Origin of the sequence: Dorea sp. OM07-5 (genome assembly GCF_003481355.1) — a bacterium.
Taxonomy (GTDB): domain Bacteria; phylum Bacillota; class Clostridia; order Lachnospirales; family Lachnospiraceae; genus Dorea_D; species Dorea_D hominis.
The window spans coordinates 59578-117248 of record NZ_QUKZ01000007.1; the positions used below are offsets into that span (position 1 = coordinate 59578).

Here is a 57671-nt window from a genome sequence, read left to right on the forward strand (position 1 = left end):
CTGCGTTTTTATTTACTTTTGCATAATATGTAACTGTGAATTCTTTTCCTTTATTTGTCTGGTTTGCCTTTACCCATGCAGACAGGTCAAGACTCATTTTTTTGCTGTTATCTGTGGCAATTGTTGCTGTTGTTGGTGCTGTACTAGCAGCTGTTGCACCTGTAAATGCTACTGTAACTTTTACACTGTTTCCTTCACAAGCTGTTCCTGTTGCATCGTTTACAAAATCAAGACCGTTAGATAATGTATCGTGAATAATGTACTGATATTGATCATATCCTGTTGTATCTGGGATTGCGCCTTTTACTGTATATTTTACCACCTGACCAATTTCAGCTGTTTGTTTATCTGCTGTTTTAGTAATGCTTGGTGCTTCTGTTTTTAAGTTTATAGTATTTGTTGGTGCATCTACTGTAACTAAAGAAGACTGAATCTCTTTTCCACCTGTTACATATACTAAGTAGTAACCTGCATCTAAGCCTGTAAATGTAAATTTTGTGCTGCTATCTGCGATTTTATCAGAAGATTTTGTTGCTTGTAAATTATTAGTTAAAGCTTCTGCTGTAAAATCATTTGCAAACTTCTGTACTCCAGTAGTGTTATCTTTTCCAAGTTTAGTCACTTCTGCTGCAAACTCTTCATCTTTAGAAGTTTCAGCGATTTTTAATACACTTGCCAGTGTAGCCTTATACTGTGTATTTACAGTATAAGCATAGTTCTTGTTCTGTCCTTCTCCTGACTCTGTTACATCAAATAATTTATACAGATTGATTGTCTGACCTTTCAGATCCTGCCCACCTTTTACATTCACAGTAAGTGAATGTGTTGTTTCTGCGGCAAATGCTGTGACAGACATAGCCATCATCATAATCGCTGCCAGCATTAATGCCATGATTTTTTTCATTCTCTTCATGTCCTTTATCTCCTTTTCTTGAGAATTTTTTTTATAGTTTTTCTGCTTTTTTATTTTCCTTGCATTTTTTATATCTCATTATGAAATATACCAGGAAAAGCAGAACAGCTATCAGGTAAATCAAATAGCTTCCGTATCCTCCGGTATCCGGAAGACCTGGGAAATGTCTATTAGTTATTGTGAAGGTAAATCCATCTTGCGATTTATCTATCGTTGTTGTATAACCATCCACTTTTGCTTCTGTGATGGAATACGTGTAATAATAAATATCATCTCCAACTGTCTTGTATGCCGGGAGTTCCTTTATCACCTCCTGCCACTTAGATTTATCGATGGACCCTTCTATTTTGTAACTCTCGTAACCAGGAACTGTCTCTGTCGTTTTCTTTCCTGTCTCGTCTTTCCAGGTACGTGATATTGTTACCGTAATACTGTTTGGTCTTGAATTATCAAAATTGTTTAAATCCTTCCAAACTTTATTGATTGTCAGTTTGATGTTCTCATCACATGGATCCTGTGACTCGGATGGTTCCGGTGTATCACTTTCTCCCGTATTCAATGTTGTCTTGGTATCTGACATCAATACTGCTTTTGCTGATGATTCATAAGCATTAAGATCTGCTTTCACTGAGTCACCCTTGCTTACCAGAACAGCATTTTTTAAAGTCTCAAAGGTCTTTACCGGATTCATATGTCCTATTGTATAAATATCCCATCCGCTTGTATCATCCTTTTCATGACTGCTGTTCAAGATACTGTTATTCTTTTCAATTTGATCTAAAGATTGATCCAGTTTTCTATAAATACGATAATTGTTATTTTCGCCTTCCACATTTTCCTGGCTATTAAAATCATATACCGTATCTAATTCACTTTTTCCGCTAAATGGTCCGACAAGATCTTTTGTTCCACGAACCACATCACAGTAATACATGTTGTTATTCTTCAAAAGTCCTTCATCGTTGAATCCAACAAAACCACCACTTCGTCCGTCCTTAGCAGCACCGTCATTGTCATTTCCGGCTCCACCGGCATAGACATCATACCCATGACTGACACCGTAGACATTACTATCAGTAATTCTTGTTCGATTCGCCTTGATCAGACTCACACTGATATTGGATTTGGCATCATTATCATTCAAAAGTCCATTTTCATCACATGGAAGTTTGATGGATGAATCTCCGCTCGTAATAATTGCAAGATCTGTCTGTTGGTTATTATCTGTTGACTTCTTCGAAAGTCCTACAGAGATATCCAATCCAAGCAGATTTACATGAAGCAGTTTGCCATGATATAGTGCATCCACTTTGATAATTCCAAGATTAATCTTCAGAAGATTGGAATCCTGGAGTTTATCCAGATATAATGCTTTTATAAGTTCATTAACAAGTGAGAATATTATATTCACTGCTCCTGAATCCAGCTTCAGATCTGCAAGATAAGCGAAACTTGTTCGTCCGGCAAAGCCGCCGGCTGTTCCACCTGACGCTACCTGTTTCAGTCCAATTTTCTGGTTCGTTTTGTCACCTGCTGTACAATTCGACATTCTTGCAAGATTTGCATATCCGATAAATCCTCCGGCAATCTTCTCATCTCCATTTGTACTCTGCACGGTGTAACCGTCATCCGTTCCTGTAACTGTACAGTCATCTATATGAGAACCAAAGATATCCAGAACTCCAAGTGCTCCACCAAGCAACTGTCCTTTATTATCTCCAAGAACGTCAATCTTGTCTGCCTTAACTACTCCGCTCTTTCCAGAATAGCCGACAAATCCTCCGACACTGTTTAAACCTCTTACATTACTTAAGCTCGTTACTTTGCTGTTTTTCACAGAACCATTTAACAGTGAGCCACCAAAACCTCCGGCTGTTCCGCTATAGGTAACCTGATCGTTCTGTCCTGATTTTATCGCTGTGTTTGCACTGACACTTAAGCCGGCATCCTTACTTCCGTTTACAGTTCCGTAATATACATAACTTCTAAACGCATCCAGCACATCGGTTCTTCCAAGCTTTAATAATTTATCAAGGAGCGAGGTTTCATTTCCTGCACTGATATTGGCAACTCCGGCTACATCAGCAACACCGAAGCATCCTCCGGCATATTCACCTGCGACTACGGAACGGATATTCTGAGCAGAAACTCCTGCCTCTTCCGTATTCTTCTTGCCGAGTACCGTTCCTTCCAGATTTCCGGCAAAACCTCCGGCTGCTTTTGCATAGGATGTATTGGCTTCTCCGTTTGAATGCGCTCCGTTTATGATGATTCCCCAATTATCCCAGGCTTCCACATCTGCATAACGGATTGTTGCGACTGTAGCATTTAATACTTTTATCAAATCTGCCGGTGTACTTAACAGTTTATTCAGAAGCTGACTGAGCAATCCTTCTCCTGCAGTTGGATTCAGTGTTGCTACACTTCCTGGTCTTGAGCTTCCGACAAATCCTCCGACATAGCTTCTTCCGTCAACTCGTCTCAGCTTTGTGACCTTGCAGCGTGCATCATTTTCGCCCCAAATCTGCCCACCGATCAGTTTTCCTACATAACCTCCAGCATAACCACAAGTATCTTTATCATCTACACCTTCTGACTGGACAATCAGTCCACTCTGATAACCCTTTACCGAAGATTTCTTTATCACTGGCACAAAGACATTAAGTACCTGTAACATTTGCCCTAATTGCAGATTCAGACCGAGGATATCAACTCCTCCAAGTTTTGCTACTCCGCCGTTTATCATTTCTCCTGCAAAACCTCCGGCGCATCGAAGCCCTTTAATCGTCTTCGCCTGATAAGCCTGTCCATTTGTAATGGTTCCGGTCTGCATTGATCCAACATAACCACCAGCTGCTCCGCCATTCGCCAGTTTTATCTCATCCTGGTAATTGACTCTTCCTGCTACGACATTGTATCCGTAAGCATATTTTCCAATAATATTATCCAGTTCTTTTTGATTGTTTACTGTTCCATTCGCAGCAAGGTCACTTCCGTAACCACCTTTTTTACCGACAAATTTCACCCATTTGTTCCAGGTTTCATAATCCATCTGGGCAAGTGGTCCATAAACTGCTGTGTCTTCTTCTGTCGGATAGACAACGCTGAGTGCTCCTAGGATGTTATCGACTTTTACCAGTCCCCACAACAAGGACAGGTTTCCGGTACTTGCCGTATCGGCTGACTCCATAAGTCCTGTAAAGCCACCAGCAATTTCTTCTCCGTATACCGAGCGGATTCTTACTGCTTTACAATTACTTGTTGGTCCGGTATATTTTTTACCTTTCCATTTCTTTGTATTGTTTCCCCAGATGTGACCACCTTCATTATGTCCTGCATAACCTCCGGCCATACCTCGTTGTACTTGTGTTGTTGAATCCGCATCTGCACGAACTGCACCACCGCAAGGAATACAAGTCGTAGAGCTGTTTCTGATCGTCGGTACAAAGTCCTCCGCTAATGATGCCAATGTATCTGACACATCAACAAGACCACCTAAGATACCCGTATCACCAAGTACTTTTGCCACATTTCCCGGCTCAAGATCGCCCACATAGCCACCAGCAGTAATCTGTCCAATGATATATGAGAAGTTACTTGCATTTGAATCCTGAATATGTCCACCGGAAATCTTTCCGGCGAATCCTCCGGCATCTCCAAGAACGTCATTTGCTGAGGCATCAGATGCTGTATTTTTCCAGGTCGCTTTTACTGCAAAACCTCCAACATTTCCTGTAACATCAGAATGTTCTATTGTAGAAACAACGACATTCAATGCATCCAGCACATTATTGATTCCTATCGATTTACCAAGTACGCTCAAACCTTTTCCAACGGAAGCTGCCGAACCAATATCCATATATCCGATATATCCACCAGCATATCTGGCACCCGTTACCGCATATTCGCTGTCTTTTTCATTGAAATATGTCGGTGCATCCTGAGTTTCCAGATTCGTCGGTGCTTTCACAGTTGTGTGCTTCAGGTTCGTAACATTACAGTAGCTTACCTGAACACCGCTTCCGTAACCGATAAATCCTCCGGCACTTCCGGAATTGCTGTCATCTGTTTTCGTTTTGTTGGCAGTAACAGTAAATCCGTTGTCTGACTTAACTCCTGCATACTGCACATATGGAATGTAGGCATTGATCAGATTAAGCAGATCTTCAACATTTATATCCAGACCTTTGATTCCGCCTAGAATGCTGATTCCACCTCCAGCATCTGCCAATGCTCCGGAGTAAACATTTCCTCCAAAGCCTCCAGCATAAGACTGCCCGTTTACATGGTTCAGATTATATACAGAATAATAGTTACCTTTTCCTGCGTCCTGGTTGTTAACCTTTCCACTCTGGAAGTTTCCGGCAAAACCGCCTGCTGTATCTGCAGCAACTCCGCCTTTATCAACATAAGTAACCGTGCACTCTGTATAAGAAGGAAGCAAGTACTTGACAGCACCTAACAACTTATTTGCATTTAACAAAGCTTTGACATCCGCTTCACCAGCTACATCTGCAAGACCTCCGGTCTGTGAGGAACCTACAAATCCTCCGGCAAAACCGTCTTTATCATTTGCTGTTACTTCTTTTAAATTTTTCACATCAGACTTAATAATCTCACAGCTATTACTTTTTCCGATAAAACCACCGGCTGTATAATCCACTACTTCGCCGTTGGAGTTTGTACCTGTTGCTTCTACAGTCATGCCTCCTGCGATGCCATTTACATGAGCTTTGTTGATTTTAACTCTGACACCTTCTGCCACAGAAAGCAGATTTTCTACTTTCAACAAGTTATTAAGTCCCAACAGGTTCAAAGTCAGTCCGTTTCCACCTGCCAGATCTCCTGGGCCTGCACAACCAGCAAAACCACCGACTCTATTCTTCGCTCTAACGGATTTTACCTGACTCAATGTTACAGTATCCACATCTCCACCGACAGCTTCACCAATCGCTCCGCCGACGTAGTTTTCTTTTGCTTCTACTGTATATCCATCATTTACTCCCGTCACTGTTACATGATGCACAGTAAAACCAAGAAAGTTTCCGATTCCAAGCGTATTATTTAAAAGTCCTGTGACATTTGCTGTTGTTACACTTCCGGCAATACCCCCGGCACGATTTTCACTTGCCGTAACTGTTTTTAATCCTTTGAGCGCATTATCTCTTTGGGCTACACTGCTCGCATCCCCTCCGCCATGTTTCCAGTACGGAAGTTTATTTAAATATTCTGGACTGGATTCTGCAATATAGACGCCATCACCACCACCAAGAATACCACCGGAATAACTCTTGCCAGCCTCAACTGAAACTGATGAACAATTCATGTTACATCCCAGGATTGCTGATGGTGCAATTCCTACGAGTGACAGAAGCATACCCGCTTTTTCCGGATCACTGGCCAAGAGACCCGTCAACAAGTCTTTTACCGTTGTTAAAAGGCTTACTTTCTTGACTTCTTTATTTCCAAGGTTTGTAATCCATCCAACTGTTGAAATACCGCTCACACCGCCGGCATAACTTCCACTTGCTTTAACTGCAATGCTTCCATTCGCTCCGCAGTTGACCGCATAACTGTTTGCCTGTGCTCCTACGATACCGCCTTGATAATTTTCACCAGATACTGAGACATTGCATCCTGTCAGATTGCAATTTAACAAGATACTCTGTGGCTGCATTACTCGGATAAGTTCAACCCCTACATCACTTAACAATCCACGGATTTCCGCATCTCTGCTGATTCCTGCAAATCCTCCACCGTATTCTTTTGCAGTTACAGAATAACTACTGTTTTTCACGGAACAGTCAAAGATTCTTGTTCCTACCTGCTGTCCTACGAAACCACCCGCATAATCTTTATCAGTAGCTCCGATAGTTCCTGCCAGATTCTCTACATGACAGTTTTTGATATTTACATTTTTGTATCCAGTAGGAATTAAGCTGCCTACCGGTAATGCATTGTTCAGAAGAATTGTAATCAAATCTCCAAGTCCAAGTCCCGGAATTACATTTAACAATGATGATAATGCATCCACCGTTATTCCAAGAACTTTTGACAATCCGTCATACTCTGTTACACCTTCTGTATAACCAACAAACCCACCAGTACGATCATTAATGTTCGAAACGCTGACCTTTCCTGTCACATCACAGTTTTCAATGGCAACATCTCCCACCAGCCTTCCTGCAAATGCACCTGTTGCATAAATCGTCGGATCCTTTGCTCTTGCATTTAAAAGTGCTGATAATGTATCTTTTAAATTCAAGTTTACGTTTCCAAATGTTAAAACTCCTACTAATAAATCAGTTAAACCACCTACAAGCCATCCAAGTCCCGATGTAAGTCCACTTATTATGGTCTGTGTATTTTTATGTGTATTCGTGTTATTTTGTACATTTACATTTTTTAATTCCAGATTTGATACGGAAACCGTTCCGGCGCTGACACCAATATTTTTTACATTAACCTCATTCGTAATTGTTCCAAAAAATCCAATTCCTATATACTTAGAACCATCCATTGCTTCTGTCTGATCCACATTCACATTAGAAATCACAGGTCTTCCAGTTGCCAGAATAGTTTGTCCATCCGTAATCTTTGTTTGTCCATCTGCTAACTTTGCACCTTTGATATCCCCCGATACCATAAGTGGTGTCCACAGATCATCTTCTTTATTCGAGTTCACACCAGCCTTTGATAAGTCAATATCCCGGAAAATGATGTAATTTGCATTGGATGAATACTTAAGATTGCCGTATTCACTCCTTAATTTATATTTATCTATATTTTTATCAGGAAGACCATTTTCATTGGTGCCACAAAATTCACCGGTTCCAACAGTAAGTCCGCCCAGTAAGGTACCTAAAAGTCCACCTACGCCTTTAAGCAAACCTGTAAGAATGTTATCATCGGAAAGGTTTACATTCGCCAGCTTGTATTTTCCATTTTCCTTTCCATTCTCTGTATCTTTGTAATAAAGATATGAATTCTCACCTTTGACTTTATCTGCCTCAGGTCTTATAAGCCCATGTGTAGTAGCACCTTCCTTTGCCACAGCGTCAAGTCCCAAATCAGCATCACCGGGATAGTACGGCGTATAAAAAGGAGCTCCGCCTAACAAACCACTTACCAGACCCGGTTTATAATAAACATACAGTCTCGGAGTTACGCTCTTATTACTTCCGATTGCTCTCAGCTGTGATTCATTTCCAATCAGAATATATTTTTTCCCAGAAACCGTTACGTATAACTGCCCCGGTTTTGTTCTTCCATCTGCATGCTCACCATCTAGCCATTGAACTCCATCCGCCGCTTTTTCTGTCAATTGATCTGCAACTAACTCAGGCTTATCTGAATTAAACTTCTGCGATAACACATAATTATGAGACTTACTATAAGTCAGATACTCCTGATCTTCTCCATCCGGATAAATCATCTGCCCCATACCAAACTGTGGTGCATCATAATCCAATGACATAACTGGTTCCGTTTCAGATTCTTCTTGCGCAAGTACCATTAACTGATATGGATTGTATATGTAGATTGTATCCGTTTTCTTATCATACAGCGTTGGTGTTTCATTTTTTTCTACTTTCGTTCCAGTAATAGTTCCGGTAAAGGAATCCGGTACTGACCAAATCTGTTCAGAGTTCATCTGGATGTCATTCATCAAAATATATTGGGCATCTGCACCGTATTTCAGCTCTGTGCCTTCACTCTTTACTACATCTCCAGAACCAATCTTTCCATCCTTATCACCTGTGTAAATATAAGCATCTGAACCAACCTGTTTTAACTGTTCATAATTATAAATGCATATTTTACTATCCTTATAATAAGCATCTATATTATCTGTTGATTTCGGTTTGACACTTCCACCGGAAGATTCCGATTCGTCATTCTGTGAGTTTTCACTTGTTTCCTCCGATATCTTAGATTCGGATTCCGTGGTGCCATTTATTTCATCTGAAACTGTGGACTCGGTTGATACTTTACCATTACTCTTTTTGGCATCATCTGAAAGTGTCACTTGACTAGTGTTGGTACCCGATGGATTTGCATCTGCCGCATCCGCAATATTCACTTGAGAAAATAAGATAGCCATACATAATATTACTGCGATAATTCTATTCTCTATCCTTCTTTTTTTCTTCATATCTGGACCTCTAATCTTTTGCCTTCATTTGTTACTTTAATTTTGCCTTTTTAACCAGTTTTGCTGCTTTGCTGCCTCTTGAAAGCATTGCATCAGCTGATTGGAAAATGCTCCGCATTCACCATTTAAAATCATCTGGATTGTCTTTTCAGGTTCATATTTCCTTTTGTATGGACGATCATTGATTAATGCATCGTAAGCATCAACAATCCCCACAACCTGTGCACACATTGGAATTGCATTTCCCTTTAAACCATCCGGGTATCCTGAACCATCATATCTTTCATGGTGATGTCTGCATATTTCATAGCTATATTGGTTCAGCTTTTCCGCTGTTATCCCCTCTGGGAATCTCTGGGTCATCGCCGCACCTACTAATGGATGTTGCTTTACTACATTCATTTCTTCATCTGTCAATTTTCCATTCTTATTTAAAATTTCAATTGGCACTTTTATCTTTCCAATATCATGAATCGGCGCTAAATGCGCTACTGACGAAATTTCTTCATCTGTAATCCCATATTCCGGATAATTCTTCTGCAATTGAAGATATACCTGTTTTGTATAGAAGCTGATATCATCTTGATACCCTGATTCAACTAACTGATTATGATTTAATACAGTGGTTAAAAGTGATACCATATCCCAATACTGCTTTGCCATATCCTGTTCTTTTTTTATGAGTTCTCTTTCCATCTTTATAACCGTGTTCTGGACAATCTTCTCATTATGTAAGGTGATAATTGCAGTATTCTCATTTGCATCTATATATTTTTTTGCTTCCATCCAAACATATGCATTCTTATCTTTTCCAGTAATTCTGCGATATGGAAGATCTTTTTCCATACATTCATCAACTAGTCTTTCTTCTAATCCTTCACTTGATAAGAAGTCATGAACCATTTTTTTGTCAGAAGCATACACATATCTTTCTACATATTGGCTTATGAACTCTTCATAGCTTTCTGTTTTCCTTACTTTCTCATACACTTCACGGATATGTGAATATACACACTCGTAGCTTTTTTCCTTCAAGTTCAGTTTTAATACAACATAAAATCGTCCAAAATATTCATCTTCTCCAGGGCGGATAACATCTGAAACTTTTACGCTCTCTAATTTATTATTGTATGTATTCTGCAAACTCAACAATATTTTATGTATCTTGCAGGTATCTTCTAAATTTCTGGAACAAAAACGATCTTCTTCCAAACAACGATTAATTGCCATTGTTTCCTCTACACACGATATAATTTTCATCAGAGAAATATTCTCCGGTTGTTTTGCCAGCATATAGCCACCATTTGTACCTTCACAGGCTTTTATGATTCCTGCTTGCTTTAACTTTTTTGTTATTTTTGGAATATAACTGGATGGAACACTTAGTTCCTGAGATAATTCTGATGTAGAGATCATCTGCCTTTGTGCTGCCAGATAACATACGATTCTGATAGCATAATCCGTTGTACTTGTAAGCTGCATAGTTTTTCCCTCTTCCCTTAACAAAACTAAACTATTTCAAGTATTAGTTCGTCCTAAAAAAAATAATGGGTTCCTGTCGGACGATGAAATTGATTATTCAAAAATTTCCATCAATTTCATCAAGATATGGGGGTCGTTCTACTCTATCATCAGATATAAGATCTAGAATTCTATAAATAATAATATCGCAACATATAGTAATGCGATGATGGCTTTTCAATATAATTTTTTCTCATTGTCTATTTGAATCAGAGAATGTTTCTCATCAACGTTTTGAATTGTATCCCATTTGTGGTTTTTTTATAATGTTACAAATAGGAAAGATTTTTTTTATTTTTTTGTAAAATCTTTTCCATCGTATCGATATTCTTCCATTAATATCTTGTTATGAACTTCGTTCAAAAAAAAGAAACCATGCCTCAACACGGTTTCTCTTTCTTTTTCTATTCTATTTCTTTTAACATTTTATAAATAATCAGGCCATTACTGACTGCCAGCACTTCATTTGCATTGTCAAAATTAATTCCGGAAATTTGTTTTATTTTTTCAAGCCTGTAAGATATCGTTCTATAATGAACAAACATTGCGCCTGCAGTTTTCTTGATGCTTTGGTTATTTCTAAGATACATCTGCAAGGTTGTAATCAATTCTCCCTTATGTTCATCATCATATAAATATAATTTCTTTAATGTTTCCGGAATGTATCTTTCCAATTCCGTCATATCATCAACTTTGCCGAATATCTGGAAAAATCCGAGGTTCGAATAATGTACTACTGACTTATTCTTATCACCAGTCACCTGGCGGATAATCTCAATATACTTGATAGCCTGACTTGCTTCGTGATAAGATTCTTTCAATCGTTGATACCCTTCCACACTTTTTCCTATACCAATCTGAAAGTCTGTATCTTTCTTTCTATAAAGGATGCTTTGCTGGATAACCTCCTCTATTTCTTCCATCTCTTTCTGATATTCCAGTTCTGTCTGATCGGAATCTACCTGTTGAATCATAACAATCTGATCCATATTTCTGTAAATAAGCGCATCCGGCAAAAGATGCATCAATTCACCCTCGATAACACCTACTTCGTGAAGCTGTTCTTTTGTATATTTTCTTTGTACATTTTTTGTGATGGTATGAAAATCAACAACCCTGTAAGTATCGCTTTCTTTCATTCCGAGCTGTGCCGCCGCTTCAGTCATTTCTTTCGAACTCAGTAATCCATTCAGAATATTTTGGATAATATCTCTCTGATACGTCTTTTTTTCTTCATCCTGTGCAAATTCACTCAAAAATCCATCCTGTAAGTTAACAGTCGCATTTTCGAGTTCCATACAAACATCCTGTTCTTTTTTTCTCAGCTCCTGTTCCATTGTTACAATCGTATTCGGAATCACTTTTGTATTATGAAATGTAATAATTGCTGTATTTTCCTTTACATCCACATACTTACTAGCTTTCATACATACGATGTACCGTTATTTTCGATGATTCCGCGATAGAAAATTTCTTCTTCCACACATCCATCTACAAGATGTTCTGTTAAATTCTCACCTGCAAGACATTTCTGGACATTTATCCAGTCTGCTTCACAAATATATTTTTCCGCATATTTTTTTATAAAGTCATCATATGATTCTGCTATTTTTACTTGTTCATAGACATCATGATTATGAGAATAAATACATTCATAATCTTTTTCTCTCAGATTAACTTTTATAATCACATAAAATTTTCCAAGATATTCATCCTTACCAGGACGGATAATGTCTGATATCTTTACGCTTTCCAAGCGGTTATTGTATATATTTTGCAGATCCAGCAGAATCTGATGTACTTTACAGCAGGCTATATAATTTTTGGAGCAACCTTCCTCTTTTTCCAGGCACCTGCTAATTGCCATGGTGGATTCTGTACACGATATCACATCCCTTAAAGATATATTCTCTGGCTGTTTTGCAATCTGATATCCACCCTTTATCCCTTCACAGGCTTTTATGATTCCTGCTTGTTTTAATTTTTTTGTTATTTTTGGAATATAACTGGCTGGAACACTTAGTTCCTGAGATAATTCTGATGTAGAGATCATCTGCCTTTGTGCTGCCAGATAACATACGATTCTGATAGCATAATCCGTTGTACTTGTAAGCTGCATAGTTTTACCCCTTTCCTTAGCTAAACTATTTCAGGTATTAGTTCGTCCTAAAAAATTGGTGGGTTCCTGTCGGACGATGAAATTGATTATTCAAAAATTTCCATCAATTTCATCAAGATATGGGGGTCGTTCTACTCTATCATCAGATATAAGATTTAGAATTCTATAAATAATAATATCGCAACATATAGTAATGCGATGATGGCTTTTCAATATAATTTTTTCTCATTGTCTATTTGAATCAGAGAATGCTTCTCATCAATGTTTCTGTATTGTATACCATTTTAAATTTTTTTATAATGTTCTAAACAGGAAAAGTTTTTTTATTTTTTTGTAAAATCTGTTCCATCGTATCGATACTCTTCCATATAATACCTTTTTATGAACTTCGTTCAAAAAAAAGAAACCATGCCTCAACACGATTTCTCTTTCTTTTTCTATTCTATTTCTTTTAACATTTTATAAATAATCAGGCCATTACTGACTGCCAGTACTTCATTTGCATCGTCAAAATTTATTCCGGAAATTTGTTTTATTTTTTCAATCCTGTAAGATATCGTTCTATAATGAACAAACATTGCGTCTGCAGTTTTTTTGATGCTTTGGTTATTTCTAAGATACATCTGCAAGGTTGTAATCAATTCTCCCTTATGTTCATCATCATATAAATATAATTTCTTTAATGTTTCCGGAATGTATCTTTCCAGTTCCGTCACATCATCAATTTCGCCGAATATCTGGAAAAATCCGAGATTCGAATAATGTACTACTGACTTATTCTTATCACCAGTCACCAGGCGGATAATGTCTATATACTTGATAGCCCGACTTGCTTCGTGATAAGATTCTTTCAGCTGTTGATACCCTTCCACACTTTTTCCTATACCAATCTGAAAGTCTGTATCTTTCTTTCTATAAAGGATGCTTCGCTGGATAACATCCTCTACTTCTTCCATCTCTTTCTGATACTCCAGTTCTGTCTGATTGGAATCTACCTGTTGAATCATAACAATCTGATCCATATTTCTGTAAATAAGCGCATCCGGCAAAAGATACGTCAATTCACCCACGATAACACCTACTTCGTGAAGCTGTTCTTTTGTATATTTTCTTTGTACATTTTTTTTGATGGTATGAAAATCAACAACCCTGTAAGTATCGCTTTCTTTCATTCCGAGCTGTGCTGCCGCTTCAGTCATTTCTTTCGAACTCAGTAATCCATTCAGAATATTATGGATAATATCTCTCTGATACTTCTTTTTCACTTCATCCTGTGCAAATTCACTCAAAAATCCATACTGCAAGTTAATAATCGCATTCTCGATTGCCATATAATCAAGTTCTGTCAGTTCTCTATTTTCTTCTGTTATTGTTATATATATATCCACCTCACTCAATATGGCAAATTTCACTATATATTGAACACAGCTTCCTTTCATCTGCTTCATATATTGAAATTTCGTAATAATATTGGGTTTATATGGCTGAATTTCATCTGACAATATTAACTTGGAGTTGCCCAAGTTTGTTGAAACCATACAATTAAGATTACCATAATACAATACAACAGGATTCTCGATCATGATGCTTAAAAATTTGATAATATCACTTGCTGTATTGCTTGATCCATTATTTTTTAAAATAAACGTATTAAAATTATCATGTGTAATTTTAAAATACTTTAAGCGTGCAGTGTCTTTATCGAATACCTGCATCATAACATGACGGATAATTCCCCAGTAATATAAATCTCCTGGAATTTCTACCAGAGGAATTTCATATTTTTTGCAGTGCTTTTCTAATAAACTCAATCTGCGTCCTGTAGGATCATATTCTTTTTTTTTCTTTACAATGAATCCACTTATATCACTTTTAACTAAATCTTCAAAATGCTGCTCTACTTCTCGATCACTGCATGATAAATATACCTGAAGACTGGTTATGAGTATTTCACCACCCGTCAGGTATCGCTCCATATCTTCAATTTCGATTATTCGAATGCCTTTCACTTCCAAATCTAGACCTTTTTCACCGCAAAGCAGCTTCATTTTTGGAAATTGTTCTGATTCAAGTAATTTTCTTACAGTATATGCCATCGTTACTCCTTATCCATTGCCAAATCAATACAACATAATATCAGTTATGTTGTACAGTGCCTCTATTAACCTGTTCTACCCTATTTCTGCAAGTCATTCATTTCCTCTAAAAGAGAACTTTAAGCAATAAAAATAATAAAGATTATAGCCAATTTCCCAAGAGCGGTACTTAAATAGGGCACAGCTACCAAAAAAATCAGAAAGGAACTATGTAATATGAACAGCATAACATATAACATGGTGTTATTTAACATTATATCGTACGAAAATTAATCTGTCCATAAACAACATAACTGATATTATGTTGTACATTCCAATATTTCCTGTTCGACAATCTTATCTAGCTTCTTTTGGAACACTGTTTCTGTAGTTGCTGTATATATTCTCGTTACATTGATGCTGCTATGTCCAAGTAAATCTGCAAGACCTGTAATATCTTTTGTTACTTTATAATAAATCCTTGCAAATAGATGTCGAAAATTATGCGGGAATATTTTTGATTCTGCTACTCCTGCCTTTTCTTTTAATCGTTTCATTTCTCTCCAAATATTACTTCTGTCTTTTAACTTCCCATTTTTCGTGACAAATATCCACCCTTCTGCTATTTGGTTATTATGGCAATAGGAAAGAAGTTTCCTTTGCAATACCTTCGGCAAAAAAATCCTTCTATACTTTCCTTTATTATAAATCTCTATCTTTCCAGATTTTACACGCTCCACTGTAAAATATTTTATTTCGCTGATCCGAATTCCTGTACATGCTATTGTTTCAATACACAATGCAAGCTGTTCTTTTCCTTCTGCCATAGCTGTTGCAATCAATTTCCTGCATTCTTTTTCTGTCACTTCTTTCTGATCCTGTAAAAAAGGCTGCTTCTGCACTTTTATTCTTTTCACTTTCAGATTTCCTACATTCAAAAATTCTAGGAACTGATTCAATGCGGCAAGCATCGAATTAACACTATTGACAGCATATTTTTGAACAAGCCATTCTTTATATTGCAACAATATTTTTTTATTGATCCGCTTATCATCTGCCAAAAAAGATAAAAACTTTTTTATATCTGCCATATATTTATTGATTGTTGCCTTTGCATTTTCTTTCTGGTATAAATAATCTGCGAATTTTTCTATCTCATTTTCTGATACCTCTATTGAAAAATCCATCTGTCCCATAATCATAGTCCTCCTGAGAATTCATTTTCTTTCATTATAGCTGTTCGTTTTTTCGTATTCCCATATACTACTTTTTCTACTTGTTATGCATCCACGATTTTTCAATATTTATCTCTGATTATATAGCGTATTGTTGATTTTAGTCAACAGTAGACGCTTATTTTTATCATCTATTGTGGATATAATTTAACAATACAAGAGGAGATGTTTTATACTAATGTCGGATAACGAATTATGTTTACAGGAAATTGGAAAAAGAATTATGGATCGTCGAAAAAAGCTGGGACTCACTCAAGAAGCACTTGCAGAAAAAGGGGAAGTCACTACCCAGTTTGTTTCTTATGCGGAATCAGGAAAACGGGCAATGAGACCTGAAAATCTGTTAAAAATCTCCTCTGCTTTAGAAGTAAGTGCCGACTATTTGCTCACTGGTGAAATTATCGATAAGGATCTGTTGATTCTCTCAGATAAGCTCCGCCGACTCACGCCTTCACAGGTACGCACAGTTGAAGCTATTATAGACGAATGTAACAATCTATTTAATCAAAAATAACTCTTCTCTCACGTCAAAAAAGGAAAGCCATTCCGTTGCCAAAAAATAACGGAATTTGCTTGGAGCCCGCATAAATACTGGATCTATTTTTGCAAAATTCTATTCAAACTCCTTTGCGGACTGCGTTTCATGACACGCAAAGGATGTTATTAGAGGCTTATGTTTCGAACGTGTGTTCTATTTTTGTGCTTTTCGCACCACTTATGAAGAAATAAACTCCAAAATAACTCCATTTTACTCTTTATTATTTTGTTGTTCTTCTCTTGCGTACAGGAGATCCAATGCCTGACATACAACATCACTCATGCTCTGATTGTACCTGTTGATGTTCAGATGCAACGCAACCAACATTATGATGTTTTTATGCTGGAACATGATTATGTGGGCGCATTTGCACTTGGCTTTTCTCTGAATGATCCATGGATCCGTGACTTTAAAACCAGCCATACACCTGCCGTACTTTTCGATAACTATATTATTGGAAATCCGACCACCGCTTATGTAGGTATCGATAATGATGAGGGAATGGAAATTGCTGTCTCTTATCTTACCAGACTCGGACACCGGAATATCGCCTATCTCAGCGGTTCCCTTGGATCTCAGATTCTCCAGATACGACATGCAGCCTTTCTCCGTGCCATGCACCAACATGGACTGAAGACTTCTCCTGCCACCACCGGCTGCGCTTATTATCTGTCAGAATGTATGGAGAAACATTTACCTCGTTTTCTGGAAAATGGAACAACAGCCATCATCTGCAGCCAGGATACCCTTGCGAATGCAGCTCTTATCCAATGCCAACAGCTCGGATATCAGGTTCCTGATGATGTCAGCATTATCGGATTTGATGATCTGCCAATCGCTGCTTATACATCACCTCCACTGACTACAATCAGACAAGATCGTATTGAACTGGGAAAAAGTGGATTCTTTGCGTTATCCAGTCTTCTTAATGGCGTTTCAATCAGTACATTTTTATTGCATACACAGCTGATTGAAAGGAAATCTACAGGAAATGTTCCTGTAGCATAAAATTGCCTGATTATTTATTGATTGAGCAGACTGATAACAGCTCTATACAACAAAAGGTTAGGAAACTCCCTTTCAGGTGTTCCCTAACCTTTTGTTTGTAACATCGTTTATGTTTCTTTCACACTCCGCTAAATCCATGTACTCGGCTCATTTTTTCTATATTTTAACGGAGACACTCCATATGTTTTTTTGAAGCTTCTGATAAAATAACTTACGTTCTGATAGCCACTGAGCATTGCAACCTCTGTAACTGGAATGTCCGAATTTTGTAACAACTGTTTTGCATGCTCCAACCGCAAATATGTAACATATTTTGAAAGCGTAATATGAAAATGTTCTTTAAAATATTGCGATACATATTTTTCAGAAAGATGGAACTGTTCCCCAAATTCCTTTAATGATATCTCCCCTGTAAAACTCTGCTGTATGTATGAAATCATCTCTTTTTCTACAGTATTTCTTCCACTTTTATCATTTTCGATTATAAATCCATTCTCCCACATGTGAAGAATAAATTGTAAAAGAATTATTTTTGTCTTTATCTGAACAGCTATTTCCAACTTCTTTTCATCATTTTTTGCCATATATATTTCGGCCAACTGCTCACACAACTCTTTTGCTGCATCCTTGATCCTTGGTCTTATCATCAAATGACCATTTTTTAATGGAGTAAGCAATTTATCATCTAACATGTCATCTGTGCAAAAAGAGATATATTCAAGTGGAAAAAGGAAAGTAAAATAATCCACTTCTCCAGCCTGTGAACCCATGAAATGCAGATTGCCCGGCGACACTACAAAAGCATCCCCGGGGGTTCCAATATAATTTTCTCCTGATATACTTACAGTCAAAAACCCACTTTTTACATATATAATTTCCAGTTCATCATGCCAATGTACCGGTATCTGAAATGATCGTCCCTCATTTTTTATATGATATGTACTAAACGGATCATCCTTTGTACCATGCGGTTTATTTTCCTTTAATTCAAAGTACATAATCTCTCCTATACTTCTATAAGACCTTTACTTTTCCATTTTCCACTCTTCCATCTAAGTACCATTCCCACAGCTCTCGCACATTCGTCACCTGCCATAGCAATATATGATCCTACAGCCAGAAGTCCCATGTGTATTCCGAGAAAATAAGTTCCGCCAACTGCAAACAAATACATAAATATTGCACCTAGTATAACCGGGAAAAGTGCGTCTCCACTCGTTTTTAATGCCTGACCATATACAAGGTTTGTTACCCTTCCAAATTCAAGAAAGACATCTACTATTAACAACTTTACCACAAGATTTATCATCTGTGTATCATCAGTAAATATATGCACGATAAAATGTCCTGCCAATGCAAATGTCACGGAAAAACAGGTCGCTGTGATGATACCGTATATCGCAGCTTTTCTCGTTCCCCTGTTACATTCCTCAAACTCTTTTGCTCCAATTCTCCAACCGGTCATAATTGCATTTGCCTGAGCAAGGGCAGCTCCCACACAATATGAGAAATTTGCAATCTGTACAGCATATGAGCGTGCTGTAACATTCATTCCATCCACATCCATCTGATTCATAAAACGCACAATAAAGGTCATTGCGATGTTGTAAAGTGCTGTTTCAAGCGCAGAAGGAAAACCAATCTTAACAATCTGCGCAAATATCTTTCTTGATGCAATTCGCTCAGGACTCTGTTTTGCTTTTATAAGCACAGCCCCCATACCTGCTACAATAATAAGATTTACAACTCTTGAAATAACCGTGGCAACAGCAACTCCCATTACACCCCAGTTGAATACAAATAAGAATACTGAATTAAGTATTATATTGAGAACATTTCCAACAACAGTTCCTATCAAAGAATGTTTTGTATATCCAAACACTCTCAAATAACTGGAGAAAATAGGAATCAGTGCATTTAAAAAACATGCGCCGCCAACAATTCTAAGATATATTTCAGCCGGCTCAAGCAAAGCCGGAGCAATACTTACGATTCGAAGTATCCCACCAGAAAAAGTAGCAAGAATGACAGACATTACGATACCTATCAATGCGTTGAATATAAGTCCAAGTTGTCTTGCCTGATACGCTATCCCCAGTCTTCCGGCTCCGATATTTTGTGACATAACAGCTATCATACCCGACGATATTACGCCGAACATGATAATAAAAACACCTATATATGTATTTGCTGTTCCCACTGCTCCTACAGCCTGGTCGCTTACAGATGATAGCATAAGCGTATCGACCATACCTGAAAGCATATAAAATAAAGTTTCTAAGCATATTGGCACAGATAACTGTGTTAATGTTTTTCTTTCAGCTGCCATAGTTTTCTCCTCACATACAATTCAAGAATACTATATCAATAATACAATATATTTCTATGTAATTCTTGTATAATATCCTGTGAAAATTGCACTATTTCTACTTTATCTTAAAAAGTACTAGATCGTGTTACTGAAAAATGGACCGCAAAATACCCGAATTCTATGAAACGCTGGTATGATAACTGGGATGCAATAACGCCGATTTTCAAGTTTTCACCGGATGTCGGAAAGGTTATTTACACGACCAATGCAATTGAAAGTCTGAATTCTACCTACCGTAAGCTCAACCGTCAGAGAAGCGTATTTCCAAGTGATACAGCACTCCTGAAAGCCCTGTATCTGGCAACTTTTGAAGCCACAAAAAAATGGACTATGAGCATTAGAAACTGGGGACGGGTCTACGGTGAACTCAGCATTATGTATGAGGGACGACTCCCAGAATAACAGAATCTATATGCATGATGAGAAGGACGTTTTTGACGTCTGCTCTTGACATGCCCGAAATCATGTCGTATATATATAGCAAGAGCTGGAAGCTCTAATTTAGCGCTTCCAGCTCAATCATTATCATAGAAGATTATTATTTATAGACTTTTCTTCATCGTCTCCAGATTGCCAAAGCCATGCACTCTGACATCAACCTGATTGCCCTGAAAGTTGATACACTCAACTCACAAGGCTAACAGTTCAGGAAACATGAACACAGGAGCGATTTTCTCAAATATAATAGGCAAATGTAAAGACCGCCATTTTTTTAACAAAAATGGCGGTTCAATGTTTTTACAAAAGAGAGAATTCTTTTTTATAAATCAATTTTAAATTTATCCTTTTTTTCTGTCACAGTAGGTGTTTCATCGATTGACTCATCTTCACCATATCGATGATTACATACATCCTCAACATCTTTATAAATTTCATCGTCAATATCTTTTACAACCATAAATTTATTAAGTATATACTCTGGTGTCATAGATGGAAACATATCAAAACTATAACTATTTACTATTCCTCCGCCTCTCTTTTGGTCGCAAAACCTCTTTTAGTGGATTTCCGGCGTTTCTCCTGCCAATCCGTATAACGATACTGAATCAACCATTTTCCTGTTTTCTTGTCTTTTTCCGCTTTCATTCGACCACCTCCTATGTACTGAAACCATACCAGCGTTTTTCAAAATAGCGTCTGGGAACTTTACTTGCAATCACCAGAAACCCTTCTTTTTCCAGTTCCTGATTCAGCTTACGGATTAGCTTGTAAACATGACCTACAGAAACACCCAGCATTTCTGCGAGTTCATTTGCAGTAATATAAATCTTGTTGTTTTCTGCCATATATACATCCTCCTTTTCATTATAGCGTTATCGCTACATTTTGTGTCTTCATTATATGTAGCGGCTTCGCTATTGTCAAGTATTTTGAAATGCTAGTAGAAAAATTTTTTCAAACATGGTATAATGTAGCCATCTCGATACATGGAGGACGATAAGAATGACCATAGGAGAAAAAATCAAATACTGCAGAAAACAACTCGGAATCACGCAAGATAAACTGGCTGAGCTGACCGGTATCCATCCGGTTTCTATCCGAAAATACGAAACCAATAAAATGCAGCCACAACCTCCTCAGTTAGAGAAAATTGCAGCTGCACTCGGTGTCAGTTATAATGCTTTGAATGGCAGTGATACTGCCGGACTTCGTCTAGAAACAGTCGGTGATCTGATGGGCGTACTTATGGTCCTTTGCAATTCCGGCATCCTCCAGATCAGCGGAGAGCGTGGAGAAGACAAGTTGTTAAAAGATGATACTGTATCTATCAATCTGAATCCGGTTCTTTCTTCTTATCTCGAAATCGGATATACCAGCAGAGGGAAAGCACATACGCTGTCTTTGCAGGATGCTTTATTGAATATTAGAAGTTATAAAGTATTTAATGACCTGTTGAAATGGGAAAAATTGAATTACATCTACCAGAGCGCATTGAAATCCGCTGGGGATAATCCAAATGAAGCAACACAGGTAGCTATAGATGAAATAGTAGAAACAAAGGAAAAAGTTGAGTTGGAATTGCAAAGATCAAAAATATCAATTTTTTCATAGTTATGTTTAAAAATATTATGGAGGATTTACAATGAAAGTTGAACAGTCAAAACTAAATGAATACCTTAAAAAAATTCACGGTTCAGTATGCCCTTTATGTGGAAATAATCACTGGAATATATCTGACCAAGTATTCCAAGCCGTAGAGTTTGACTATAAAGGAATTTTGATAGGTGGAACATCATTCCCTATGGTTCCTTTAACATGCGATAACTGTGGAAATACTTACTTCATTAATGCACTAAAATCTGGACTTATAGATCCACCTGATCCAGAAAATCCATCAGTTACTAAATCTGAAAACGAAAAGTAGGTGACTATATTGGCAAATGATAATATAAGAATAGAAAATAGTAATATTCCAAATATAAGTAGTTCTTCAAGCATTGCACAGGTCAAAGAAAACGAGAATATAATTATTAGTCGTCCTGCTAATCATAATGAAATATCCATCATGGAAAACGATTGGAAACTGATACGTAACAAAGTAAATAAAATTAAAATTCAACCCCACCTAAATTTACCAGATATTATTATTGGTGCTGTCATTCCATACTGCATAGATATTATTGTTTCCTATGCAACCGGGAAAACTCCCAATTACTTTCCTGCATTTATTTGTATTGTGCTATACATACTAATAAAATGGCTTTCTAAAAAATTTTCATTTTTAACCTCTGATAATACAGATACCAATATAGTACATTTACAAGAGCTAAATGAACTACTCGACCAAGCTGATTCTTCAAAAACGAACTAATTTGTACTCAATCTGAACTCAAACCACATAACAAGAGCTCGGAAATCCGCATAAACACTGGATTTCCGAGCTCCATTTTTTTATTCGAACTCGCAAAGTTCTATCTGCTTTGTAGTGTTTCTCTGGTATTTCAGCTTTAAATCAGTTCGCTTTTGAACTGTTTTGCATGGATTCGCTATGTTTCATCTAATTGTATTGTCATTTTATTGTCATCTTCTTATCAGGCAGACCAAAATAAATATACGCAAAAGCAATACGTCAGTCATTATTAAAATAACCATTAATCTTTTGAAACAAGGATATCATTTCATCTTTATACGCTTCTTTCAAACATCCTCCCTGGGTCATCATCCCTTCCTTGAACTCCTTATTAACTTCAGGTTTATCCCTAATATCCGGTGCAGATATAATTTCACACCCATACATCGGGAAGTCTTGCTCAAACTTAAGTTTATCATCAGATTTATCTCCATCAAAAATTGCTAAAACTTTTTTATATCCTAAATCTTTTAAGATGGTAGCTATTTTAGTAATATTGGACGCCCCTCCTGATCCCCAACCAAAAAAAGCTCCATCCAAAGAAAGTTGAACAGATTCAGCTGCTTTATTATACATGATAACATCCTCTTGACCTTCCGTAATAATTATTTTATCCTCCAAAAAAAAGATTTCTTTCGCTTCTGTTCCCAAAGTATGCGGCTGATTGTAATTATTTAAAAAACCTCTTAAATTTTTTCTAGATTCTTCTGAAAGAAGAAATACTTCAATATCCCCCAAATTATTCTTAACCGTTCTATAGAGAAAGGCTCCATTTACAATTGATGAAATATCAATAAAATAAGGAGAATGTGTATTAATTATTATTTGTCTATCTTTAGAATATTGATTGAATAATGCCATAATTTTCTTTTGATAGGCGGGATGTAATGATAATTCTGGCTCATCAATAGAAATCGTGCAATGCGGTTCAGAATCATAAAGAGCATCACATATGGTAAATACACTCCATATGCCATCTCCCAATCCCTCACTACTATGTGTACAACCATTAACGATAAGTTTTAAATAATACATACCATTATCATTTTGTTCTATTGTCCACTCAAGATCATACCCCAACACTTGTCTAAGCAATTTATCAAACTGTTCTTTATTCTTCTGCATTTTAAACAGTCTAGCATTAAACTCATATATCGAAGATGAACGATTGTGAACATTCATTTGTTGATTTCGAACATAGTCATTACGATCCATATGTGATTGATTAAATTCATATTCTACAAATCTCCTAGATTGAAGAACAAATGTTTTGGGTCCATCCCACCAATCATCATCCTGCACTCCATTTTTCCTCATAATTGTTGTGCTACCACCATTTGAAATTGTATCAATTGTATAAATCTCATCTGTATCTGTTTGAAGTTTTAAATGTACTTTTCCATTCTCACATTTCATATTTCTTTTCCTCTCCGAAAAAGATGGGGGATTGTCTTTAGGAGAATTAAACGAACGTATTGCTTCCAAAATCGTTGTTTTTCCAGTATTATTAGAGCCAACCATAATTGTTAAACCACTTCCCTGACGCCCTGATGGAATAGCAAAATTAATTGTATGTTCTCTGCCAAATCCTCTTAATCCATGTATGGTTATACTTTTAATCATTATATATAATTCCTCCACTTACTATTTAACATTTTAGTCTTGTAAATCAAATTACACATCGACTAAATCCTCATACAGCCAAAACTTACAAATAAAACTTAAAATCAATTTATTTTTTATTCAATTGCACCTTTCCTCATTCCATCTTTTGAAATTTTAAAATAAATTCTATCCCTTTTTCTTTTAACCTCAACTCCATGGCTTCTTTAGCAGTAAAATGATACGAAATAATGCAAATCAACTAATCAGTACTCTTTACATTCCATAATATCATATTTTTCATATGAAAAATAGCCCAGTCCTTACAACTCTGAGCTATTTTTCCCTCACTATTATACTTCTATCAAATTGAAACTATGTACACTTTAAATTTTTAATTATTTATTGCTTCCCAAAGTTCTAAAGCTTTATGAAGAATAGTCATAAGTTCTTCCTTTCGTTCGCTTAACAACTCATTTTCACGTTTTCTTTGCTCCTCCGTCATATTTTCTGTTACATTCACTTGTTTTCCTTCCTGATCAATTTCAATCTGTCCCGGGTATAATGCTAATGTAATTTTTTTGTTCTCATCAATCATCAATGTAATATCTTGCTCTCCTTTTCGAGCAACTAAAACAAAATTCTTATTATCTAACTCGTATTTCCCAATAGCCTTTGGTTCCACCAAATAATCCACGCCATCTTCTGTCAAAGCATAATAGCCTTGATATTTTTCGATAAAATCTTTCGTCAACTCTTTTTTAAATCCAGCGTCTATCACCTTATCATACATTTTATTATGTTGCACTGTACATACAGCCAGATATACTACTACACAAACAACAATACTTAAAATAGATATTCCCACTCCCCAAAATACCTTTTTATATTTCTTATAACTATCGATTTTTTTCACCATTTGTATATCCTCCTTTAACAACTTATCCAGCGAAATATTAAATTCATCACTGATTTGAATAATTGTTTGCAAATCTGGATAACTTTTCTCATGCTCCCAATTTGAAACTGTTTGCCTTGTTACATGAAATATTTTTGCCAAATCCTCCTGTGTCATTTTTCTTTCTTTTCTGATTTCGATAATTTTTTCACCGATATTCATTTGCTTACCTCCTTTAGCCATATTATTACTCACCTTCATGCTTGATGGCTAGCAATACAGCTTTGCATATCCCAAAATATTACGCAAATTTCCTTTGCCATACTGTTATTCAGGCTTTATAGTACATAAAACATGCTATTTTCATCTTTCATTTCTAAGCTATTATACATTATAGTTTCTTAACTTTCATTCTTGATTTTCTTTTTATCATCATTATTTCAAAAGAAAAATAGTCCAGAATCTGTTCTGAACTATTCCTTTTTTACAATCCCATTTTTATCTACCATCTCTATCTGTTCGTCTCTTTTTGATTTTTTGTTTTGCATTTGCCTGTTCCAAATGTTTTGCCACTTCTATTGCTTCCTTGACCTTATTTTCTCCCAAAACAGCTACAACCCGATTCATATCATATGCCACATTTAACAAAGCTATATTCTCTTTCTTTATAACAGATATTTCCTCTCTCAACCGATCTACACGATTTTCAAGATCCAGGTTTCGATCTGATAGCTTTTGATTTTTGTTTTTCAAATCCAAACACTTGCTATATAATGCCTGTATCATGTTCGCAACTTTTTTCACCAAAGGAAATATCCTCTTCCGATAAGATTTTGCAGACTCTAAAGTTCCGGCTTCCGGTAGCCATTCTTCCGGATAATATCCATACTCACGTGCATGTGAGTCAACAAGTCCAGCTTTTGAATTTAGTGCAGAAAATCGTTTCTCTAACACTTCTGTCTTTTGAATTACTGTCTCTCTCTCTTTTTCTACCTGTTCTTTTTCCTTTTGAATCTCATTCACACATTCACTGATATCATGCAAATTATGTTCCAATAACTTCTTATGTTCCGTTAATTCTTCTACTTCCTGTTCTCGAACCTTTTTCTTGTAATCCAATACAGAAAGATGTGTTTCATGAGTTCCTTTCTGCTCCCATTCTATCTCATTTTCCCTCATGACCATAGCTAGTTTTTCCTTTTCCGATTGCACCCATTGATTTAACTCCGTCTCACTTCTAGACCCACCTTTAAATCCTAATGATGATAATGCTTGTTTTAGAGATACCCTTGTATCGAGTCCTCGCTTACTTCCTGTAACATAGGGAATAAAATCAATATGCAGATGTGGGGTTGCTTCGTCTAAATGTAGATGTGCAGCAAATACTCGCAACGTAGGATTCCGTTCTTGAAATCCTTTCATGTATCCATCTAATATCTTTGCAGCAAGTTGTCCTTCCATCGTTTCTGATCCCATATTGTCTTTATCACCGATCTGAATAATAACCTCATGAAATAATTTTTCTTGTTTTCCGGAACGTATCTTTTCGTAGTAATCATCGATCTTACGATCTTTTCGAGTCTGTTTATCGTTGTAACGCTTCAAGGCGTCGTCAAATAATTCATGATATACGTCTTTGATATCTTCATTACAATATTCAACATTCCAATGGGTTCTGTTCGGATCCGTATTCTTTGCATGAAATTTTCTACTATTATGGTTCAGGGAGCCTTTCCCTGTCATAAAACTAATTGTCCTCTTCAATAAATCTCCTTTCATTCATTTTAAAACGCTAGATATGACGATTATGTTTTGTTACTTTTGTCAAAAGTAACGCAAAAGCACTTTCGACAGCCTAACGTCCATCAAAAGTACCCTTGCGCCCTGCCGGGAGCTTTCAAATCAGCCAGTACCGTATCGGCTACACTCTACGACAATTTTCCTTGTTTGATATTCACAGGTGCGTGCCACGCTCCTGTTCTATATTCCCCAAACAAACATCACCATCGATAACTGGCTGACACTCCACGCTTATCTAAATATTCCTGTCGTGCTTTCTCCTGCTCTTCCTCAGAAGGAGCAGTCTTATACTTCGTATAGAGTTCATGTCTGACTAATGCATCCAATTTTTCTTCCAAGCCATTTCGAATCTCTTCTTCATACTGAGCATCTGAACACAGATGATAAAAGATCAATTTTCGAAACAGTTCATAATCAATCTGTACTTTTTTCATTGCTTCACTCCTTTTTATTCAAGGTGGCAAGATTCCCTATTCTTTAAGATATGGTAATCTTGCCATCTTCCTTTACTCGTCTTGTAACATCCAGAACCATTTATTTCCTATCTTCACAGAATCAATCTGTAATTCCTTCTTCGCATTCCAAAGTGTTTTCTTTTTAATTCCTCGTTCTTCTGCTTCTTCCGCTATTTTTGCCTGTTCCATTGATCCATTTGCTAAGATCTCTTTTAAAAATTCTTTCGTACTTCGGATCTTTTGCCCTCGTCCATCACCAGACAATAAGTCCTCTACACTGATGTCATATTTTCCAATCCAATGAAATCCTTTTTCTTTGTCTAATCGAAAGGCGATAGCATCTCCTTCCGGAGCAAGAGAACTCTTTACATGACAGATCACTCGGATTTCCGGTTCATCTTTCACTCTTCCAACAATCAACACGCTTCTTGCTGCCGCTTGAAAGTCAATAGACCCCAATCCACGATAGGATGATTTTCCATTACTATTCTTATTCATATGACCGATCAGAATAATGGCACATTGATATTTCTCTGCTAATACAGAAATTCTTTTCATCAATGGACGAATCTCATTTGCCCTATGCATATCAACACCAACCCCAAGAAAGCCTTGAATTGGATCTAATACTACAAGTCTTGCTTTCGTCTGTATGATTGCTTCTTCCAGCCTTGCATCTACCATTGTTAATGGCTGTTCCTGGTCATCAATCACCAAGACTCTGGAACAATCAGCCCCTGCCGCTAACAATCTCGGTTTGATCGTATCGCCCAATCCATCTTCAGCTGTTTGATAAATCACATTGATTGGCTCTACACCTATCTCTTCGGATTTTCCTTCGCTTGTTTCACTTAATATTGCTTCTCCTTTTGTTAACTTTGCAATAATCTGCAACACCACGGTGGTCTTACCCTCTCCAGGATCTCCCTGAATAATGGTGACCTTCCCGTATGGTATGAATGGATAAAAGAGCCACTCGATTTCTTCCACTTCAACCTGATCCATGTGGATCAATTTCAGGCATGGTTCTGCCTTTTTTACTTCTTTATAATTATCTTCCATTTCCACCTCCTGCCCAACCGGGCAAGTCCCTGGCAAACAGAATTTAGCAATTGTTGTAACAACAATTTTGTGATATACTCAAGTTGTTAAGGTGATATATCAGTTATTCTGATGATCAGGAAACTTGCTCAGATTATTTCTGGGCTTTTTCTTTTGTCCTTCTTTCATAGTTCCTTTCTTCTGCAAATGCATTTAATATTTCCAACATCGTTCGAATAGGTGTAAACAACTCTTCATCGGCATCCTCTAATGTAGTCAACCTTTTCAGTTCCTCTTCAATCCCTTTAAGTTGTTTTCTAAACTGTACTAACATCAACGGATTTCCTACTGCTGTAACTTTTTGATGTAAAACGCTTTCAATGATATATTCTTGTCTCGTCTGATATCCACAAAGTTTCACTCTTAAATCTAATTCTGCATCTTCTTCCGGAGACATTCGAAATGCTATGGTTACATTACGCCACCGATTCTTGCTATCCCTATTTTTTTCACTCATCCAGATATTCCTCTCTTTCCTGATTTAGGTTTTCCGCCATTTCTGTTTGGATTGTCGGGAACAAATGTGCATATCGATATGTGATCTCCACACTTTCATGCCCTACCCTTTCTCCAATTGCCACTGCAGAATATCCCATATTGATCAACAATGACACGTGAGAATGTCGTAAATCATGGATTCGTATTCTCTTCACTCCTGACAACTTTACACCACGATCCATTTCATGATGAAGATAGCTCTTTGAAATTTGGAATATCCTGTCATTTTCATTTAAACCATACAGCATTCCTATATACGCTTCTAATTCTTCGCTTAAAAATTCTGGCATGGTGATCATACGATTACTCTTCACAGTCTTTGGATCCGTAACAATATCCTTCCCCTCTAATCTTTGATAAGATTTATTGATCCGGATAGTACAAGCCTGAAAATCGAAATCTGCCGGTGTCAGCGCTAACAACTCTCCCATACGGACTCCACACCAATATAGAATTTCAAATGCATAAAAGGAGATCGGCTTATCCGCCACCGCTTCAATGAACTTCATATACTCTTCTTTTGTCCAGAAAAGCATCTCTTTTGTTCTTTCTTTTCCCATAGATCCAGCCTTGCGTGCAGCGTTGCTTTTCAAATCATAGAAATTAACTGCATGATTCAAAATTGCACTCAGCTGATTATGGATGGTCTTTAGATAGACCTGCGAATAGCCTTCTCCTTGTTTATTCCGATAGTTCATCATGGTGTTCTGCCACTGTCGAATATCGGAAGGTTTTATTTCCTGCAACTTCTTTTTCGAAAAATATGGGAGAATCTTTTTTTCTACAATATGCTTTTTCGTCAGCCAGGTATTATATTTGATTCTGGATTTGATATCATTCAGATAAAGATCTACGAAATCTTCAAAATACATATCCAGACTCAAATTCTCCTTTAATTTAAACGCTCTTTCCCATTCCTGAGCATCACATTTGCGTTTAAATCCCCTTTTCGTCTTCTGCTTTCTTACGCCGGTCCAGTCCTTATAATAAGTTCTCACCTCGTAAGTATTTGACTTTTGGTTTTTAATTACTGTCAAAACATCACCTCCTGCTATTTCATTTCGTTCATACCGTAAACTCGTTCTTCAAAATATTTACGGCTGATTTTTCCCTTGACAACAACGAAACCTTTTTGTTCTAATTCAGCATTTAACTGACGGATCAAACGATACGCATAGGAATCAGATACTTCTAATTCTTTCGCTACTTCTTTTGCTGATATAAATAATTTACTAGCCATCTATATCCCTCCTTTCCTTTTTCAGTTCATTATCGAACGGTGTATATGCATCATAACATTTCATTTCCGTACTGTCAATAGAATAATTTCAAAAATGAACGGTTTTGTTTTTGTATTTCATTTTTGAACTGTTTATGTTATACTTTTAAGTAACAATCAGCAAAGGAGTGTTTTCCCATGACAGTAGGTGAGAAAATAAGAAAATTCCGGATCGATCAAGGATATACACAGAAAGAATTGGCAATCATGTCCGGATTGAGCGAATCGGCAATTAGAAATTATGAACTTGGAAATCGTTTCCCATCATCAAAACAATTAGAAAAAATAGCAAACTCATTAAAGATCAGTCCATACGCCATGTCTGATCCAAACTTTGATACTTATGTTAGTGTCATGCACGCATTATTTGCTTTAGAGGATCAATATGGGCTGCACGCCTACCGAGATGAATCAGGTGTACCTCAGCTCATGTTTAAGGACAAAGGTCACGATTCTTTAAATATGCTGGAGCATATTGGAACATGGGCTGATATGTACCAGAAATTCAGAAATGAAGAGATTACAGAAAAAGAATATTTAGACTGGAAGAGTCAATTCCCAAATGATTAAACAATACAAGAAAACTCTCTATGCCATAAAGCATGACAAAAAAAGTTGGCATTTTCTCTAAATAATAATCATTTTCCATAAGGAGTTATTACAAATGAAAGAACGAGTATTTATTAAAAAAAATATCTTTACTAGCGTAATGTTTGGAGCTGTTTTTCTTTTTGTTCTTTTTGAAAGTATCTTTTATAGAGATAATCTATCAGGAATTGCTTTTCTAATATCCATACCAATTTTTATATTGTCACTAATAAAAATTATTATTGATATATCAGAAGATATAAATGATAAAATCACCTCATTTTTAAGCAATGTTGAAAATTATCCAACATACTATGATGATTTTTCATGGGAATATCTGGAACAAATAAATGCATGTAGTGATAATACTTTTAAAGACACAATTGAAAACATTATATCCGATAAACCCAATTTGAATCATTTAAAAGATGATTTATTTAATTACTATCAATCAAGAAAATACAGAGAAACTATACGTTCCTGCAGAAGATTCTTTTTATACATATATTATACCTTACTTATGATAGTACTTCTACTTCTGTTACTGCACACAGAATTATACCATCTTCTTAGCAATAGTCCGTTCTTTTCATCTATAAATATGAATTTATTTACCTTATGGTCTTTAATAATTCTACTCTTTGAAATAATGATGAAAAATATAGTAGAAGATATTATATCAGTTATTATTCAAAAATTCATCGGAATTAATCTTGAATATTATTAAAGTATTGTCATTTGATTGTCACTAGACGTAGAAAGAGCCAAGAAATCCCGTAAAATAGGCATTTCTTGGCTCTAATATATTATTCAAACTCCAGACAGACAGTACGGAGTATTAACGCATATAGACGATTTTAAAGGCTTTTTAACCAGTTAAGAGCAACATAGCCACATAATCTAAATTTTAAAAATGCAATAAAAATGCAATGAGTGACACGACTACTTGCTATACTTCCATCGGCTTCTTCTTGATACCAACACTATGAAAAGTCCGATTACAATTAAATATACTTTGAAAGGAAGATCACCATGAATTACAAATTAGAACTCAAACAAATCGTGGAATTTCCACGCTGTCGCATTTACCGTGACTTCATACAAACTTTAATCACTACCAAGAGCATCCGAACTACCGGGGGCTCTTTTCTTTTTTATTATCTGGTATTATGCTCCTATGCAAATTACCGCACATCCTACCGCCGGATGGAACACATTACCTATACCATTGGTCCAGGAGAGTGGATCTGCACAGTCACAGATCTTCAGGAATGGTTTCGCTGCCGTTTCCAACATCAAGCGTTGTCCATCCTTCGATTTTTTGAAGAGCAGAATTACATTACCTACTCTCTTCTCGGCAAAAACCGCCTGGTCAAATTCAAAATATCAGACTGGCCCAAAGACAATACCGTATTGGAATACAACTATCCCTGTAAAAAAGATACAGGGTTTTTCTTTTTCCCGATTGCCAAAGTTCACGAACTAATTGGCATTGGAAAATGCTCGGAAATGGATGTTATTCTGGATCTGTGGATTCATGCAGTTTACAACGATTCCTCTGTCCTGGGATCTGATTCCGGTCCCATTGTCTATTACCGGGATAATACCGGAAATCCCCTTACCAGCTTTAATGAACTGGGTGAAAGGTGGAGTCTGTCAAAGGCATCGGTATCACGACTCTTGAAGAAACTGGAGGAAAAAGAATACATTACACTTATCTCATTTACAGGAAAACACGGAAGCGTAATTTATCTCAACAATTACCTGTCCGTGATGTTTAATATCAGCGACGTTATGATTGACAAGGAGGAGATCGCTATGAAGATGCAATTACCAATCCATGTACCTGAAGAAATCACTATTGAGGATTCTGCTTCTGTTAGCGTTTCAGAAACTGTCACAGACTCACAAATCACCGTTACAAAAAATGATTCCTGCGTTCCAGATTCACACATGAAATTTATCGTGCAAAAAGTCGCAGAACTATTGGATTCACAAGGGATTCCATGTTGCCACTGCTCCAAAACCCGCTATATATTATCTCCATTATCAGCCTGCAAAGATATATTTAATACATTTACTCTAAATATTATCTGTCCCTACGGAAATGCCGCTTATCGGTTTGAGTTGTCCGTAAGTCCAGGGGATGAGTCTGCCCAAAAGATGCCTGCCGTGGCAGAGCCTTCTGCACTGAAAGGGGGGGAATAGACATGGCAAACCGCAATACACAGGGATTTCCTTCACCCGAAGAAGATCCACGTTTTCACGACACCTATCAGTTTTTACGCAGATACCGGGATGCAACCTACAGCCTGAAGGTAGTCGTACACCAGATGGAGCACCAGTTTAAGCTCCAATACGACAATGACATCGACAAATTTCTGGACTCCATCTATGCTGCCGGGGCTGATCTTACCGGAAGCGACATCGAACAACGGGCAAAAAGTATTGCCAGAAGCAACCAGATGCTGAAGCTTTTGGAATCATCCATCGATCTCCTCCGGAACAATCACAAGCATGGGGAACAGTATTACTGGATTCTCTACTACGCTTTTCTCTCTCCACAGGAAATGAAAAATACAGATGAGATATTGGATAAGCTGGCTCACCACATCACCAATATTTCCTACCGCACCTATTACCGGAAACGCAGGGCTGCGATTGAAGCACTCAGTACCATCCTTTGGGGATTTACTGCAAAAGAGACATTGGATACGCTCAACAAGTTCTTTCCAGAGTAATACATATCGCCTATCTCCTCGGCTTTTCGTAATATCATAAAAATGTTATACTAAAAAATGCAAAATATATATTGACTCTCACGGAACGTCATAGCGTACAGTTATCTTATCAGGAACAGGAGGTCAGCAACTATGAGGACAGTCAAAGAAATATCAGAACTTACAGGTATCAGCGTTCGCACGCTTCACTATTACGATGAAATCGGGCTTTTAAAACCAACACAAAAAAGTGATGCGGGATACCGGCTTTATGACGATAGGGCATTGGAAATATTACAGCAGATTCTGTTTTTCCGTGAGTTTGACATTCCTTTGAAAGAAATCAAAGCTGTTCTGGAGAATCCTGCTCTTGAAAGGAACCAGATCTTGCAAATGCAGAGAAAAATGTTGGTAGCAAAGAAAGAACGTATGGAACATCTGATTGCCAGCATTGATGATATCCTGAAAGGAGAGAATAAAATGGATTTTGCGATTTTTAGTAAAACGGAAGTTGAAGAAATGTTCCAAACTATGTTTGAACATATGCCTGACAATATGAAAGAACTTGCTGTAAAAGAGTTTGGAAGCATTGAAGAATGGAAAAAGCATTATATTAAGACAGTTTCATCAGAAGAAATGCAGAAAGGCTATGCTAAAGTTGTTGAGTGGTATGGAGGAAAAGAGCAATTCCTGTCTGTTGCCAACAATCCTATTAGCAAAGAGGCTGCAGAAAGTTACAACCAACAATTTGACAATCTTTTATACAAATTAGCAGCTAAAAAAGTATGTTCACCAGATTCTTCTGAAGTAAGAGAACTTGTTTCCGAATACGGTTTTCTTATGAAACAACTTTCACAGATAAAGAAAGAACACGGTCTGATGGTTGCACAGGCTCAATATTACCGTAATGAAAAAATCAAACCTATGATAGATGAAAAATACGGCAATGGTACAGCCGAATTCTTCGCACAAGCTTTCGAAGCATTTTATAAAGACAAGTAATCATTAGAACTACACAAAAGCACAACAATACACCATGCAGGGAATCAAAATGGTTTCCTGCTTTTTTTATGCCAACCAGTGAAAATGGCACAGAAATGACCTGCTTCTGCGATTGAAGCGTAAAATTACCCATGCTACAATAGGTATTGCTTATAGTTTTCCTTATTTCCAGCACCCATAGATGGTGCTTTTTTTGTACCTGTAAATTCAATCGCTGACAGCAGGTTCTATGTACTTTGTACGTACACTATACTTACAATACCAAACGTATCCTGTACGTACAGCCATATGTATAAAGTTTCCTATTATATATAGAAGGGAGTCAATCATGAAAACAAGGAACGAAATCTATCAAGGAGAGGGAGCCAAGCTCTTACGGTTCATTACCACTTACCATACTCTGAGGTATGACCAGGTTTTACAACTTTTCTCCCGACATGAGCAGTCTATCAAGTCATTGATTACCAGCCTCATCAAACAAGGGCGCATCATTTACGATAAAGAGCATGACCTTCTTTGTGACAGCCAGCAGTCTGCTGAAAATCCTGACTATGCTATAATTACATGCTTCTGGGTACTGCTGGATTTTAAGAAAGGTGTTGTATACCACACCAGTGGCGAATTTCCAATCAAGCTCAATTTCTTTTCGCAAGATGAACAATACGAAATCATCTATATCGGTGAAGAACAGGAGGCTCTGATCAATCATGTGATGGAAAGTATCCCATCACATGGTTCCAAACGCCTGATTGTCTTAGAATCCGAAAGCCAGGCTGCCAAAATCACCATTGATGATGTAGCCGCTTACTGCCTTGTAAATGAATCCGGTGCTGTCAGTTACTACATGAAAAAGTAGGTTATTATGACGCAAAATACACCAACCATTTACCAGCGGCTTGAAAAACTGGAAGGGGAGCTGCAAAAACTGACGAATACCGTTTACGCTCTGAAGGTCACTGATATCCAGAATTATGATAAAAATTTTGAGGAACTGAGCGTCAGTGCTGCTCTTCGGGCGGAGCGGATTGCCTGCCAGATGCGTAACCTTGTCTGTCCGGCTCTCTCCCCAAATCAAGCAGCTTATCTTCCCAAAGTGGCAGATGCACAGGGAATGCGGATTGCAGAACAGCAGGGGATTCTCACCATTACGCTTCCCGGACTGCTTCCGAAACGAAGAGTCCACACAAACACTGCATTTCTCCATGAACCGCTTAATTATATGCTTCGGGAGTATGTAAAACAAAATGCCCTGCCCCTCTATCGTGACTGCGTGATATGTTTCAGTCAAATATATGACAGGGAACTTCCTCAAAGACGTATCCGGGATTATGACAATCTGGAGTTTAAACAGATTCTGGATACACTTTGTACTTATGTTCTGACAGATGACAGCGGCTTTTTCTGTGATTCCTACTACACGACACAGCTTGGCTTAAAGGACTGTACACTGGTATCGGTTATGGAAAAAGCTGACTTTCCGAAATGGCTGCAGAACCAGAAAAATCATCACGAAAGCATGTCGGAAAATCTCCTGACTTCTCAGGCAGAAATCCGACATCGGTAAGAACCACCGCAGGGAACTTTGTTTTCTTGCTTTTTTTATCTCCAAACCACCGGAGATTTACCCAAGTATAGGCTTGCATGGGTAAGAACTGAATTGAGGTGATGCTTATTTGATAAGACCTGACACTACGAAATACCGCTTACTGGAAATGATAGGGATGTGCGGGGAATTTCCCGCAGACCAGCTAAACAGACTCATCCCAAGTGCCTCCTATGCGGAAAAACTCATTACGGATTTGAAGGCGGAACACCTCATCCGTACCCACTACCGGGATGCTCTCAGAGGCTACCGTCTTACAAAAGCTGCGAAAGAGATGCTGTTATCTGTCTCGCCGCTACGCTTCCAGTGCTATCTGACCGGCAATACCGAGACGAACCTCATCCGAAGTGAAGTATCCCGACGTATCCGCTTACATCAGAAAGCCGAAACGTATCTGACACTCCTTCATGCCGGGATTCCCTTTTATCCGGATGTAAAACCTGACATCTTCTGTAATCACCGCGAAGCTGGTTCCATCGGTATGCGAAGCCTTCCTCTTTTTTACGCTTCCAGAGAAATTAAGGAATTGGGCCCGGAGACCACGAAGATTAGGAACTCCCGCAGCATGGGCATCCTGATGGCACCGCAATGTGTCTATGTCCTTTATAACACGGGAAACGGAGTCCTGAAATGGGAATATCGAACGGAAGTCCGCTTAAACGCCTTCCTGCAGCATTACCTGCAAGGCTACCCTTACAACGGACATCCACAGATCCGGGCAATCATGACCGGAACCGACATGGAAATGGCTTTCCGGCTGTTTACCAGTACCGGAGGCTACAAAAAGAGCCTGTTTATGCTGGACACCTCCTTCGAGCATTTCCATTACCTTCCCAATACTCCGGAAGGGGAAGTGCTTTTAAAACTGCTGGTTCACCCTGAGATCATGGAAAAGCTGGACAACCTCCTGCTGTCCGATCTGGGCTGCCGCAGCGATTCAATTCCACTGGAACATGATGCCACGGATGCTTCCGGGAACCCCATCCTTCTTGCTTATGATTTTGACATGCAGCGAATCAACCGGTTCAATACCGGCTTAAATGTATACGGCAGATCCGGGAACCTGATCTGTTTCGATTTTCAGATTCCGGTCCTGAAAAAATACTTAACTGCCACAATCCATTTCTCCAGTATTGACCTTTGCAAATTCAAAAGGGGGTTTTTACATGAACCGTAAATGGTGGAAGCTCATTTATATGCTTCCGATCACCTTCTGCACCCTCTATGCAGGAGGCTATGTTGCTCAATTTATCCGCAACTATCAGACCTGGGAATCTGCCGGCAATTTTGCCGGAAACGGAACTGCCCCGCAGATCCCCTCCCCGCACCCGCTCGCCTGTCTGGATGCCCTGACTGCTTTCCCGTACAATCTGTATGGGATTTTTCTATGTCTGGCAGCTTTTGGACTCCTGACCTTCCTTCTCATGCGTATGGGATTTGACCGAAACGGGGAAATAACAGACCGGGGCCGGAACCTGAATTATTCCACAAAGGGAACCTATGGGACTTCCGGTTTTATGACTTTGGAGGAAATGCATCAGGTACTGGAGCTTACGAATGATGTCAAGAAACACAAGGGAACCATTCTTGGAAAACTGAACGGAAAAGCCGTTTGTCTCCCGAAGGATACCCGCATGAACCGGAATATTGCCGTTTACGGTGCCAGCGGTTCCATGAAAAGCCGGGCCTTTGCACGCAACATGATCTTCCAGTGTGTTGCCCGCGGGGAAAGCCTCATCATCACCGATCCAAAATCGGAATTGTACGAAAGTACAGCCACTTACCTTGAGAATGCCGGATATATCGTGAAATCCTTTAATCTTGTAAACCCGGAAAACTCGGATAGTTGGAATTGTCTGGGTGAAATTGGCGGACAGGAAACCATGGCACAGGTATTTGCTGATGTCATCATCCAGAATACCGGTTCTGCCAAAGGCGATCACTTCTGGGACAATGCCGAGATGAACTTATTAAAAGCTCTGATTCTCTATGTGGATCAGGGATTCCCACCGGAGGCAAAGAATATCGGACAGGTATACAAACTCCTGACCATGAGTTCGGAAAAAGAACTGAACAGCCTCTTTGACCTGCTTCCGGTCTCCCATCCGGCAAAAGTCCCCTACTGCATCTATAAGCAGGCAAGTGACACGGTACGTTCCGGCGTCATCATCGGACTCGGTTCCAGACTTCAGGTATTCCAGAACAAGCTGATCCGCCAGATCACTTCCTATGATGAGATCAACCTGACGCTGCCGGGAAAAGAAAAATGTGCATACTTCTGCATCACTTCGGATCAAGACAGCACTTTTGATTTTCTTTCTTCCCTGTTTATGACCTTCGTATTTATCAAACTGGTCCGTTATGCAGACACCTATGGGGAAGATGGAAAACTGCCGGTTCCGGTACATATCCTGGCTGATGAGCTGGCGAATACGGGAGCAATCCTATCGCTCAACAAAAAGATTTCCGTGATCCGAAGTCGAAACCTCAGTATTTCCTGCATTTTCCAAAACCTGCCTCAGATGCAGAACCGGTATCCCTTAAACCAATGGCAGGAAATCATCGGGAACTGCGACACTCAGCTATTTTTAGGCTGTACGGATGAGGTAACTGCTACATTTATCTCTAACCGCTCCGGTGATGTGACCGTTGGTGTCAGCAGCGAAGCCAAACAATTAAATAGCTGGAGGGTATCCGATTATACACCGGAATACCGCCAGACCAGATCCATCGGGAAACGAAAGCTCTTAACTCCGGATGAGATCCTGCGGCTCCCGCTGGATACTGCACTGATTATCCTGCGTGGTCAGAAGGTACTGCAGGTAGAAAAATACGATTACACCCTGCACCCGGATGCCCAAAAACTCATTCCCCGGAAGGCTTCCGAACATATTCCGGAATGGAGAAAAGGAGCATGTAGTGAAGAATATACGTACACTCCAACTATTCCTGCTTCCCACCCGAAAAAAACCGCTTCTTATGGAAAGCAGAAAAAGAAAAAAGCTGAACCGCACTTTGACCAGCAAAGCGTTTATCAGGAACCTGGCTATCACGATTTCCCGGATGACTTCTCAGCAGATAACTATTCGGATCACACAGACATGGTTCCTTTAGATAAAGATTCTATCATGTCATAATTTGAAAGGAGACACTATGATGCCAAACGAAACAACCAACACACCTATTTTAACTCTGGATTCCGATGCGAAGCTGGAAACAGCCCAGTCCATTTCAGACCTTACCTGGCATGAGATCCAGAATGCCTACCGTACCCGCCGGATCTTAACCGGAATGCTTGGCGGTATCGAGAAAACAGAAAACGGCAGCCTCATTGCCGTGGTTTACTACAAGGATTTCCGTACTGTCATCCCAGTAACTGAGATGATGATCCATCTCATGCAGGATGAAGCACACGATTATGGGGAGCTTGCTCTGCGGCAGAACAAAATCCTCAACAATATGCTTGGATGTGAGATTGATTTTCTGATCAAGGGATTAGATCCGAAGACACGCAGCATTGTCGCCAGCCGGAAAGAAGCGATGCTGAAGAAACGCCAGATCTTCTATCTGGATAAAGATGCTTCCGGAATGCCGAAAGTTTATGAAGACCGTATCGTGCAGGCAAGAGTCATTGCCGTTGCGGAAAAGGTAGTCCGGGCGGAAATTTTCGGTGTGGAAACCTCCATTCTTGCCAGAGACCTGTCCTTCGACTGGATGGGTGATGCCAGAGAACGCTTCCAGGTAGGCAATCACATCCTGGTACGCATCCTGGATGTGCGGGCAGACTCACCGGAGCAGGTCATTGTCCACGCAGATGTCAAAAGTGTGGAAGGCAACACCAGCAAGGAAAACATGAAAAAATGTAAGATTCAGGGAAAATACGCCGGAACTGTGGAAGACATCCATAAAGGCACCGTCTTTGTCCGGCTCTCCATCGGTGTCAATGCCATTGCCCACTCCTGCTATGACAGCCGGACAGTCGGGAAAAAGGATCAGGTATCCTTTGTGGTGACGCATATTGATGAGGAACGGAACGTTGCCCTCGGCATCATCACCCGCATCATCAAGCAGACCATTTAAAATTATAGGTTGTTCCATAAAAAGGAACGTGGTATACTGATTCGGTATTATTGAACTGGAAAGACGGATGCATTTCGATCTTGCCCTCTAGTAACAAAGGAGGGTGATGCCCATGAATACAATGGAAGTATTGACTTTACTATTGGTAATTTTTGCGGCTTTGACTTATATAGATCGACATAATAAGAAATAGCATCCACGACCCTAGGAAAGTTTTGGATGCTATGTCTTATACATAGAATATAAAATTTAACTGAGGGCATCAGATTTTGCATCTGAATACCTTTCTTGAGTTCATTATACACTGGGGGCTTTGAGAAATCAAGTCCCCCTTTTTATTACGACATTGATTAGTACCTGCATTAAACATCAGAAATTTATATTCTTACTCACTGAAACGAATTCTCTCTATCAATGAATCTTTCCTTACTGACTTTGCAATGAATATTGCCAATAACATCTGTATCACAAACAATGTTAAAATTATAATAATAGCTGCTGTTACCGGATAATGGTATGTGCTGATATCAAACATTCCTGTACGCTTTGCATATAAAAACAACGGATATCCTGCAAGACTTCCCACTCCGATACTGATAATAAGAGTGCCTACTGTATAGAATATACCTTCCAACTGGAGCATCTTCATCAACTGACGGTCCGACATTCCGATTGCCTGCATCATGCCAAGCTCCTTTTTTCGCACATGGACACTATTGATCATTGTGTTAATCAAGTTCATAATGCTGATTGCTGCCAGAATGATGATAAATGCATAACATGCACCTCTAGTCATCTGTATGGCATTTTCCCATGTATCGTACTCATTCTTCCAGGTACGCATCTGCAGTCTGCCTGATCCATCCACAATAGCCTGTAGAGATGCTTCCAGTGCCTCATCATAATCCTTATCTGCAATCACCTGAAAATAGCTGGAAGAATTATTTATGGTAAGTTTCTCTGCCCCTTCTTTTGCCATGATAAGACAGTTATAGTTTGTCAGACCTCTTCCATATTCACCAATTGCTGCCACTTCAATCTCTTTTTGAAAGGTATTATCTCCATCATGAATATTGAGTTTCAGCTTATCTCCCACTTTAATATCTGGATACCAGTGAAGTAGCGCACGGTCCAGAATCACTTTATCCCCGGATTTCAATTCCTCGTATGTGACATTGCCTTCAGTGATTCCTTTTTTCAGCTCTTCTGCGTATTCTTCCGGCACTCCATTGATAAATTCGGTTCCAATTTCTTCTTCAAAAGGTCCTCCTGATACCTTCAACGCGGTAAACACATCTACCCGCTCAACACCGTCAATCTCCTCTATCTGCTGCTTTAGTCCTTCATTTAATGGATTATTCTTTTGAACCTCCGCCCATTCATATTCAGGATGCTCTTTATTCCCGGATTCCACAATTGGAGAAATCTCATATTGCCCCACAATCGAACTCTTTGCACTTTCCATCGGATTTGCACAAGACAGCACCGTTGCTACCATCATGACAAATATTCCGGTAACGGCCATAGATACAATCGTGATAGTACTCTTCTTTTTATTCTCCGCAAGATTTCTCTTGGTCAGTCGTCCGATATTCAGAAATTGATATCCCTTCCTGCTGCTTTTCTGTCGCTTACTGCCTCCCTGGTAACGCATAGCTTCTATTTCTGATACCTTCGCCGCCATACGCATAGGCTTCATCAGTGACAGATACACTGTACACAGAGTCACTGCAATTGCCAACAGATAAATCCACCAATAATAAAGTTGGACTTCTCCTTTAGCTACAACCTTGTATGCCTCTGTCACAAGTACGTTTGAATCCTTTGCATGTTCTACAAACTGGAGAAGTACAACTTTCACAGCAACTGTTCCGATCAAAAGTCCTATCGGAATGGCAAACAACGCCACTCCCATTCCCTCTCTTAGTACGATTTGTCTAAGTTGCCGTTTCGTAGCCCCGATTGCCTTTAACTTTCCAAATTCCCGAACCCTCTGGTTCATAGATACATAATAAACACTATAAATTGTGATAATGCCCGCCAATACAACAATAAGCATGATTCCTACAATCACCGGAATTGTAGCCGGATCCACATAATTTGCTGCAAGATACTCTTTATTAATATTCATGTCATCCTCGGAAATCCCGAACTGTCTGGCAATATTCTGTATCGTCTCTGTATAATCTGCAGTCGTATTTCCTTTCTGTCCATTCACCTGAAGTAAAAACCGATATTTCACCTGTTCTACCGGTATCTCCGCTTTCAGAAAGGCCTCTGAAACCAATGATGTATATTGTTTTTGTTCTTTGCTGCTCTCATTATCTGCTAAAAAGCCACAGATTCGAAATTCTTTCTCCTTCGTATAATCCAGTCCGTCATCTTTCAGAATCTGATAAGGTACTGTGATGGTGTCACCGATTTTCCCATTCTGTCCTAATGCTTCCAGTATTCCTTTTGAAACCACAATATCATTTTCTTTCTGCGGAAGTTGCCCCTCTTTCAGCTTCACTTTATAAAGTTCCATCCCTGTTCTGTCCATATACATCATGGAAACCGTCGCATCTTCCAGATTCATGTACCCCGCATCGCTGCGGAGTCCGTAAGTTTTCACATCGTGATGTGCCGCCAGTTTCATAACTGTACTCTCGTCCACGTTCCGATAAAGGGCATGCCATGTTGGATAAATCTTATTGATTACCGCAAAGTTCACTTCCACCATATCTTTTCCGATTGATGGGATTACGAACAGCAGTAATGTTGTCAGGATAATGGCAATTCCAATCAGTATGTTTTTGCTCTTATAATGCCGCATATTGCAATATGCAACTCTGGTCGTCATCTTCATTATCTTCTCACCGCCTTGCCATCTTCAATGATAATCATTTCATCCGCCATCTGGGCAATCGTTTCATCATGGGTAATCATGATAAGCGTCTGCCCGAAATCCGACACGCAGCTTTTCAATAGGCTCATAACCTCTAGCTCAGTCTGGGAATCAAGGTTTCCAGTCGGCTCATCCGCCAAAATTATCGCCGGTCTTGTCACCAATGCCCTGGCTATCGCAGTTCTCTGTTTCTGTCCACCAGACAAAGCAGACGGCATCGCATCTTTCTTATCCTGCAGTCCGATTTTTTTGAGAATATCTTCCACTTCCCGCGGCTTTACCTTGCGATTATCAAGTCCCAGCGGAAGAACGATATTCTCCCACACATTCAGCGATGGAATCAGATTAAAATCCTGAAAGATAAATCCTATCTTCTTTCTTCGAAACTGTGCCAGTTTATCATCTTTTCGAGAATAGATATCGGTTCCATCAATCCATACTTTGCCGGAATCCGGTCTGTCAAGCCCTCCAATCAGATGCAGAAGTGTAGATTTTCCGGAGCCGGAACGTCCTACGATAGCTGTAAACTTGCCTCTCTCTATCTGTAAACTTGTATGATCCACGGCTCTCACCTGATTCTCGCCTTCTCCATAATACTTTACTAGATCTTCTACTTTTAAAATACTACTCATATCTTCAAGTCCCCTTTCCATTTCATACCCCTACTATAACATTCCTGCATTACAAAACCCTTACAACAACCATAACAGTTTTGTAAGGGTTCCGACTATTCTCCTATTATGAGCGGCAGTGTCACTTTAAATATCATACCTTTCTCAGCCTTTCTTTTGGCTGCTATTGTCCCCCCCTGTTCTTCTATGATCTTTCTGGCAAGATACAGACCGACACCCGCTCCGTCTTTTACCTGTTCCTTTGCTTTCCTTCCCCGGTAAAATCTCTGATAGATCTTATGCAGTTCCTCCGCAGGAATGCCCATTCCTTCATCTTCTACTTCAATAAGCACATTGCTTGCTAGCTCCTGCGTCCTCACTGTAATCGTTGTATGTTCCGGTGAATATTTGACTGCATTCTCAAGGATATTCGTTAATGCTTCTACCGTCCATTTTGAATCATGGTTCACAACTATATCATCATCCATCTCCACCTGAATGGAAATATCTTTTCCTCTTGCCTTCATATAAATCTGACTGACAGCCTCTGTTAGCGTTTTCTTCAGGCTTTCATGAAGCGAATGTATCTGGATCATATGTGTTTCCAGCCTTGAAAGATTTACCAGTTCATTCAAGAGCTGTTCCAGTTTGGTAAGTTCCTGTGATTCCTGCTCCAGAAACTCCCTCTGTTCTTCTCCTGTAACCCGATTTTCTGCCACCAGCTCATGACTCATCCGGAGTGATGCAAGCGGAGTCTTCAACTGATGGGAAATATCTGTAATCAGACTCTTCGTACCATTTTCTTCCTGCTCCAGACGTTCCTTCAAATCTTCGAAATATTGCCCCAGCTCCTTTACAGATTCCCACACCTTTAACCATTGTTCCGATTCTGATGTTTCTTCAGGATATGTTTGGAATTTTCCTTTTCTGAATTCCTGCAGACATTCATATAATTGCTGTAATTGTTCCTCATCACCGTATCTGCTCCAGTTTTTTCTTCGGTCCAGGTACAAGAACAGGCTACATACTATGACTCCCACTAGTAATCCAATTCCCCAGATAATCCTTATAACCACATCTGAAGATCCACTCCCTGAGTGATAACCATAAGTTTCTTCCAGCATCTGTACGACTCTTTCTATCTTCTGATCGTCCCGGTCTCTTATAAAATCTACTGTTCCTGACTTTTCCCAGATTGCAACTATTTCCCCTTCCAGTTCAGGATGTTCTGCAAGGAGCAGTGCTATCTGCGTTGCTTTCGCATTTTCCTCATACTTTGTTATCAGATACATTCCTACTGTAAAAAATACTGCAAAGATTACATATACGATAAAATACCGTTTTAATTTTTGTTTACCTTTCCGGTCCATATATATCCCAGTCCTCTCACATTCGCTATCTCTTCTGTTCCAAGTTTATTCTTCAGTCTGCTTATATTGACAGTAACCGTATTATCATCGACAAATTGACCGTCTATATCCCATACATGCTCCAGGATACTTTCTTTTGAAACAATCTGTCCTGCATTCTCCCAGAGATACAGCAACAGAGAGAATTCTTTCTTACTTAAAGTAACTGGTTCATCCCCTTTATACACCTGCATCGTTTTCATATGCACCGTAATCTCTCCGGAAGACATAATCTGTGCCTGTACCTTAGAAAGCCGTCTCATCAATGCGTTCACCTTCGACACCAAAGCCATCAGTGAAAATGGTTTGGTAATATAATCATCTGCCCCTGTATCATAACCATTTACAATATCTATTTCCTGATCCAAAGCCGTAAGATAGATAAGATATGTATCTCCACCTGCACGTACCATCCTTCCAAAATCCAGTCCTGTACCATCCGGCAATGTAATATCGCTGATAACAAGAGCATAATCTCCTTTTTGAAATGCTTCTTTTGCTTCCTTTATTGTATAAACCTGACGAACCTCATACCCTTCCCGTGAAAGTAACAGGGCAATTCCCCGATTTAGATTCAAGTCATCCTCCAGTAATAATATTTTCTGCATCAAATACTCCACCTCTATTTGTAATAACCTGTTCTTTTATCATATCAGTCCTATCTTTTGTCTACAATAAAAATAAAATTAACATACATACTTTTCCTTCATATGTTCAAGGATTTCACCGGATACTGCTTCAGAAATCGATCAATCCATTTCTGATTGCTTCTCTGTAACATCCGAAGTCTGGATAAAAGCTGTAGACAACTGCAGCTCTATGTTACTAAAGTCCTATCCATCAATACAGGAGTTATAGAATGCCGTGAAGATACCGTCAAATTCCATTTCAATAATATGTAGGCTGTCCATTGTGTGCTCCAGATAAGTCAGTGTTCCTCTATCCAAATCTATACTCGGCTTTCCTAGTGAGTTTGCTATTACATCTGGATTTGTAATTCCAAACATCTCCTTTATATCCGGCATAAGATAATCCACGATATCCGGCAGCCTTTTCTCATACGCCTGTGCCAGTTCAACTGCATGCTTCTCATAATCGGAATGTATACTGTCACAGACAAATTCAATCCCGTTTATTTCCATCTTATAGTAATCATTATTCTCATCATAGACAAACGCTGTACCCTTACTTTTTTTATTTTTTTCCAAAATCCCCATGATATATCTACACTTTCCCGGTTCTTCCGCCATACACAGTCTAAAAAACTGTAACTTAATGCTTACGTTTGTAAAAAATAACTCCTGCCAAAATCAATAAAATAATTCCAACTACAATCATAAAAATAAAATTATCAACATTTAACTTCCCTGCTATGAAAATAGAAGTCGGGCCATCCGCACCACCAATAACAGAAACGGCTGTGTTTTCTTTCTGCTTCAGTACAATGCCAATGACTGCCAATACAATTCCTAAAATTCCGGCTATGATTCCCAATCGCTTTTTCATTGCTACCACCTCAAATCATTTTTATCTGCTCAATCAAATGTAAATTGTTATGCAAGTATTTCTATGCAAATGAAGCATAGATAACCCATATTTCTGCAAACATTACCAATAAAAGTACACCATCTATCATCCAATTAAACTGAATGTCCGTTAAGAAAGTTTTTGAATGTGTCAGGCAATATTTTACTTTTTCTCGTCCAGTCAAAAAAGTGATAAGCACTTGTAATATAGGAAATAAAAATATTTGTATTTTTCTTCCATAATCATCCGCAATCCCATTTGCAAAATGTACTGGAATAATACTCGGTAAGAAAAATATACTTACAAGAGCAAGCAAAAATCCTATTATACAAATTATCCATGTGAATTTTCTAGTATTGATAAATTTCATAACAATCCTTCTTTCTGCTAAATTCAAGTTTTTCCAATACATAACACGTACTTACATTATACTCCTCACCAATGCAAACCTCAATTTATTCTCCATCCTTTTTCCCGTTATTAAGCTTCGGGCAGTAAAATGCCTTTACTTCCACCCCATCTTCCTCCGACTCAATTTCCACATAATAATCCCGGATAAAGTATCCCGCATTATGCTCCTGAATGGCGTACAGCTCCAATGTCTGAAAATCCACCAGTACCAGATCACGGGGCTTGGGTTTTTGCGTTTCCTCACAGAATACCTCCATGCTTTCCACCAGCTTATCCAGGCATTCCTGACACAGATGGTTCTGTACTTTTTTCACATCGAAGATACTATCTTCCCCGTAATCCACCGATACTTCGGAAATCCCGTAATCCGACATCTGCTCCGTATGGAAAAAGCAGCCGCCTTCTCCTGTCCCGGTATAACCCATATGCCCGTTTCCCTGCGGGCCGGTAAGATTCCCGTCCTCATCATGATTCCGGATATGCATATCCATCACATACCAGTGATTGGTACAGATCACTCCCAGATCGTCAAACTTCCGGAAATAATCCATCATACTCCGTTCATCGCTTCCACACAGCCAGCACTGTTTTGGATCTTTCAGCTTGCTTTCTACTGATTCAGGCACCTTTCTTTCTACCGGGTGATATTCCTGCTCCTGTGTTTTTTCAAGATAACCTGTCAGATCCAGCCGGCTGATTCCCAGTCCGATCAGAATTCCTGACGCACATGCCAATAATCCCACATATCCCTTTTTCATATTATAGTCATCCTTTAAGAATTAGTTTTATAATGCTTTTAGGATTACTATATCAAATCTTGCAATCACTTTCATCATAAATCGCATATTTTTATGTGTTTTATTGCATATACAGCTTTCAAAAAAACTGCCTGCGGCAATTTCGCAGACAGCTTCTATTTCATCATCTCTTCAATTATCACATCCAGCATCCGAAGCACGCTTTCCTGCTTCTTCGGTGTGAGCCTTTCCAGCTTTCCTTCCACTACAGAAGTATGTTCCATTCTGGTAAGAGGAATCACTTCCTTCAGCACTTCATTCGGTTCCGCACCTAATACATTCAACAGCTTTACAAATGTTTCCATCGTAGGTGTTTTCACTTCCCGCTCAATCGCACCCAGATGGTTGGTACTGATATCCACCAGTTCAGCCAGTCTCTCCTGCGTAATTCCTGCCTCTTCCCTGTACCTGCGGATTGCCTTTCCCATTCCTTTCACACGCACACCTCCTCCTTCCAGTATTCACTAACGCTTAAAGCATTAGTCATGTAAATCCAGTATAATTGGTTGCAAATCACGCTTACAGTATCCATAAGGATTGCATTTATAACGCTTTTAGCGTTGGTCACATTTTTGGCACTCCATCGTCTGTAACTGGCACAGTCCTGCGATTGTAGCGGTAATTTACCCATGTTAAAATTGATATTGTCAAAATTATATGCAGAACGAAACGCAGCACTGCCGTATGGGAAGCCTCTCCTGCGGCAAATAAGCTGCGTTTTTTCTGTAAGATAGGAGGATCTTTACAATTTCATACTTTGATTTAGGACGCAGCCTGCATTGACCGGGCTGCGTCCTTTCTTGAGGCAGGAAAACCATAAGCAAAGGCAGGGGAGGTAATTCTCCTGCCGCTCTTATAAAAAGGAGGTACTTTTACGTGAAACACAAACTGAAAAACGCTCCGCCGGACACAAAACGGCATGTCAATTATGGCAGATGCCTGTATGCTGCATTTCTGGCTGTCACAGTCCTCTGCGGATACACACAGCCGGTTTTTGCCGCTACCATCTGGACCAAAGCCAATGAGATCATGAAGGATGTCTATAACCAGATTATCCTCATTTCCACCATTGCTGCAGTCGTAACGGCATCGGTTGCCCTTCTGATGATGAATTTTTCCAAAAGCGGAAAAACCGTGGACGAATCACGTGCATGGCTCAAGCGTATCGTCATTACCTGGGCGATCTTAAACGGGCTTGGCTTTATCATGGCTTACATCACCCCGTTCTTTGCAGGCGGAAAATGGAACGGATAGACGAAAGGAGATGCCACTATGGGAATACTTGACGGAATCGTGGAATGGATTGCCGAACAGGTCATGAACATTCTGGATCTGATCACCACTTCAGTCCTCGGTGCTCTGGGCTGTTCCATGGATACGTTTCTTCGCTACTTTCCTGCTGCCGAGACCATGTATCAGGTCTTTCTGGCACTGGGCATCGGGCTGATCCTCTTAAACTGGGTATGGCAGCTCTTTAAAAATTACTTTATGGGAGCCGGTATCGAAGCGGAAGATCCCATTAAGCTGTCCATCCGTTCCTTCCTCTTTATCTTTCTCACCTTCTATGCGAAAGATATTGTGGATCTGCTCCTGAAGATTTCAGGAACACCGTACAACTGGATTCTGACGGAAGACCTGCCGCCTTTAAAATTTGCGGATTTTAACTCCGTAGTCACAGTCATCCTGGGAGTCTGTGCAAATGGGGCGGTAGCCATCATTGCACTGATTCTGGTACTGATTCTGGCGTGGAACTACATCAAACTGCTCTTTGAAGCGGCAGAACGCTATATTCTTCTGGGGGTACTGGTCTACACAGCCCCGGCAGCTTTTTCCATGGGTGCCAGCCAGTCAACCGGAAATATCTTCAAAAGCTGGTGCCGGATGCTTGGCGGCCAGTTCTTTTTGCTTCTGATGAATGCGTGGTGCCTGCGGCTGTTTACTTCTATGGTCGGCACCTTCCTTGCCAATCCGTTATCCCTATAAGAAAGGAGGACCAAAATGAAACTTAGAAAGAAACTCATACCATTCCTGGTACTAACTGCCTGTCTGGTACTGTTTTGCTCCATGCCGGTCTTTGCAGCGGAGCTTACGGAAGCAGACGTGGAAGCGGCAGTTGCCAGTCAGGGAAAGGAAGCGGTAACCGGAAATGTCTTCGTCTGGTTCCTGTGTGCCATTGCCTTTTTAAAGGTATCCCAGAAAATTGATTCTTTTCTGGCATCGCTTGGCATCAATGTCGGCAATACCGGAGGAAACATGATGGCTGAACTTCTGATTGCAGGACGGAGCCTGACCGGTTCCATGCGTTCCCATGGTGGTGGCGGCTACCACAAAGCCTCTTCTCCCGGAAGTGCGGCTGTCGCAGGAAGCTTCCTATCCGGCGGGCTTGCCGGGGCAGTGGGAAGACAGGTACAAAGAGAAGCGGTCAATTCCGCAACCGGTTATACCGAACACAGCAGTATCGGAAACATGCTCTACCAGTCATCCCTGAACAAAGGCGGAGACTTTGCCAATCAGGTCATCAGCAACATTGCACAGGGAAATTACGGTCAGGTAGGTTCCATCAAGGGAGCAGACGCACAGAAAGCCTTTACTTCCTATATGGGCATCAATCCGGGCGGCGGTTCTTCCTATGATAATGTAGAAATCGGTGGCGGAAGGATCACCGGTACCGAAACCGGAAGCTCCGGAAACCGGGATTTTGCCCTGTACCATGCCGACCAGTATGCAGCTCCTACTCAGGGCTCCTACTCTACGGTACAGTCCGTGGATGGTTCCACCTGGTACAAGCAGTATGCACAGGATACGGTCGAAAAAACACCATATACTTCCGGCAGCGGCAAAGTAGCCTACAATGAATCCATTGTCCAGAAACTGCCGCCAGCCCCACAGCGAAAGGAGCGTATGTAACATGCCAAAAACAGCCTTGATGGGCAGTCCTCTTGCTGTCATCGGTACAGTATTCCGGCACAGGCGCACCCTTGCGAAAACTGGAGCAGCCGTCGGCGGTGTACTGATGCTTCCCATTCTGTTCCTTGTCATGCTTCCGGGACTCGTCTTCGGAGACCTCTCTGAAAATACCGGAGCACTGACCAGCAACACGGTAATCAGTGAAAATATCCGGGCTTCCAATCAGGCAATCGTGGAGGTGCTTCAGGAAAGCCATGATGCACTGCTTGCTAAGATCAATGCGGAAATTGCCAGACTCCCGGAAGGAGATACTGCCTCTATCAGCGATCCTTACGCTTCCAGTATCATCGTAAATGCGAACCAGCTCATCGCACAGTTTTGTGCCAGCCAGGATGACTATAAAAATATAAATATCAGCAAACTCAAAAGCCTGATCCGGGAAAACGAGGACGGGCTTTTTTCTTATGACGTTACTTCAGAAACGGCCACGGTGGAAGTTCCGGCGGAAGAGGAAAATGCACCACCCAGAAAGGTTACTTTTACCCGCCATACCTACACGGTCAGCTATGCCGGAGATGCCTACTTTGCAGATCACGTCTTTCATCTGACCGATAAGCAGAAAAAAACGGCAGACAGTTATGTGGAAAACCTGACCATGTTCTTTGGCGGCTCCGCTTCCGGTCTTGCCATGGCGGTAGGTGTCAGCGATGAGGTGCTGGCTTACCGGGCTACCATCCAGCAGGTCGCACAGAAATACGGCATGGAAGCTTATGTGGAACTCCTCATGGCAGTCATGATGCAGGAAAGCGGCGGGCGTGGAAGCGATCCCATGCAGGCGGCAGAAGGCGGCTTTAATAAGAAATACCCCCATGTCCCCAACGGCATCACCGATCCTGCTTATTCCATCGAATGTGGGATTCAGGAATTAAAGTATGCACTGGATAAAGCAGGATGTACCGGACCTACCGACCTGGACCGCATCAAGCTGGCGCTTCAGGGTTACAATTACGGCTCCGGCTATATCGACTGGGCAATGGAACGTGACGGCGGTTATACCAAAGAAAACGCCATTGCTTATTCGGATATGATGTGTGCCCGTCCGAACTGGCATTATGACCGGTATGGGGACAAGGAATATGTGGAGCATGTTCTCCGGTATTATCAGATTACCAATACCGGCGGAAGCTATCCGGCAAACGGAATGCAGATTCCGCACTATCTCCAGACCGATTACGGGAACATTCCTTATGGCGGCGGCTCCATCGCATCTTCCGGCTGCGGGCCTACCAGCTTTGCCATGATCGCCAGCTACCTGACCGGGAATACCATTACCCCTCCGGATGCGGTGGCATGGTGCGGGAATTCCTATTACAAGCCGGGAGTTGGAACCTACTGGAGCTACTTTCAGGCTGCAGCCAGTCATTTCGGCTGTGGCAGCGTCACACAGACCAGCAATGCCAATACGGTACTTCAGGCACTCTCCGAAGGCTGTCCGGTCATCTCCTCTCAGCGGGCAGGACTTTTCACCAGCGGCGGACACTTCATCGTACTCCGAGGTGTTACGGCAAACGGCAAGGTACTGGTCAATGATCCCAATGACAGTGACGCAAAGAACTATATTAACCGTGAATTTGATATGATGTCGGAAATCCATGCTACGGCAAATGCCTACTGGATCTTCGACAAAAAATAAAGGAGCCATTATGAACAGAACAAAAGTGATTCTTTCCATTTTTCTGATGCTGTTTCTGCTGCTTGCCGGACTGGTTCTCCCCAGTTTCTGGAAAAGCCAGAAAAAAGAAGCTTCCGGAAACAAAGGCAGGGAACCGGCAAAGGAAACAACAGAAACAAATTCTGATACCCCCATGCCGGAATATCTGGATTTTGATGCTTTAAAAGCATTTTTCTCCGACAGCCAGATTGCTTCTCTCAAAGGGCAGTTTCCTGTCTACCTAAAAGAGTATGTCAAAAAAGAACAGACAAGCATCACCTTCCTGCCGGAAAAAACCAGCTACCCTACCGAAACAACCGTCTGCCTGATGTTTTCACTTTCCGATCAGGATACGCTTCCGGTTACCTACCACACCCCGACGGGTGTGTTTTTATTTGGAGAAGACGGGGTACAGGTCTCTGCAGATACGACTGTTTACGAAAAGCAAACCGATGATTCCCTGCCGTCCCTGACTTCGCAGGACATTGAACACCTGCAGGAAGGCGGGTATCCGGATACTTCTGACAGCCCGGAAGCTCCGGACACAGAATCCGGCAGTGCCTCTGTGCCTTCCGAAGATGCGAAAGATACGAAAAAGGAGGTGCAGCCATGACACAGCCAGAAGAAACACCGGTTTCCTTTATCCCTTCCAACTTCATTGAGAAAGGCAAGATCCTAAACGGAACTTTTGACATCCGCAATGCCATAGAAAGCATTGTTCTTTCCCTGGCAATCGGTATCCCTGTTTTCCACCTGCCGCTGTCCCTGACTGCCCGCATCATCATTCTCTGCATGACCGCACTTCCAGCGGCAATGGTAGCCCTGATTGGAATCGGCGGGGAGAGCATCACTGCCTTTTTGATGAATGCCCTGCGTTTTGTAGTGAACCGCAGGGTAATCTGGAGGTCCGACAGTCTTCCGGAAGGAAAGCCACGCAGGAAACCACGTTTCAAAGAGCCAAAGACAAAGAAACACCGGAAAGCAGAAAAAATGGCAGAGCCTTCCAAAGTAATGGCATCGGCTCCCCCACAGTCTGAACCGGACGCACCAGCTCCGCCAAAAAGTAAAAAAAAAGAACACCGGCAGTTTGATACCTCCACCAAGCGGGGCATCAAAAAACAGGCAAAGGAAGATATCCGTTATCTGAAGTGGGAGCAGAAAGAAGCCAGCCGACAGAAAAAAGAGGCGGCGAAACAGATAAAAATACAGAAAAAAACGGAAGCCCGGAGACGAAAGGAGGAAGAAAAACGGGCAGTTTCCGAAAAGCGGGCTGCAAAAAAAGAGCAGAAAAAAAAGGTGGTTTCCAAGGAGGACACCTCATCTGCCACGTCAAAACCCGTTTCCCGGAAAAAGCGAAAGAAAGACCAGACCTTGGAGGATTATCTTCCGGTGGAAAAAATCGCAAACGGAATCGTCTATACCACAGACGGACGGTACGTGAAGATCCTGGAGATTGAACCAATCAACTTTCTGCTTCGAAGTGCCAGGGAACAGCAGGGCATTATCTACAGCTTTATCAGTTACTTAAAGATCAGCCCTGTCAAACTCCAGATCAAGATGATCTCCAAAAAAGCAGACATCAATAAGCATCTGGAGCAGTCCCAGCTGGAGCTGGAGCGGGAAACCGATCCCCACTGTCAGGAACTGCAGCGTGACTACATCCAGTTTGTCCAGAACTTAAGTTCCAGAGAAGCAGTATCCAGACGGTTCTTTCTGATCTTTGAATATGAACCATTCAACGCAAACCGAAAGGAAGAGGAACGGGAAATCCTTGCTGCTCTTGAGACAGCCTCCCAGACCGCCAAAACCTTTCTATACCAGTGCGGGAATGAAGTGGTCTCCCATGACAATGAGGATGAATTTACTACGGATGTTCTCTACACCCTTTTAAACCGTACCCTTTGTACGGAGGTTCCGCTTTCGAACCGGATCAGCACTGTACTGTCCGCCTATACAAAGGAAAATCGCATGGAGGAACTGGATCACATCCGGATCAACGAGTTTCTCGCACCGGAAAGTGTGGATTTCAAGCACTCCCATTATGTGCAGATCAATGGGCTTTACCATTCCTACCTGCTTGTGCCGTCTGACGGCTACAAAAACCGGGTAACTCCCGGATGGCTGTCACTCCTTGTCAATGCCGGGGAAGGGATTGATATTGATTTCTTTCTCCAGAAACAGCCAAAGGACAAGATTCAGCAGCGTCTCGGTCAGCAGATCCGTATCAACCGTTCCAAATTAAAGGATGCGTCCGATACCAACACTGATTATGACGATCTGGATTCTGCCATCCGCTCCGGATATTTTCTGAAGCAGGGACTTGCCAACAACGAAGATTTCTATTACATGAATCTTCTCATCACCATTACTGCTTCCACGTTGGAAGAACTGCAGTGGCGGATTCAGGAAATGAAAAAGCTCCTGATCTCGCAGGATATGAACTTACACTCCTGCTACTTTTTACAGGAGCAGGGATTTTTATCCTCTCTGCCGCTGGCAAATCTGGACAAGAAGCTTTTTAAGCTGTCCAAGCGGAACGTACTGACTTCCGGGGCGGCAAGCTGCTATCCCTTCGTCAGCTACAGTATCTGCGATGATAACGGAATCCTCTTTGGGGTAAACAAGCATAACAATTCCCTGGTCATTGCGGATATCTTTGATTCCAGGCAGTACAAGAACAGCAACATCTGTATCTTAGGCTGTTCGGGAGCAGGAAAGACCTTCACCATGCAGACCATGGCACTAAGGATGCGAAGAAAAGGCATCCAGGTGTTCATCATCGCTCCGCTAAAGGGACACGAATTTTACCGGGCTGCAAGGAATGTCGGCGGAGAATTTATCCAGATCTCTCCTGCCAGTAAGAACTGTATCAACATCATGGAAATCCGGAAGGTAGACAATTCTGTAAATGAACTGCTGGACGGACCGACACTGGATGCCTCCGCACTGGCAGGCAAGATCCAAAGGCTTCACATCTTCTTCAGTCTGCTGATCCCGGATATGTCCCATGAGGAGAAGCAGCTTCTGGATGAAGCCCTAATCAAAACCTATGCCAGAAAAGGGATTACACATAAAAATGAATCCCTGACAGATCCGCAGCATCCGGAGCAGTACAAAAAGATGCCCATTCTGGAGGATGTCTACAATGTCCTGCTGGAAAGCGAGGATACCAAACGTCTGGCTCATATCCTGAACCGCCTGGTTCACGGTTCTGCTTCTTCCTTTAACCAGCAGACCAATGTGGACCTGACCAATAAATATACGGTACTGGATATCTCCGAACTGACCGGTTCCAGCGATCTTTTAACGGTCGGCATGTTCGTTGCCCTGGATTATGTCTGGGATAAAGCGAAGGAAAACCGTACCGAAGAGAAAGCCATCTTTGTCGATGAGGTCTGGCAACTCATCGGTGCATCCAGCAACCGGCTTGCAGCGGAATTCGTACTGGAGATTGCCAAGATCATCCGTGCTTACTCCGGAGCCGGCATCTTTGCCACACAGGATTTAAACGACTTCTTTGCTCTGGATGACGGGAAGTACGGCAAGGGTATCATCAATAACTGCAAGACCAAGATTATCCTGAACATGGAGGATGAAGAGGCACAGCGGGTGAAGACTATCCTGCATCTATCGGAAACAGAAGTAATGAACATCACCCATTTCCAGCGGGGCAACGGTCTGATCTCAACCAACAACAATAACATCACTGTGGAATTTAAGGCTTCCAATCTGGAAAAGGAGCTGATTACCACAGATCGGCAGGAGCTTCTGGAAATCCTTGCGAAACAGAAGAAACAGGCTGTGTAACTTTTGGCAGCACTGACGCTGCCCTTTTCATTTGAACTTCAAGAAGGAGGAGACTTATGTTACAGACATACAAATCCTATACCAGACGGACGCTGGCTATGCTGCTGGCAGTCCTTGTCGCAGTCGGCGCATTGTTTTCCGGCAGTTTTCCGGTTCATGCAGCCGACGGCACCATCAGCTATAAGGCAGGTGCCAATATCCCTTACGGCAGCTATTTTACCTCCCGCATGAGCTTTGACGGGAGCAATACTGCCTACTGCGTGGAACCACTGAAGAAAACACCTTCCTCTGGTTCCTATTCCTATGACCTTTTAAGCCAGAACTCCCCGCTCAGAAAAGCGCTCTACTACTTAAACGGCGGTTACGGCTACGATAAAGTCGTCAAGGATAAATATTTCAGTGGCTGGAGTGATGATAACAGCTATGTCATCGGACATCTGGTTGTCGCTTACATCTATGCCGGTAATTCCGCTGACACCGGAGCTTTCCATGGCGCCCCGCAGTCCTATATTGATAAAGCACTGGAAGTAGCCAGTGCCATTCAGGGACTTCCGAACCCGCCGGAAGGCTTCCGGGCATTCATCGTTCCGGGACAGGGCAGCCAGACCATTGCCGGAAGCTGGTATCAGGTTCCAAACGGCTGGATCGAACTGAAAAAATCTTCTGCCAACGGAAGCGTATCGGACGGGAATCCGAATTACAGCTTAAAGGGTGCTGTGTATGGGATCTATCAGGGTGAGAAGCTCATCCAGAAACTGACCACCGATGAAAACGGGTATGCTAGATCCGGCGAACTGGAGGAAGGCGACTACACTGTAAAAGAACTCTCTGCTTCCAAAGGCTATATTGTGGATACTTCCTCTCATAAAGTTACGGTAAAAGCAGAACAGACTTCTGCTGCAAAGGTAACTGAGATCCCGCAGAATAATCCCATGGATCTGGTGCTTGAAAAGCTGGATGCCGAAACAAAGAAAGCCTCCCCACAGGGAGCAGCTTCCCTTGCAGACGCAGAATTTACAGTCAAGTTCTATACCGAGCAGTCTGACAGTGATCCTGCGGAAGCTGGAAAGAAACCGGCACGTACCTGGGTATTAAAAACAGATGTTTCCGGAAAGATGCATTTTACCAAAGATTCCTTTGTAAGCGGCGATGCCTTTTACTATACCAGTGATGGCAAGACCGTCTGTCTTCC

50 protein-coding genes and 2 pseudogenes (2 of these 52 only partly in view) are annotated in these 57671 nt (G+C 40.3%); 23 read left to right on the top strand and 29 right to left on the bottom strand.

What is annotated here, in order from left to right:
• The 7 genes from DXC04_RS08335 to DXC04_RS08360 form a co-directional block, all read right to left on the bottom strand.
• On the bottom strand, positions 1 to 913 hold the 5' portion of the coding sequence (locus tag DXC04_RS08335; protein WP_118660783.1) for a SpaH/EbpB family LPXTG-anchored major pilin. It extends 596 nt beyond the left edge of the window; the window shows 913 of its 1509 coding nt (coding positions 1-913); the start codon lies at positions 911 to 913; its stop codon lies beyond the left edge, outside the window.
• Between the two features lie 31 nt (positions 914 to 944).
• Positions 945 to 9068 (bottom strand): Cna B-type domain-containing protein, encoded by an 8124-nt coding sequence (locus DXC04_RS08340; protein WP_118660785.1) that lies wholly within the window; start codon positions 9066 to 9068, stop codon positions 945 to 947.
• Between the two features lie 36 nt (positions 9069 to 9104).
• On the bottom strand, positions 9105 to 10550 hold the full coding sequence (locus DXC04_RS08345) for an Rrf2 family transcriptional regulator (RefSeq protein ID WP_118660787.1): 1446 nt from the start codon (positions 10548 to 10550) through the stop codon (positions 9105 to 9107).
• A 443-nt stretch (positions 10551 to 10993) separates the two neighbouring features.
• Complete coding sequence (locus tag DXC04_RS15875) at positions 10994 to 12016, bottom strand: PucR family transcriptional regulator (protein WP_243112127.1); 1023 nt, start codon at positions 12014 to 12016, stop codon at positions 10994 to 10996.
• The gene (locus DXC04_RS15880; protein WP_243112128.1) at positions 12013 to 12708 is read right to left on the bottom strand and encodes an RrF2 family transcriptional regulator; all 696 of its coding nucleotides are present in this window, start codon (positions 12706 to 12708) and stop codon (positions 12013 to 12015) included. The genes DXC04_RS15875 and DXC04_RS15880 overlap by 4 nt, the downstream gene beginning before the upstream one ends.
• Before the next feature lie 437 nt (positions 12709 to 13145).
• Positions 13146 to 14804 carry a PucR family transcriptional regulator gene (locus DXC04_RS08355; RefSeq protein WP_118660789.1) on the bottom strand — a complete coding sequence of 553 codons (1659 nt, stop codon included), beginning with the start codon at positions 14802 to 14804 and terminating at the stop codon, positions 13146 to 13148.
• Positions 14805 to 15103: 299 nt separating this feature from the next.
• A complete protein-coding gene (locus DXC04_RS08360) occupies positions 15104 to 15979 on the bottom strand; it encodes a tyrosine-type recombinase/integrase (protein ID WP_243112129.1) in 876 nt (291 codons plus the stop codon).
• A 217-nt stretch (positions 15980 to 16196) separates the two neighbouring features.
• On the opposite strand from DXC04_RS08360, the gene DXC04_RS08365 reads away from it, so the two are divergent.
• Both DXC04_RS08365 and DXC04_RS08370 read left to right on the top strand, forming a co-directional pair.
• Positions 16197 to 16532: a helix-turn-helix domain-containing protein gene (locus tag DXC04_RS08365; RefSeq protein ID WP_109215980.1), complete on the top strand. Its 336-nt coding sequence runs from the start codon at positions 16197 to 16199 to the stop codon at positions 16530 to 16532.
• 312 nt (positions 16533 to 16844) lie between these two features.
• Positions 16845 to 17564 (top strand): annotated as a pseudogene (locus DXC04_RS08370) (LacI family DNA-binding transcriptional regulator); the annotation flags it as partial.
• A gap of 128 nt (positions 17565 to 17692) precedes the next feature.
• Here DXC04_RS08370 and DXC04_RS08375 read toward each other — a convergent pair.
• Complete coding sequence (locus tag DXC04_RS08375; protein WP_118520709.1) at positions 17693 to 18562, bottom strand: AraC family transcriptional regulator; 870 nt, start codon at positions 18560 to 18562, stop codon at positions 17693 to 17695.
• Positions 18563 to 18570: 8 nt separating this feature from the next.
• A complete protein-coding gene (locus DXC04_RS08380; RefSeq protein ID WP_118660793.1) occupies positions 18571 to 19893 on the bottom strand; it encodes an MATE family efflux transporter in 1323 nt (440 codons plus the stop codon).
• A gap of 117 nt (positions 19894 to 20010) precedes the next feature.
• Here DXC04_RS08380 and DXC04_RS08385 point away from each other — a divergent pair.
• Positions 20011 to 20337, top strand: a pseudogene (locus DXC04_RS08385) (transposase); the annotation flags it as partial.
• Positions 20338 to 20695: 358 nt separating this feature from the next.
• Here the strand turns inward: DXC04_RS08385 and DXC04_RS15530 are convergent.
• The 3 genes from DXC04_RS15530 to DXC04_RS08405 all read right to left on the bottom strand — a co-directional run bounded on the left by DXC04_RS15530 (position 20696) and on the right by DXC04_RS08405 (position 21221).
• Entirely contained in the window at positions 20696 to 20833 is a 138-nt protein-coding gene (locus DXC04_RS15530) for a hypothetical protein (RefSeq protein WP_199692537.1), read from the bottom strand.
• Positions 20834 to 20895: 62 nt separating this feature from the next.
• Positions 20896 to 21021: an Arm DNA-binding domain-containing protein gene (locus tag DXC04_RS08400; RefSeq protein WP_330426448.1), complete on the bottom strand. Its 126-nt coding sequence runs from the start codon at positions 21019 to 21021 to the stop codon at positions 20896 to 20898.
• 11 nt (positions 21022 to 21032) lie between these two features.
• Positions 21033 to 21221: a helix-turn-helix transcriptional regulator gene (locus DXC04_RS08405; RefSeq protein ID WP_118660797.1), complete on the bottom strand. Its 189-nt coding sequence runs from the start codon at positions 21219 to 21221 to the stop codon at positions 21033 to 21035.
• Positions 21222 to 21378: 157 nt separating this feature from the next.
• Between DXC04_RS08405 and DXC04_RS08410 the strand changes: the two genes are divergently transcribed.
• The 3 genes from DXC04_RS08410 to DXC04_RS08420 are packed head-to-tail and all read left to right on the top strand — an operon-like array spanning position 21379 to position 22747.
• On the top strand, positions 21379 to 21987 hold the full coding sequence (locus tag DXC04_RS08410; protein WP_118660799.1) for a helix-turn-helix domain-containing protein: 609 nt from the start codon (positions 21379 to 21381) through the stop codon (positions 21985 to 21987).
• Between the two features lie 31 nt (positions 21988 to 22018).
• Positions 22019 to 22300 carry a hypothetical protein gene (locus DXC04_RS08415; RefSeq protein WP_118660801.1) on the top strand — a complete coding sequence of 94 codons (282 nt, stop codon included), beginning with the start codon at positions 22019 to 22021 and terminating at the stop codon, positions 22298 to 22300.
• A 9-nt stretch (positions 22301 to 22309) separates the two neighbouring features.
• Entirely contained in the window at positions 22310 to 22747 is a 438-nt protein-coding gene (locus DXC04_RS08420) for a hypothetical protein (RefSeq protein ID WP_118660803.1), read from the top strand.
• 258 nt (positions 22748 to 23005) lie between these two features.
• Here the strand turns inward: DXC04_RS08420 and DXC04_RS08425 are convergent, their stop codons facing one another.
• The 8 genes from DXC04_RS08425 to DXC04_RS08460 all read right to left on the bottom strand — a co-directional run bounded on the left by DXC04_RS08425 (position 23006) and on the right by DXC04_RS08460 (position 30380).
• A complete protein-coding gene (locus DXC04_RS08425; protein WP_118660805.1) occupies positions 23006 to 24409 on the bottom strand; it encodes an ATP-dependent nuclease in 1404 nt (467 codons plus the stop codon).
• 373 nt (positions 24410 to 24782) lie between these two features.
• Complete coding sequence (locus DXC04_RS08430) at positions 24783 to 25508, bottom strand: helix-turn-helix domain-containing protein (protein ID WP_118660807.1); 726 nt, start codon at positions 25506 to 25508, stop codon at positions 24783 to 24785.
• A 276-nt stretch (positions 25509 to 25784) separates the two neighbouring features.
• Entirely contained in the window at positions 25785 to 27029 is a 1245-nt protein-coding gene (locus tag DXC04_RS08435; RefSeq protein ID WP_199692538.1) for a plasmid recombination protein, read from the bottom strand.
• A gap of 257 nt (positions 27030 to 27286) precedes the next feature.
• Positions 27287 to 27520 carry a complexin-2 gene (locus DXC04_RS08440; RefSeq protein ID WP_118660811.1) on the bottom strand — a complete coding sequence of 78 codons (234 nt, stop codon included), beginning with the start codon at positions 27518 to 27520 and terminating at the stop codon, positions 27287 to 27289.
• A 72-nt stretch (positions 27521 to 27592) separates the two neighbouring features.
• The gene (locus DXC04_RS08445; RefSeq protein ID WP_118660813.1) at positions 27593 to 28603 is read right to left on the bottom strand and encodes an AAA family ATPase; all 1011 of its coding nucleotides are present in this window, start codon (positions 28601 to 28603) and stop codon (positions 27593 to 27595) included.
• A gap of 133 nt (positions 28604 to 28736) precedes the next feature.
• A complete protein-coding gene (locus DXC04_RS08450) occupies positions 28737 to 29099 on the bottom strand; it encodes a plasmid mobilization protein (protein ID WP_118660815.1) in 363 nt (120 codons plus the stop codon).
• Positions 29092 to 30177, bottom strand: coding sequence for a site-specific integrase (locus tag DXC04_RS08455; RefSeq protein ID WP_118660817.1), 1086 nt, complete (start codon positions 30175 to 30177; stop codon positions 29092 to 29094). Before DXC04_RS08455 ends, DXC04_RS08450 begins: the two co-directional genes overlap by 8 nt.
• Before the next feature lie 14 nt (positions 30178 to 30191).
• Positions 30192 to 30380, bottom strand: coding sequence for a hypothetical protein (locus DXC04_RS08460; protein ID WP_003019365.1), 189 nt, complete (start codon positions 30378 to 30380; stop codon positions 30192 to 30194).
• Between the two features lie 177 nt (positions 30381 to 30557).
• On the opposite strand from DXC04_RS08460, the gene DXC04_RS08465 reads away from it, so the two are divergent.
• The 10 genes from DXC04_RS08465 to DXC04_RS08510 all read left to right on the top strand — a co-directional run bounded on the left by DXC04_RS08465 (position 30558) and on the right by DXC04_RS08510 (position 40412).
• Positions 30558 to 30989 (top strand): helix-turn-helix domain-containing protein, encoded by a 432-nt coding sequence (locus tag DXC04_RS08465; RefSeq protein ID WP_118660819.1) that lies wholly within the window; start codon positions 30558 to 30560, stop codon positions 30987 to 30989.
• Between the two features lie 94 nt (positions 30990 to 31083).
• Positions 31084 to 31734, top strand: coding sequence for a hypothetical protein (locus DXC04_RS08470; RefSeq protein WP_118660821.1), 651 nt, complete (start codon positions 31084 to 31086; stop codon positions 31732 to 31734).
• A gap of 305 nt (positions 31735 to 32039) precedes the next feature.
• Complete coding sequence (locus DXC04_RS08475) at positions 32040 to 33215, top strand: MarR family transcriptional regulator (protein ID WP_023921589.1); 1176 nt, start codon at positions 32040 to 32042, stop codon at positions 33213 to 33215.
• A 2-nt stretch (positions 33216 to 33217) separates the two neighbouring features.
• Complete coding sequence (locus DXC04_RS15445; RefSeq protein WP_005333547.1) at positions 33218 to 33748, top strand: hypothetical protein; 531 nt, start codon at positions 33218 to 33220, stop codon at positions 33746 to 33748.
• Positions 33749 to 33880: 132 nt separating this feature from the next.
• Positions 33881 to 34729, top strand: coding sequence for a MerR family transcriptional regulator (locus DXC04_RS08485; protein WP_005333545.1), 849 nt, complete (start codon positions 33881 to 33883; stop codon positions 34727 to 34729).
• Positions 34730 to 35057: 328 nt separating this feature from the next.
• Positions 35058 to 35585 (top strand): DUF5697 family protein, encoded by a 528-nt coding sequence (locus tag DXC04_RS08490; RefSeq protein ID WP_117650428.1) that lies wholly within the window; start codon positions 35058 to 35060, stop codon positions 35583 to 35585.
• Between the two features lie 6 nt (positions 35586 to 35591).
• A complete protein-coding gene (locus DXC04_RS08495; RefSeq protein ID WP_117470885.1) occupies positions 35592 to 36293 on the top strand; it encodes a DUF6100 family protein in 702 nt (233 codons plus the stop codon).
• Between the two features lie 235 nt (positions 36294 to 36528).
• Positions 36529 to 37509: a hypothetical protein gene (locus DXC04_RS08500; RefSeq protein WP_243112130.1), complete on the top strand. Its 981-nt coding sequence runs from the start codon at positions 36529 to 36531 to the stop codon at positions 37507 to 37509.
• Positions 37499 to 39469 carry a VirD4-like conjugal transfer protein, CD1115 family gene (locus DXC04_RS08505; protein ID WP_022415647.1) on the top strand — a complete coding sequence of 657 codons (1971 nt, stop codon included), beginning with the start codon at positions 37499 to 37501 and terminating at the stop codon, positions 39467 to 39469. Before DXC04_RS08500 ends, DXC04_RS08505 begins: the two co-directional genes overlap by 11 nt.
• Before the next feature lie 16 nt (positions 39470 to 39485).
• Entirely contained in the window at positions 39486 to 40412 is a 927-nt protein-coding gene (locus DXC04_RS08510; protein ID WP_117718923.1) for an RNA-binding protein, read from the top strand.
• Between the two features lie 385 nt (positions 40413 to 40797).
• Here the strand turns inward: DXC04_RS08510 and DXC04_RS08515 are convergent, their stop codons facing one another.
• The 9 genes from DXC04_RS08515 to DXC04_RS08555 form a co-directional block, all read right to left on the bottom strand.
• A complete protein-coding gene (locus tag DXC04_RS08515; protein WP_243112131.1) occupies positions 40798 to 43254 on the bottom strand; it encodes an ABC transporter permease in 2457 nt (818 codons plus the stop codon).
• A 5-nt stretch (positions 43255 to 43259) separates the two neighbouring features.
• Entirely contained in the window at positions 43260 to 43931 is a 672-nt protein-coding gene (locus DXC04_RS08520; protein ID WP_172676439.1) for an ABC transporter ATP-binding protein, read from the bottom strand.
• Positions 43932 to 44026: 95 nt separating this feature from the next.
• Complete coding sequence (locus DXC04_RS08525; RefSeq protein ID WP_005333534.1) at positions 44027 to 45280, bottom strand: sensor histidine kinase; 1254 nt, start codon at positions 45278 to 45280, stop codon at positions 44027 to 44029.
• Positions 45253 to 45927, bottom strand: coding sequence for a response regulator transcription factor (locus DXC04_RS08530; protein ID WP_005333533.1), 675 nt, complete (start codon positions 45925 to 45927; stop codon positions 45253 to 45255). The genes DXC04_RS08525 and DXC04_RS08530 overlap by 28 nt, the downstream gene beginning before the upstream one ends.
• Before the next feature lie 225 nt (positions 45928 to 46152).
• Positions 46153 to 46536 (bottom strand): hypothetical protein, encoded by a 384-nt coding sequence (locus DXC04_RS08535; protein WP_226850873.1) that lies wholly within the window; start codon positions 46534 to 46536, stop codon positions 46153 to 46155.
• A 55-nt stretch (positions 46537 to 46591) separates the two neighbouring features.
• A complete protein-coding gene (locus DXC04_RS08540; RefSeq protein WP_117470884.1) occupies positions 46592 to 46825 on the bottom strand; it encodes an LPXTG cell wall anchor domain-containing protein in 234 nt (77 codons plus the stop codon).
• A 61-nt stretch (positions 46826 to 46886) separates the two neighbouring features.
• The gene (locus DXC04_RS08545; protein WP_022415592.1) at positions 46887 to 47216 is read right to left on the bottom strand and encodes a DUF1648 domain-containing protein; all 330 of its coding nucleotides are present in this window, start codon (positions 47214 to 47216) and stop codon (positions 46887 to 46889) included.
• A gap of 85 nt (positions 47217 to 47301) precedes the next feature.
• Positions 47302 to 48015 carry a hypothetical protein gene (locus DXC04_RS08550; RefSeq protein ID WP_005333529.1) on the bottom strand — a complete coding sequence of 238 codons (714 nt, stop codon included), beginning with the start codon at positions 48013 to 48015 and terminating at the stop codon, positions 47302 to 47304.
• Positions 48016 to 48170: 155 nt separating this feature from the next.
• Positions 48171 to 48482: a helix-turn-helix domain-containing protein gene (locus DXC04_RS08555; RefSeq protein ID WP_179960461.1), complete on the bottom strand. Its 312-nt coding sequence runs from the start codon at positions 48480 to 48482 to the stop codon at positions 48171 to 48173.
• Between the two features lie 448 nt (positions 48483 to 48930).
• On the opposite strand from DXC04_RS08555, the gene DXC04_RS08565 reads away from it, so the two are divergent.
• The 7 genes in view from DXC04_RS08565 to DXC04_RS08595 are tightly spaced (at most 56 nt apart) and all read left to right on the top strand, a layout consistent with a single transcriptional unit that may run on beyond the window.
• Positions 48931 to 49308 (top strand): hypothetical protein, encoded by a 378-nt coding sequence (locus DXC04_RS08565; RefSeq protein WP_005333524.1) that lies wholly within the window; start codon positions 48931 to 48933, stop codon positions 49306 to 49308.
• A gap of 18 nt (positions 49309 to 49326) precedes the next feature.
• A complete protein-coding gene (locus DXC04_RS08570) occupies positions 49327 to 50037 on the top strand; it encodes a hypothetical protein (RefSeq protein WP_005333522.1) in 711 nt (236 codons plus the stop codon).
• Positions 50038 to 50052: 15 nt separating this feature from the next.
• Positions 50053 to 50961, top strand: a complete 909-nt coding sequence (locus DXC04_RS08575) for a hypothetical protein (protein WP_005333520.1) — start codon at positions 50053 to 50055, stop codon at positions 50959 to 50961.
• Between the two features lies 1 nt (position 50962).
• A complete protein-coding gene (locus tag DXC04_RS08580) occupies positions 50963 to 52654 on the top strand; it encodes a lysozyme family protein (RefSeq protein WP_005333517.1) in 1692 nt (563 codons plus the stop codon).
• A 10-nt stretch (positions 52655 to 52664) separates the two neighbouring features.
• Entirely contained in the window at positions 52665 to 53285 is a 621-nt protein-coding gene (locus DXC04_RS08585; RefSeq protein WP_023921583.1) for a DUF5038 domain-containing protein, read from the top strand.
• Positions 53282 to 56479: a TraG/VirB4 family ATPase gene (locus DXC04_RS08590; RefSeq protein ID WP_023921581.1), complete on the top strand. Its 3198-nt coding sequence runs from the start codon at positions 53282 to 53284 to the stop codon at positions 56477 to 56479. Before DXC04_RS08585 ends, DXC04_RS08590 begins: the two co-directional genes overlap by 4 nt.
• Positions 56480 to 56535: 56 nt before the next feature.
• Positions 56536 to 57671 carry the start of a VaFE repeat-containing surface-anchored protein gene (locus DXC04_RS08595; RefSeq protein WP_243111593.1) on the top strand. The gene runs 2134 nt beyond the window's last position, so the window shows 1136 of its 3270 coding nt (coding positions 1-1136); its start codon is at positions 56536 to 56538; its stop codon lies off the right edge, out of view.

Coding starts and splice junctions, on each gene's coding strand:
- DXC04_RS08340 (WP_118660785.1), bottom strand. CDS start 9,068: ATGAAGAAAAAAAGAAGGATAGAGAATAGAATTATCGCAGTAATATTA.
- DXC04_RS08345 (WP_118660787.1), bottom strand. CDS start 10,550: ATGCAGCTTACAAGTACAACGGATTATGCTATCAGAATCGTATGTTAT.
- DXC04_RS15875 (WP_243112127.1), bottom strand. CDS start 12,016: ATGAAAGCTAGTAAGTATGTGGATGTAAAGGAAAATACAGCAATTATT.
- DXC04_RS15880 (WP_243112128.1), bottom strand. CDS start 12,708: ATGCAGCTTACAAGTACAACGGATTATGCTATCAGAATCGTATGTTAT.
- DXC04_RS08355 (WP_118660789.1), bottom strand. CDS start 14,804: ATGGCATATACTGTAAGAAAATTACTTGAATCAGAACAATTTCCAAAA.
- DXC04_RS08360 (WP_243112129.1), bottom strand. CDS start 15,979: ATGGGACAGATGGATTTTTCAATAGAGGTATCAGAAAATGAGATAGAA.
- DXC04_RS08365 (WP_109215980.1), top strand. CDS start 16,197: ATGTCGGATAACGAATTATGTTTACAGGAAATTGGAAAAAGAATTATG.
- DXC04_RS08375 (WP_118520709.1), bottom strand. CDS start 18,562: ATGTACTTTGAATTAAAGGAAAATAAACCGCATGGTACAAAGGATGAT.
- DXC04_RS08380 (WP_118660793.1), bottom strand. CDS start 19,893: ATGGCAGCTGAAAGAAAAACATTAACACAGTTATCTGTGCCAATATGC.
- DXC04_RS15530 (WP_199692537.1), bottom strand. CDS start 20,833: ATGGTTGTAAAAGATATTGACGATGAAATTTATAAAGATGTTGAGGAT.
- DXC04_RS08400 (WP_330426448.1), bottom strand. CDS start 21,021: ATGAAAGCGGAAAAAGACAAGAAAACAGGAAAATGGTTGATTCAGTAT.
- DXC04_RS08405 (WP_118660797.1), bottom strand. CDS start 21,221: ATGGCAGAAAACAACAAGATTTATATTACTGCAAATGAACTCGCAGAA.
- DXC04_RS08410 (WP_118660799.1), top strand. CDS start 21,379: ATGACCATAGGAGAAAAAATCAAATACTGCAGAAAACAACTCGGAATC.
- DXC04_RS08415 (WP_118660801.1), top strand. CDS start 22,019: ATGAAAGTTGAACAGTCAAAACTAAATGAATACCTTAAAAAAATTCAC.
- DXC04_RS08425 (WP_118660805.1), bottom strand. CDS start 24,409: ATGATTAAAAGTATAACCATACATGGATTAAGAGGATTTGGCAGAGAA.
- DXC04_RS08430 (WP_118660807.1), bottom strand. CDS start 25,508: ATGAATATCGGTGAAAAAATTATCGAAATCAGAAAAGAAAGAAAAATG.
- DXC04_RS08435 (WP_199692538.1), bottom strand. CDS start 27,029: ATGACAGGGAAAGGCTCCCTGAACCATAATAGTAGAAAATTTCATGCA.
- DXC04_RS08440 (WP_118660811.1), bottom strand. CDS start 27,520: ATGAAAAAAGTACAGATTGATTATGAACTGTTTCGAAAATTGATCTTT.
- DXC04_RS08445 (WP_118660813.1), bottom strand. CDS start 28,603: ATGGAAGATAATTATAAAGAAGTAAAAAAGGCAGAACCATGCCTGAAA.
- DXC04_RS08450 (WP_118660815.1), bottom strand. CDS start 29,099: ATGAGTGAAAAAAATAGGGATAGCAAGAATCGGTGGCGTAATGTAACC.
- DXC04_RS08460 (WP_003019365.1), bottom strand. CDS start 30,380: ATGGCTAGTAAATTATTTATATCAGCAAAAGAAGTAGCGAAAGAATTA.
- DXC04_RS08465 (WP_118660819.1), top strand. CDS start 30,558: ATGACAGTAGGTGAGAAAATAAGAAAATTCCGGATCGATCAAGGATAT.
- DXC04_RS08470 (WP_118660821.1), top strand. CDS start 31,084: ATGAAAGAACGAGTATTTATTAAAAAAAATATCTTTACTAGCGTAATG.
- DXC04_RS08475 (WP_023921589.1), top strand. CDS start 32,040: ATGAATTACAAATTAGAACTCAAACAAATCGTGGAATTTCCACGCTGT.
- DXC04_RS15445 (WP_005333547.1), top strand. CDS start 33,218: ATGGCAAACCGCAATACACAGGGATTTCCTTCACCCGAAGAAGATCCA.
- DXC04_RS08485 (WP_005333545.1), top strand. CDS start 33,881: ATGAGGACAGTCAAAGAAATATCAGAACTTACAGGTATCAGCGTTCGC.
- DXC04_RS08490 (WP_117650428.1), top strand. CDS start 35,058: ATGAAAACAAGGAACGAAATCTATCAAGGAGAGGGAGCCAAGCTCTTA.
- DXC04_RS08495 (WP_117470885.1), top strand. CDS start 35,592: ATGACGCAAAATACACCAACCATTTACCAGCGGCTTGAAAAACTGGAA.
- DXC04_RS08505 (WP_022415647.1), top strand. CDS start 37,499: ATGAACCGTAAATGGTGGAAGCTCATTTATATGCTTCCGATCACCTTC.
- DXC04_RS08510 (WP_117718923.1), top strand. CDS start 39,486: ATGATGCCAAACGAAACAACCAACACACCTATTTTAACTCTGGATTCC.
- DXC04_RS08515 (WP_243112131.1), bottom strand. CDS start 43,254: ATGACGACCAGAGTTGCATATTGCAATATGCGGCATTATAAGAGCAAA.
- DXC04_RS08520 (WP_172676439.1), bottom strand. CDS start 43,931: ATGAGTAGTATTTTAAAAGTAGAAGATCTAGTAAAGTATTATGGAGAA.
- DXC04_RS08525 (WP_005333534.1), bottom strand. CDS start 45,280: ATGGACCGGAAAGGTAAACAAAAATTAAAACGGTATTTTATCGTATAT.
- DXC04_RS08530 (WP_005333533.1), bottom strand. CDS start 45,927: ATGCAGAAAATATTATTACTGGAGGATGACTTGAATCTAAATCGGGGA.
- DXC04_RS08535 (WP_226850873.1), bottom strand. CDS start 46,536: ATGGGGATTTTGGAAAAAAATAAAAAAAGTAAGGGTACAGCGTTTGTC.
- DXC04_RS08540 (WP_117470884.1), bottom strand. CDS start 46,825: ATGAAAAAGCGATTGGGAATCATAGCCGGAATTTTAGGAATTGTATTG.
- DXC04_RS08545 (WP_022415592.1), bottom strand. CDS start 47,216: ATGAAATTTATCAATACTAGAAAATTCACATGGATAATTTGTATAATA.
- DXC04_RS08550 (WP_005333529.1), bottom strand. CDS start 48,015: ATGAAAAAGGGATATGTGGGATTATTGGCATGTGCGTCAGGAATTCTG.
- DXC04_RS08555 (WP_179960461.1), bottom strand. CDS start 48,482: ATGGGAAAGGCAATCCGCAGGTACAGGGAAGAGGCAGGAATTACGCAG.
- DXC04_RS08570 (WP_005333522.1), top strand. CDS start 49,327: ATGGGAATACTTGACGGAATCGTGGAATGGATTGCCGAACAGGTCATG.
- DXC04_RS08575 (WP_005333520.1), top strand. CDS start 50,053: ATGAAACTTAGAAAGAAACTCATACCATTCCTGGTACTAACTGCCTGT.
- DXC04_RS08580 (WP_005333517.1), top strand. CDS start 50,963: ATGCCAAAAACAGCCTTGATGGGCAGTCCTCTTGCTGTCATCGGTACA.
- DXC04_RS08585 (WP_023921583.1), top strand. CDS start 52,665: ATGAACAGAACAAAAGTGATTCTTTCCATTTTTCTGATGCTGTTTCTG.
- DXC04_RS08590 (WP_023921581.1), top strand. CDS start 53,282: ATGACACAGCCAGAAGAAACACCGGTTTCCTTTATCCCTTCCAACTTC.